Raw genomic sequence first — 54,652 nt, 5'->3', positions numbered from 1 at the left:
GGCCTTTGGCGGCACCAACATCTTCATGGGCACGGCCGATCCCGGCGGGATCCTGGCGGCGATCGAGAAGCACAAGGTCACGCACATCTATATGCCGCCGACCCTGATCTACATGCTGCTCGCCCATCCCGACGTGCGCAAATACGACTACAGTTCGCTCCAGCATCTGGTCTATGCCTCTGCGCCCATGTCGGTCGACAAGCTCGTCGAGGCGATCGAGGTGTTCGGCCCGGTGCTGACGCAGACTTACGGCCAGGCCGAGGCCTGCATGATCTGCACTTACTTCTCGCCCGAGGATCATGTGGCGGCGTTGGAGACCAACAACCGTCACCGCCTGGCGAGCTGTGGCAAGGTCTCGCCGCTGGTGCGGCTCGAAACCATGGACGATCACGGCCACATCCTGCCACGGGGCGAACGCGGCGAGATCGTGGTGCGTGGCGCGCTTGTCATGAAGGGCTACTACAACAACCTCGAGGCGACGGCCGAAGCATCGGCTTTCGGTTGGCACCATACGGGCGACATCGGCGTTATCGACGAAGACGGCTTCGTCTATATCGTCGATCGCAAGAAGGATATGATCATCTCCGGCGGCTTCAACGTCTTCCCGAGCGAGGTCGAGCAGGTCCTATGGGGCCATCCCGCGGTGCAGGATTGCGCCGTGATCGGCGTGCCCGACGAGAAGTGGGGTGAATCGGTGAAAGCCGTGGTCGAGCTGAAGCCCGGTGCGGCGGCAAGTGCCGACGAGCTGATCGCGCTCGCCAAGGAGAAGCTGGGTGGCGTCAAGGCGCCGAAGTCCGTCGACTTCATTGCCGCCCTGCCGCGCAGCCCCGTCGGCAAGGTCCTGAAGAAGACCTTGCGCGAGCCCTACTGGGCCGGCCACGAGCGAAAAATCTGATGCTCGATTCGCTGCGGCGTCTCCCGCCCAACGTTCAGGGGGCGCTGTGGCTGGTGAGTGGCGGTTTCATCTTCACGTCCACGGGCGTGATGATCCGGCTGCTGTCGGAGCAGATCGAAAGCGTCCAGACGGCCTTCTTCCGCGCCATCATCGGCCTCCTGTTATTGGCGCCCTATATCGCCACCGGCCGTGTGAAGCCCTGGAAGAGCCCGCGCATCGCCGGCCACTTCTGGCGCACTTTCATGGGCACGACCTCGATGGTGCTGGGCTTCTATGCCGTCGCCATGCTGCCGTTGGCCGACGCCACGGCCATCGCTTTCTCCCAGCCGCTCTTTTCCGTCGTCGTCGCTGCCGTGATCGCCAAGGAGAAAGTGCGCTGGCGTCGCTGGACGGCGACGATCGTGGGGTTCATCGGCGTGCTCGTCATGGTGCAGCCGGGTGAGGGCAGCCTGCAGTGGGGTGCGCTGGTGGCATTGGCCAATGCCGCCTGTGTCGCCATCTCGATTCTTCTGGTGAAGCGGCTCTCGGACTCCGAGGCGCCGCTGATGATCCTGACCCAGTTCGCGATCTTCTCGACCCTATTCCTGGCACCGCCGGCGCTCTGGGTCTGGCGCTGGCCCGACCTGTGGGGTTGGGTGCTGGCCATCGGTATCGCGGTCAGCGCCACGATTGGCCAGTATTTCTGGGTGCAGGCCTTCAAGGCCGGCGAAATGTCCGCGGTGGCGCCGTTCGAGTATCTGCGCCTGCCCTTCGCCGTATTCATGGGCTGGCTGATCTGGAGCGAGATGCCGGTCGTCTGGACCTACGTGGGCGCCGCCATCGTCATTGCCTCGGCCCTCTACATTGCCCATCGCGAGCACCAGCTCGCGCGCGAGCGGCGGCGGGCGGCCGTGGCGGCGGTCAAACCGCCGACGGATTCGTCTGGGCCTTGAGCAGCCAGGCGCGCGCCCGATCGCGGTGCGTCTCGGTAATGTGCATGCGTGCTGCCGTGAAGGCGGCGATCAGCACGGCCGCATCGTCCGTGAACCCCAAGCCCAGCAGGAGGTCGGGAACGGCATCGAAGGGCAGGACGAAATAGGCCAGCGCGCCCAGGAGTGTCGCCCGGATGGCGAGCGGCGTGGCGCTGTCGGTGGCGCAATAAAAAGCCGAGACGGCATCTTCGGTAAAGGGGACACGGCCCAGTGTCCGGCGTGCCTTTTCCCAGAAGCCGCGACGTACCGTCGCCTCGTTTCGGGCCAGCTCTGCGGTATCGCTCATGGCCCGAAACGTTGGCATGACCGGCCCGCTTGGCAAGGGGGGTGGCCGTGCTAAAAGCGCCCAACCACGGAGGATATCAATGAACGTCAAGGGTCAGGCCGTCATCGTCACCGGCGGCGCATCGGGGTTGGGAGGCGCCACGGCGTCGGCGCTGGCGGCAGCGGGCGCCAAGGTCGCGATCTTCGACCTGCAGGACGAACTCGGCGAGAAGAAGGCCAAGGAAATCGGGGGCCTCTACGTCAAGACCAACGTCGCGGACGCCGCCAACACCGAGGCGTCGGTGAAGACGGTCGTCGAGAAGCTGGGCGCCCCGAGGGTCGCGGTGAATTGCGCCGGCATCGGCCGCGCTGCCCGCACCATTTCCAAGAACGGCCCGCACGATCTCGGCATGTTCGCCCAGGTGATCCAGGTGAACCTGATCGGCACCTTCAACGTGATCCGTCTCGCCTCCTGGGCGATGAGCCAGGCCGAGCCGATGGACGACGGCGAGCGCGGCGTCATCATCAACACCGCCTCGGTGGCGGCATTCGACGGCCAGATCGGCCAGGCAGCCTATTCGGCGTCCAAGGGCGGCGTGGTCGGCATGACGCTCCCCATCGCGCGCGACCTTTCGAGCATGGGCATCCGCGTCTGCACCATCGCGCCGGGTCTCTTCCTCACGCCGATGATGATGGGCCTGTCGGCCGAGGCGCAGAAGAGCCTGGGGGCACAGGTGCCGTTCCCCTCGCGGCTGGGCGACCCGAAGGAATATGCCCAGCTCGCCATGAGCATCGTGGAGAACCACATGCTGAACGGCGAGACGATCCGTCTCGACGGCGCCATTCGGATGGCCCCGAAGTGACAGCGAAGTTCGGCCTGGTGTTGGCGATGGTGGCTACTATCGCCACGCCAGCGCTGGCTGAGCCGCGCTGGTTGGCCTGCAAGTTCAACGACGGGCGCGGCAAGACGCCTACCTTCATGATGATGTTCGATGACCGGCGTAACACCGCCGCCCTATGGGACGGTGCGGCGCTGATTGACGGCACCAGCACGACCATCAATTTCCAGTCGATACGGACGCGCTTCCCGCAGTTCATCGTGACGTACAATCGCAACGACGGTGCGCTCGGCATCACGCCGGTCGAGAACACCTATGGCGGCATGCTGCAGGGCGAATGCCGGCGCAGCGCGCCGCCACCCAACGCACCGGCGTCAGCGCGCTAAGGCGCTGCGGTTCACGCAGCGCTCAGGTCGGATAGCTGATGTCGCTGATGCGCTCGCAGCGCAGGTCGGCGACGCTGTTTTCCGTCGCCATGCGCGCGGGCGTACGCTCACCGTTGCAGGTGTAACGGATGCGTAGCGTCTTGGTGCCGCGGTCCGGCATGCCGAAGATGTAGGCCATGGCCGGCACCTGACAGCGGGTGGGCCCGTCGCTGCAAATATCGCGAACGAGCTGGGTGACGTCGATCTGCCGGCCATCCGGCCCGCCCCAGGTCGCGTCGACGATGTCGATGCGGCGCGGCTGGACCGGACGCTCGCCGACACAGGCCATGTGTACCTTGAAGGTGGGCGGCGCGACCTCGGCCAGCACGAAGTTCTGCGGCTGGCAGGTCCAGATCACAGTCAGCTTCTTGTTGAGATCGGTGCGCGTGTCGTTGAAGACAGCGCCTTGGGCCGGGACATCACAGGGATAGCCGCCCGGGCAGGTGACCAGGCTGGTCACGTCCGCCGAGCCGCCGGCCTGAGGCAGGCCCCAATAGGCTTTCTTGATCTGGGCCGTCGATTGAACCGGGCGGATCGTGTAGCTGCAGGCGGCCACTGCAACGACGCACAGAGCTGCCGATAAAAGAAGACGACCCAACTTCATGATTCCCCCGCGTGCGACGCCTACGGCAACTTATCTACAGATAATCGCGCCGACAATGCAATTAGAAGCAATGTCGCAATTGCACAATCAGCGAGGCACCGGCGAACAGCAATAGTATTAGCACGATTCGGCGGAAGACGGCTTCGCTGAGATGGCCGTAGAGCCTCAACCCCACCCAACTACCTGCAAGGACGGCAGGTAGGCCGATCACAAGCAGAACCAGGGTGTGCCTGTCGAATGATGCGGTACCGCCGAGCCACAAGAGCGAACCCGCGAAAATCGCGACGGCGATAGGTTGAAAAACGGCGCGTTGTTCGTCCTTGGTCCATCCCCGCAAGCTCGCCCAGACCGTTGGAACGATACCGGCCAAGCCGGTCGCGCCGCCAACGATGCCGCTCAGGATTCCGATACCACCATCGGCCAGCCGCCGCTCCCCGGCCACTGGCGCCAGCTTCGGCCGGAAGAGACTGTACAGGCTGAAGACGATGAGAAAGACGCCGATGGCGGCACGCATCTCCGAAGCTGGAACACGATCGAGAAGCACGACTCCGAAAGGGATGCCAATCTGCCCGCCGATCAGAAGCGGCAGCAGACGTTCCACGTCGATGGCGTGACGCAGCTTCCAGACGGCGTAACCTTGCACGAGCAACCCGTAGACGACGATCAGTGTCGTTGTTTGAAGCGGGGTCAGGATCTGCAGCCATATCGCGGCAGCGACAAGGCCGAAAGCAAATCCCGCCACGCCTGCAACGAGAGCCGCCACGAATGCGGTGACCAGAAAGACGAGGAGATCAATAGGCATCGCCGAATTGTCGGTGCAGTCGACGCCGGTCAGCACCAGCACCTTCGGCCCGGTGGGCGCAGTCTTGTCTTCGATGACAATCCAGTTCACCGGTCAAGGTGTGGCGATGGAGGCTCGCAGTGATCTTCTTGCTCACGGCGCCTCCAAAAGGTCGAGAACGCCAGCGTGGCTTGCCGAAAACACATAGAGACGGTCGGGCGGGACCAGTGCCGTCGTCTTGGCACCAAGGGCGGTAACGAACCTTGCAGTGGAGCCGGTGCGTGGATCGATTGACTGAACCAGCCCAGGTTCCTCGATTGCGACATGCACGAGGCCGCTCGTCGGATTGAAGAACGTGGCATCGGGCGAGCCAGCGAGCGACCATTGATTGAGGACTTGCCCCTGCACCGCGTCCATCTCGACCAGCGCACCTTGGTCGCAGGCGATGTAGAGCCGCCGACCGGCATGGTCGATGTCGATGCCATGGGCGCCAGTCACCGGGATCGGCCAATGCTGCACATCGTCGAGGGCAGGAAGCCGGGCAACCAGCACCATCGAGGGATCGCGGATCGCAAGAAAGACGTGGGTGCCCGCGGCGTTGGTCACGCACCATCTTGGCCGTCCGGGCAAGCTGATCGTCCAGCGGTGGCCTCGCTGCAGGTCGATGGTCTGCAGTTCGGCGCCATGGGTTTCGTCGCCGATACAGGCAGCGATGGCCAGGTTGATCGCCGAGACGAGGGCGACGCCGTTCGGCGTTGGCCCGGTGTCGAATACGGCGCGGGTCTGCAGCGTGTCGGCGTCGAGCCAGGCGAGGCTTGCCGAGCCGCGGTTGGTAACGAGGACATGGCCTGCATCCGCGACGACGCCCGCGGCATGCGGGAAGCCTTCAAGAGTTGCCCTGTGGCGACCGCGATCATGATCAACCACCTCGATGCGATCCCGGCCAGTGTGCGCCACAAAGACTCGTCGGGTCATGGGCTCGAAGGCGCCGTGGTCGAACGAGGAGCCGGTGCAGTCGGGTATCTCGATGGATCGTGCCGATCTCAACGGCATAGCGACATCTCCTGTCTCACATCTTCGGTGGCCAGTTGTGCGTCTCACCTGTGAGGCTGCGGCACCACGCGTAGAGCGCGTCGTACATCACCATGCCGTGCTTCAACATTTCGTGGTCGTCGGGGTAGACGTGGCTGAGGCCGAGCGAGATGGCGAACAGCCCGGCCGATTGTGGTGTTAAGTCGAGGCGCGATGTGTCGGCGCCGCGCACGATGTCGGCCAGCCTGTCGAGGCCCGGCGCGTCGAGCCTGTACTCGGAGACGAAGGCATCGAAGCTGCACTTCTCTCCGACATGGCTGAATTTCACGCCAGGGATGTCATAGGGTGTGGCGCCTGTTTCCTTGGCAGTGGTGAGCACTTTGTCGGGGGGTACGTAGAGGAATTCCGGTTCCTTCTCGATAAAGCGCTGGATTAGCCATGGACAGGCGATGCGGTCGATCTTGGGTCGTTCACGGGTTACCCATTTCATGTCTGTTCTCCTTCCATCAAAGGCTCGGTTGGCAGGCCGTCGGCACGCCAGGTGCCAATGCCGCCTGCGATGGTGACGGCATCTATGCCGTGTTCGCGCAGCTTGGCCGCGCAGTTGCCGCCGATCTCGAAACCCCAGGCGCAATAGACGAGCGCCTTGGCGCCGCGCGGCAGGGAGGCCGCGATCTCGTCGACCTTGTCGGGCGGTGCCCGGCGCGCGCCGCGCAGTCGCACCGGGACGGAAGCGGCATCGTCGGCCAGCCGGGCATCGATCACGATGAGATTGGGATCGGCCTCGAGCATTTCTTGTGCGGCGGTTGTCGGGACTGTGTGCGGCTTCGGCTCTGCACGACTGCCCTCGAAGCGGGCTGCGACGCGCGGCCAGGCGATGTTGGCCATGAAGGCATCGACGTAGGCTGCTGCATTGCTGCCGAAGTCGATGTGATAGGCATGCTCGTACATGTCGAGCGCCAGCAGCGGCGTGCCGCCGGCGAGGCCGTGCGTATGGTCAGCCGCCCATACGTTCGACAGCGTGCCGTCACGCGGTGAGCGCGTAAGCAGCACCCAGCCCGAGCCGCCGCCCAGCGCTTTCCCCATCGCCACGAACTCGGCGCGCCAACGCGCCAGCGATCCGAAGTCGCGCACGATCGACTCGGCCAGCGTGCCGCTCGGATCACCACCACCTGCCTCGCCCAGGTTCTCGAAATAGACCTCATGCAGGAGCATCGAGTTGGTCGCGATCAGCTCCTCGCGCTTCAACCCGTTGAGGCGAAATCCCGGAGCGGTGACCGGATCGAGAGCGGATAGTTCGCTGCGAAGCGCGTTCAGCCGGCGGACGGCCCCGCCATAGTTGTTCTCGTAGTGGCTCGCGATCAGCCTGGCGGACAGGCCATTCAACCGGGGTGGCTTGAAGGAGATGGGACGGACGTGGAAAGACATCGTGCCCTCGCCGGTGATACACTTGTTTCAAGGGAGAAATACCGCTGTTCGATAGGACGCGCAAGGGTAAAATGATACGTACGTTTCTTTGTATGTGTGATATTAGATACGAGTGAACTATGAATAATGACGAAACCTCCGAGGGCGTGCGATGGCTCCTATTGATCCATCAATTGCCGACCAAACCGGCCTATGCGCGGGTGAAGATCTGGCGGCGCCTGAAGGGGCTGGGCGCGGTGACGGTGAAGAATTCGGTCTATGCCTTGCCCAGCAGCGAGGAGACTCGCGAGGACTTCGCCTGGCTGATCAAGGAGATCGCTGAACTGGGCGGCGAGGGCTTCGTCTGTGAGGCGTCACTTGTCGACGGTCTCAACGACGGCGAGGTCCGGGCATTGTTTGGCGTCGCGCGCGACGAAGACTACGCAGAGGTCGCTGCGTCAGCTCGCGAGTTGGCGGCCAAGCGTTCGAGTTCGAGTCGCGCAGAGCTAGCCGGTCCGGTAGCCCGGCTGCGCAGGCAACTCGACGAGATCATCGCTATCGATTTCTTCGGCGCCGATGGACGAGAACCGACGGAAGGTCTCGTGTCGGGTCTGGAAGCCGAATTGCAGCAGGAGGAAGAGGCTATGAGCGCTGAAGATAGCGAAAGCCCACCTGCCGGAGAATTGCAGGATCGCGTCTGGGTGACGCGCCAGGGTGTACAGATCGATCGCATTGCCTCGGCGTGGCTGATCCGTCGTTTCATCGACAGACAAGCCCGCTTCAAGTTCGTGCCGGGCACGGGCTATGTGGCGCAGCCCGGCGAACTGCGTTTCGACATGTTCGAAGGCGAGTTCACCCATCGTGGCGACCGCTGCACCTTCGAGGTCCTGCTGGCGGAGGCTGCTCTCGACGATCTGGCGTTGGCCGCCATCGGGGAGATCATCCACGACATCGACCTCAAGGATGGAAAGTACGGGCGCGAAGAAGCGGCGGGCATACGGACCCTGATCGCGGGCATCGCTTCTTCACATAACGATGATAACCAACGTCTGGAGCGCGGTGCTGCGGTCTTCGATGATCTCTACCGGTCCTTTTCAGGCAAGCAGGTCGACAAATGAAAGAGCACGGCGTTCCCTTCGGCGAAGCCATGAAGGTGTGGGCCCAGGTCGCGGCCCTCTCCTTCGGGGGACCGGCCGGACAGATTGCGGTGATGCATCGCATCATCGTCGAGGAAAAGAAGTGGATTGGTGAGCAGCGTTTCCTGCAAGCGTTGAACTACTGCACCTTGCTGCCCGGTCCCGAAGCACAACAGCTCGCGACCTATATCGGCTGGCTGATGCATCGCACGGCGGGCGGGTTGGTGGCGGGCACGCTGTTCGTGCTGCCGGGACTCGCCTGCATCATGTTGCTGAGCTGGGTCTATGTGCTGCTGGGCAAGATCTCACTGGTCCAGGGCCTGTTCTTCGGCCTCAAGGCCGCCGTGCTGGTGATCGTGATCGAGGCGGTGCTGCGCGTCGGCAGGCGTGCACTGCGCAACAATGTCATGCGGGCGCTGGCCGCCGCAGCCTTCATCGCCATCTTCTTCTATGGCGTGCCGTTTCCGCTGATCATCGTCGTCGCCGGCCTGATCGGGTTCGTCGGCGCCAAGCTCGGCTGGGCGCCGTTTCTGAGCGGCGGTGGCCATGGCGCGGCCGGAGCCGGTCAGCTCACCGACGCTCAGTCGCTGCTGGGCGAGGAGACGCCGGCGCATGCCCGGCCCAACCTGCGTTGGTCGCTGGCGATCGGCACGCTGTTCCTGGCGTTGTGGTTGGTGCCGGTGGCGCTGCTGTGGTTCGGCCGCGGTCCCGACGATGTCTTCGCCCAGATCGCGGTGTTCTTCAGCAAGATGGCCGTTGTCACGTTCGGCGGCGCTTATGCCGTGCTGGCCTATGTCGCCCAGCAGGCTGTCGACAACTATGGTTGGGTCACCGCTGGCGAGATGCTGGACGGCCTCGGCATGGCGGAGTCGACGCCGGGCCCGCTGATCATGGTGACACAGTTCGTGGGCTTCCTCGGCGCCTGGCGCGATCCGGGCGGGCTCAATCCGCTGCTCGCCGGCACCCTGGGAGGTCTGCTCACCACCTGGGTCACCTTCACGCCGTGCTTCCTCTGGATCTTCGTCGGCGCGCCCTTCGTCGAGGCATTGCGCGCCAACAAGGCGCTGTCAGGTGCGCTCGGCGCCATTACGGCAGCAGTCGTGGGCGTGATCCTCAATCTCGCGGTCTGGTTTGGCCTGCAGGTCCTGTTCGGCGAACTGCGGCCGGTCAGCCTGCTGGGGGCTACCTTCGATCTGCCCGTGCTGACGTCGGCCAATCTGCCGGCGCTGGCGCTGGCGGCCTGCTGCGCCATCGCAATCTTCCGCCTCAAGTTCGGTATGATCCCGATCCTGCTGGCCAGCTCGATCGCCGGTATCGTTTACGCATTGATGCTATAGAAGGGCATCATGACCGACACACTCCCCGATCGCCTTTCGACCAATCCCAAGAGCCCCCACTACGACGAAGCGCTGTTGCAGCGCGGTGTCGGAATCAAGTTCGACGGGCAGGAAAAAACCAACGTCGAAGAATATTGCGTGAGCGAGGGCTGGATCCGTGTCGCCGTCGGCAAGACGCTCGACCGCCACGGCAACCCGCTCACCATCAAACTCAAGGGCAAGGTCGAGCCCTACATCGAGAAAAAAGCATGAGTCATGCACAGTCACACGCTCGATAGCTGGCGGCACGAGCACGTCTTTCTCGGCGCCGCGCACGAGCGCAACGAGCGGCGCACCTGGGCGGTCGTCGGCCTGACCGCGACCATGATGGCGGTCGAGATCGCAGGCGGTACGCTGTTCGGCTCGATGGCCCTGCTCGCCGATGGCTGGCACATGTCGACCCATGCCGGCGCGCTCGCCATCGCCGCTTTTGCCTATCGCTACGCCCGCCGGCATGCGCGCGATCCGCGTTTCGCCTTCGGCACGGGCAAGCTGGGTGATCTCGCAGGCTTTGCCAGCGCCGTGGTGCTGGCCCTCGTCGCCGTGGCGATCGGCTGGGAATCGGCGCTGCGATTCTTCCAGCCAGTGCCCATCCACTATCCCGAAGCGACCGCGATCGCCGTCGCAGGCTTGATCGTCAATCTGCTGAGCGCCTGGATGCTGGGCGGTGATCATAGTCATGCGCATGGGCATGATCACGACCATGATCATGACCACGACCATCATCACGCCCACCATGGCCATGCCGATCACAACATACGCGCAGCCTTCTGGCATGTGATGGCCGACGCCCTGACGTCGGTGCTGGCCATCGTCGGGTTGCTGGCGGCCTGGGCCTATGGCTGGACCTGGCTCGATCCTGCCGTTGGCATCCTGGGTGCGATCGTGATCGCCCATTGGTCGTGGCGACTTATCCGCGACGCCGGTGCCGTGCTGCTCGATGCTGCACCCGATGCGGCGTTGGTGCAGGCGATCCGCACGCGGCTGGAGCGCGGCCACGACAGCATCGCCGACCTCCATGTCTGGCGCCTTGGTCCGGGTCATCATGGCGCGATCGTGTCGCTGGTTGTCGACCACCCTCATCCGGTCGAGACCTACAAGGCGCGGCTCTCCGACATCGCGGGCCTCTCGCATATCACGGTCGAGGTCCATCAGTGCCACGGTGAACATTGAGGCGGTCATGCATCCCTCGCGACGCGTCGTGCTGGCAGCAACAATGCTCGCCGCATTTCCGGCCAGGGCACAGGCCGTGAAGGTGCGGCTCGGCACCGCCACGCCGGGCGGCGGCTTCCCGGTCTATGGCGCGGCTTTCGTCGAGGCGGTGCGCCGCGCCGATCCCACGTTGGAGATCGAGGCCATCAACACCAAGGGCAGCACGGAAAACGTGCCGAGACTCGAAGCAGGCACGCTCGATATCGCGCTGGTGCAGGGCGAGGTGGTGCACGAATCCCTGCAAGGCGTCGGTCGGCCGCCGGCCGATCTCAAGGTGCTGACGGCGATGTATCCCACCGCCGGCATGTTCGTGGTCAGGGCAGATTCACCCTATCGCGCCATTGCCGATCTGAAGGGCAAGCCCATCGCCTGGGGCGCGCAAGGCTCAGGCCTGGTGATCCTCGGTCGCTATGCGATGGACGGTCTCGGCCTCAATGCTGCGAAGGACTTCCAGCCGATCTATCTGGAGCGAGCAGGCGATGGACCGGCGATGGTGCTCGATGGCCGAGTGGCGGCCTTGTGGGGCGGCGGCGCCGGCTGGCCGGGCTTCATGACCATGGCCAACAGCAAAGAAGGCGCACGCTTCATCGCGCCCGACGCGGCCGAGATCCAGCGCATCCTGGGCAAGCACACCTTCCTGAAGCCCGTGACACAGGCGGCTGACGCCTTCCCCGGTCAGACCGCAGCAATCCCGTCGGTCGGCTCCTGGAGCTTCGTACTGGTGCGGCCTGGCCTCGACGACGCGATTGTCTATCGCCTGGCCAAGGCGCTGCATACCGCGGAGGCTCAGCCGTCACGTCAGCTTTCGGACACAACGGCGAAGAATACGCTCGCCGTAACGCCCAGCGGACGACTGCATCCCGGTGTCATGCGCTATTTCAAAGACGCAGGCCTCGCGCGCTAGCCACCAAAAGTCCGATTTGCGGAAACCCGCTCTGGAAGCTGGCGTTTGTCCCAGATGAAGGACAACGGAGCATTTCCATGACCAATAATCGCCATAGTTCCAAACCCGACAGCAAGGTCGAAGGCGAGGGCTCCTACAGCGCCACCGCTGACTACAACAAGCGTACGGCCGAGTTCCTGAAGAAGGACAAGGTCGACAAGGCGGCGCAGGAAGCCAAGCGGGCCTTGGATTCCAAGGAAGCTGCCGAACTCAAGGCGGCCGAAGCCAAGGGAAAGTCTGGCGACACGTCGAAGTGGCACCAGAATCCCAATCGGACGAAGTAATCCAAACAGAGACGAGGCACTCTTAACAGGCGGCGAAGCTCCCGCGTCGCTGCCTGTTACTCTGGTTTGAGCAGTCCCTTCTTGGCGAGATCGCCGATGCCGGCTTCCTCGATCTTGAGGGCGGCGGCGAAGGCTTCTGGTGTTGATGGCCGCACGGCGGCGCCTAGTTCGACCAGCTTCTGCTTCACCGCTGGCTCGTCCAGCGCCGCGACCATGGCGGTGTTCAGCGCGGCAATCACCGGCTGCGGCGTGCCGGTACGCACGAAGATGCCCAAGGTCGTGCCGCCGTCGAAGGGCGTGCAGCCCGTCTCGGCCAGTGTCGGAACATTCGGCAGCTCGGGAATGCGCTTCTCGCCGATGACGACGAGCGCGCGCAGCTTGCCCGACTGGATGTGCGGCAGCGAACTCGTGAGCTGGTCGACATAGGCGTCGATCTGGCTGGCCAGGACGTCGTTCAGGCCCACGCCCGAGCCGCGATAAGGCACGACGCTGAAGCTCACCTTCTCGTTCTCCTGCAGTCGCAAGATGTCGATATGGTTGGGCGTGCCATTGCCGGCATGGCCGAGGCTGATGGTGCCCGGCTTGGCCTTGGCTGCGGCCAGCAGGGCAGGCCAGTCGGCGAAACGGCTGGTCGCCGGGACCACGACGATCATCGGCACCGTGCTCAACATGCCGACAGGCGCGAAAGACGGGATCATCGAAGGCTTGCCGGCCATCAGCGGCGAGACATAGAGCGGGCCAAAGGCGCTGATCACCATCGTATAGCCGTCAGGTGGCGCCTGCAGGGCAAGCTCCTGGCCGACCACGCCGCCGGCGCCCGGCCGGTTATCGACAATCACCGTCTGGCCGAACTTGCGGGACATGCCGTCTCCCACGAGACGCGCGGTGACATCGGCATTGCCGCCTGCGGCGAAGGGCACGATGAAGCGTATCGGTTTAGAGGGGAAGGACTGCGCCCAGACGCGCGTGCCTGTGGCCGACGCGGTTGCTGCGGCCAGTCCGTTCAGAATGAACGTCCGTCGTTTGGATATCACGATGCTTCCTCCGCCATGCTTCTGCCTGCGCCTTCTGTGGGCGTGCGGCAAAGCATCGGGCCAGCGTTGCCCGCCCGCCAATCAAATCGAGGCGGCTTTTTCGCGGCCCGGAAGGCTTGTCGCTTCGGCCGGGACCACCTCGGCGCGTTGCTTGGGCAGGGCGGTGGGATACTGATCCTGCAGGAAGGCGATCAGCTTTTCGCGTACCTCGCAGCGCAGATCCCATGCCTCAGGCGACGTGCGGGCGCTAACCAGGGCGCGCAACTGCGCCGCGCGTTCGCTGCTGTCGACGACCTGCAGGTTGACGACCTGGCCATCCCAAAGCTTCGACGTCCTCACCAGCTCCTCGAGCTTGGTGCGGATGCGGGCTACCGGCACGGTATAGTCGACCCATAGCATCACCGAGCCGATGAGGTCGGAAGAATGTCGTGTCCAGTTCTGGAAAGGCCGCTCGAGGAAATAGGAGAGCGGCACCACCATGCGCCGCCAGTCCCAGATCTTGATCACGACGTAAGTGCCAGTGATCTCCTCGACCCAGCCCCATTCGTTCTCGACGATCACGGCGTCACCGATGCGGATCGGCTGGGTGATGGCGATCTGGATACCAGCGAAAAGGTTGGTGAGCAGCGGCCGTGCCGCCAGGCCAACCACGAGGCCGGCGGCGCCGGCAGAGGCAATCAAGCTGACGCCGTACTGCTTCACCGCCTCGAAGGTCATCAATGCCGCCGCGACCGTGACCAGCACAACGACAGTGGAGGCGACGCGGCGCAAAACGCGAACCTGCGTCAGGTGTTTGCGCCCGAGCGGATCGCCGCTGAAATCGATACCGGGCCGGCGCAGATAATAGTCCGAGGCGAGCGTGATGGCGGCGGTACAGCTCCAGCCGAGCAGGATGATGAAAGCCACTACCAGCCAATGGCCTACAAAGGCGCGGGCTTCGCGTTCGAGCGGCACTATTGGCAGCACGAGGGCCACGGCGAAGACCGCGAGGCCGACACGCAGCAATGCCTGAGTGGCCGATATCAGTGAATGCAGGAATTCGCAGGAAGGAGGCACGAGCCGTCGCAGCAGGCGCAGCGTTGCGCCATGCAAGGTAACGGCGACAGTGGCGGCGATGACGAGACACGCGCATGCGATCACCCAATTGGGTGCCCACGCGACAGCGTGCTCCATCCAGTCGATCGTGTTCTTCATGTTGGGCGCCAACGACTCGCCAGGTGCTCGGTTCCAGAATCCCTCGGCCCAAAATCCAGTGTGCAACCGGCTCCAAGACGAGGCGTTCCTCGATTGAACCCCTAACCGAACGGAGGAACTTGGCCATGCGAGTAAGCGATGCCATGACCCGCGACGTTCGCGTTGCGCGACCTGACCACACGATCGAGGAAGCAGCACGCATGATGCTGGCGATCGATGCCGGCATGCTGCCGGTCGGTACTGAAGATCGGTTGGTGGGAATGATCACCGACCGCGACATCGCGGTACGTGCCATCGCCGAGGGTAAGGGACCCGACACGGCGGTGAGTGAGATCATGACGCAGGACGTTAAGTACTGCTTCGTCGACGAGGACACCGCGCACGTCGCGAAGAACATGGGCGAGCAACAGCTCCGCCGACTGCCGGTCGTCGATCGCGACAAGCGGCTGGTCGGCATTCTGTCGTTGGCCGATGTCGCTTCACACGAGGCAGATGGCCGACGGGTCGGCAATGCCTATCGCGACATCGCCCAGCCCGGCGGCGAACATAATCAGGGTGCCGAGGAGCGCGGCAGAGGCATGTAGCTAAGGGCAGTCGCCTGGCTCGGGCCCCGGCGGCTGTCCGCTGCTGCTCTTAGTTGCTGTTCTCGAGGCGGATGACGACGTAGCGCCGGCCGTCTCGCTCCAGGTCGAAGCGGACCTTGTCACCAGCGCTAAGGCCCTTGAGGGCTACGGTCTTGGCAACGTCGAAGATTCGCGTCCCGCCTTCGAGGAAATGTTGCGGGATCGGCCGGTACTCGAGGGTGATTCGGTTACGCGCGGCATCGACGGCGACGACCTTGCCACTCACCAGCGGCTCGTCCGTCGCCGTTGCGGCGGCTGCCGTGTCACTGTCGGCGGCATCGCCGAAGAAACCAGGCTGACCCGCCGATGCCGCAAACGATGTAACGGACACCGAGGCAAGCAATGCGACGAGCAAAAGAATTCCAACAAGGAACGCGCGGGGGCTGACGGTACTGATCATGATCTCTCTCCGGCGCTGCATTTGGGAAGCGGGCCGGCCAATTGCCAGAGCTGATGCTGTGGTCAGATGTCAAAAAGATGACCGCGCGCATAACGCGGATAAATAGAGGTTCATTCTCTCGATGGCAGTGCTGGCATCCACACACGAATGTGATGGCTTTGCTTGGCAATTCTCTACGAGATGACGTGAACCGAACCGCGAGCTTGTCGCGTCAGCTTTCACCGATGGGATGGTTCAGGCCGCCGAATCGATCACCTTGGCGAGTGCGATGTCCTTCTCCGAAAGGCCACCGGCATCGTGGGTGGAGAGGACGATCTCGACCCGGTTGTAGACATTGGACCATTCGGGATGGTGGTCGGCCTTCTCGGCGGCCAGTGCGACGCGCGTCATGAACCCCCAGGCCTGGTTGAAATCGGCGAACTTGAAACTCTTCTGGATGGCATCGCGGCCTGGGACTTCAGTCCAGCCGGAGAGGCTGGCGAGCGCCGCCGAGCGGGCCTGGCCGGTGAGCTTGTCGGTCATGTGCGTCCTCCTGGCAGTTTTGCACCGTGCTTGCATCATTCCCGATGGGCGGCCTACGCTCCGCCAACCATCAGGAGGTTTCCGTGAAATCGTTTCGTCGTACCTTGTTGATCGCCGCTGCCTCGCTGGCAGTGGCCGCGCCCGCTTCGGCGCAGAAATCCGCCGACACGTTGCGCATCATCTTCACCGACGCTGTGCCCAACGTCGACATGTACTTCAACAGCCAGCGTACCGGCCTGATCCTGGCGCATCAGGCGTGGGACATGCTGGTGCACCGCGATCCCTCGACCTTCGAGATCAAGCCTTCGCTCGCCACCGACTGGAAGTTCGTCGGCGACAACGCGCTCGACCTCACCATCCGCCAGGGCGTGAAGTTCCACGACGGCAGCACGCTTTCGCCCGATGACGTGGTCTACACCATCAACATGGCGGCCAATCCCGACAACAAGCTGGCGACGCCGTCGAACTATGCCTGGATCGACAAGGCCGAGAAGACCGGCGACTGGACCGTGCGCATCAACATGAAGCGGCCGACGCCAGCCGCGCTCGAATACCTCGCCATGGTGACGCCGATCCATCCCAAGGCCTATCGCGAGAAGGTCGGTCCTGAAGGCTTCGCGGCCAAGCCGGTCGGCGCCGGCCCCTACAAGATCATCAAGAACGAGCAGGCCAAAGAAATCGTCTTCGAGCGCTTCGACGACTATTGGGCCGGTTCGCCCAAGGGCAAGCCAGCGATCAAGAAGCTACACGTGCGCTTCGTGCCCGATCTCGCCACCAGCATGACCGAGCTGCTCGCCCAGCGCACCGACTGGATCTGGAACATCAATCCTGACCAGGCCAAGGACGTGAACCGCATGCCGCACCTGCAGGCAGTGCCGCAGGAGTCGATGCGCATCGGCTATCTTTCGATCGACGCGGCGGGCCGCACAGGCGCCGGCAATCCGCTGACCAACCAGAAGGTGCGTCAGGCGATCTGGCACGCCATCAACCGTCAGGAGATGGCCGAGAAGCTGGTGCAGAATGGCAGCCGCGTGCCGCCGGCACCCTGCTTCCCGACCCAGTTCGGCTGTGACGGCGATGCCGCGGTGAAGTACCCGTACGATCCGGCGAAGGCCAAGGCGCTGCTGGCCGAGGCGGGCTTCCCCAACGGCTTCGACATCGAGTTCGTCACCTACGTCCAGCCGACCACGTGGAGCGCCGCCATCCAGAATTACCTGCAGGCGGTGGGTATCCGGGCCAAGATCTCCCAGCTCCAGGTCGCGGCGGCGATCGCCAAGGCGCAGAAGGGCGAAAACCCGCTCTATCACGGCAGCTGGGGCAGCTACTCGATCAACGACGTGTCGGCGATCTTCCCCGTGATGTACGGCGGCGGTGGCGACGACTATGCGCGCGATCCCGAGCTGCAGAAGCTGGTGTCCGATGGCGGCAACACGGCCGACTCCGCGGTGCGCAAGAAGAACTACTCGGCCGCGGTCAAGCTGATGACCGACAAGGCCTACTGGCTGCCGTTGTTCACCTACGTGAACATCTACGCCTTCTCCAAGCAGCTTGAAATGAAGACCTTCCCCGACGAGCTGCCGCGCTTCTACTTCGCGAAGTGGAAGTAACGCGGGCCTAGCTCAAGGCACCAGCAAACACTCCACGCCGCCGCCAGGCCTCGGCTTGAGCGGCGGCGTTTCGTTTGAGCAGCGCGGCTCGGCGATGGGGCAGCGCGGATGGAAGCGGCAGCCCGGCGGAATGTTGGCCGGATCGGGCAGGATATCGCCCAGCCCGACATCGGGTACGCCGAGGCCGGGCTCGGGCGTCAGCACCGAAGCGAGGAGCGCCTTCGTGTAGGGATGCTCGGGTGACCGGAACAGCGTCTCGGTCGGCTGACGTTCGACGATGCGGCCGAGATACATCACCGCCACTTCGCTCGCGACATGCTCGACAACAGCGAGGTTGTGGCTGATGAACAGGTAGGTGAGGCCGAGATCGCGGCGCAGCTCGCCCAGCAGGTTCAGGATCTGCGCCTGCACCGAAACGTCGAGCGCCGAGGTCGGCTCGTCGCAGACCACGATGCGGGGCCTCAGCACCAGCGCGCGGGCGATCGCCACTCTCTGGCGCTGGCCGCCCGACAGTTCAGTCGGCAGACGCTGGCCCATCTCGGCGCGCAGGCCGACGCGTTCCAGCATCTCGTCGACGCGCTTCTTGATCTCGGTCTTGCCGATGCTGCCTTGCGCTACCAGCGGCATCGCCACGATGTCGCGCACCTTGGTCAGCGGGTTCAGCGAGGCGAACGGATCCTGGAAGACCGGCTGGATCAGACGTGCGCGGGCCTTGCGGTCCATATCGGTGACTCGCTGGCCTTCGACCGCGATGTCGCCGCCGGTCGGTTCGAGCAGACCGAGGATCAGGCGCGCCAGGGTCGACTTGCCACAGCCCGATTCACCCACCACGCCCAGCACGCCGCCATGGGGCACGGCGAAGGAGACATCGTCGACGGCCACAACATGGCGGTCGGTCCCGAACATGCCGCCCTTCACCTTGAAGGTTCGGCGGACAGCCTTCACTTCGATGGCCGGCGCCTGGGTTGTGGATATCGCGCTCATGCCGGCAGCCTGCAGAGGAAGTCGTGGGCGCCGCCGGCCTGGTGACGCGGGATCTCGTGCTCACAGGTCGGATCGGCGAAGGAGCAGCGCTCGCGGAAGGCGCAGCCCTCGAAGTCGGGGCCGACGCGGGGCACCGTGCCGGGGATCGAGCCCAGCGGCTCGTCGCGCTTGATCTTGCCGGGGACCGGCACGCAGCGCAGCAGGCCCTGCGTGTAGGGATGCCGCGGGCTCGCGAACAGTTCCGCGGTCGCGGCGTTCTCGACCACCTTGCCGGCATACATGACGGCCACCTTGTGGGCGACCCGGGCGACGATGCCGAGGTCATGGGTGATCAGCATCATGCCGAGGCCGAGATCGCGCTGGAGCTGGGCCAGCAGACGCAGGATCTGGGCCTGCACCGTAACGTCGAGTGCGGTGGTCGGCTCGTCGGCGATCAGGAGCTTGGGTTCACACATCAGCGCCATGGCGATCATCACGCGCTGGCGCAGGCCACCTGAGAGCTGGTGCGGGAACTGCCCCAACCGCAGGCCGGGGGCTGTGATGCCGACGCGAGCCAGCAGGTCGGCGGCGCGGTCGACGGCGACCCGCTGCGGCGTACCCTTGTGGCGGCGCAGTACCTCGGTCATCTGCGAGCCCACCGTGTAGGCAGGGTTGAGCGACGTCATCGGCTCCTGGAAGATCATCGCCATGTCGTTGCCGCGCAGGCGCGCCATGCCGGTATCGGAGAGGCCCAGCAGGTCTTCGCCCTGGAACCGCATGCTGCGGGCGGTGCGGCGGGCGCCGCGCGCCAGCAGGTTCATCACCGCCAGCGCCGTCACCGATTTCCCGCAGCCCGATTCACCCACGACGCAGAGCGTCTCGCCGCGTTCGACGGTGAGCGAGGTGCCGCGCACCGCGCCGGTCCGGCCGAAGCTGACGGCGAGATCTTCGATTTCGAGCAGGGCGCTCATGTATCGGTCCTGTGCGTGCCGAAGGCGTCGCGCAATCCGTCGCCCAGCAGGTTGATGCCGAGCACCAGCACGAAGAGCGCGATGCCGGGGATCACGATCACCCAGGGCGAGAAGAACATGTAATCCTTGGCTTCGGCGATCATCAGGCCCCACGAGGGCAGGGGCGGCGGCACGCCGAGGCCCAGGAAGGAGAGCGCGGCTTCCAGCAGGATGGCGAGCGCGATCTCCAGTGTGGCCACCACGACGAGGTGGCTTGCAATGTTGGGCAGCACTTCGCGGCTGAGAATGCGGAAGCGCGAGCAGCCGGCGCACCAGGCGGCGGCCACGAAGTCGAGATTGCGCACCTGCATGGTGGTAGAGCGCGCCACCACGGCAAAGCGGTCCCACAGCAGGAGGCCGAGCGTGATCACCAGCAGATGCATGGAGCTGCCGAGCAGGCCCACGACCGCCAGCGCCACGAGCACGACGGGAATGGAGAGGCGCGTGGTGATGGCGAACAGCACCGCGTCGTCGACCCGGCCGCCCAGGAAGCCACCCAGCACGCCGATCGCAATGCCGATCACGGCAGAGACGATAGTGACCGTGACGCCGATCAGCATGGAGATGCGGCAGCCGTAGATCAGGCGGGAGAGATAGTCGCGGCCGAGTTGGTCGGTGCCGAGAAGATGGGCAGGATCGGTGCCTTCCATCCAGAACGGCACCAGCAGGCGTTTGCCGAGGTCCTGCGCGAAGGGATCGTGCGGCGCGAGCAGCGGCGCGAAGAGGGCGCAGATCATCGCAATGCCGACAATGACAGCACCGATCCAGGTGCTGACGCTTTTCCAGCCCCGTCGGGGGCCTGTTGTGACGGAGACGACGCTCATCGCTCTGCTCTCATGGTCACCGCAGCCTGGGATCGAGAACGGCGTTCATCAGGTCCGCCAGCATGGTCAACGCCACGTAAATGACGGCCAGCACCAGCACCACGGCCTGAACCACCGGAAAGTCGTTCTTGCCGATCGACTCCCAGGCAAGGAAGCCGACACCGTGCAGGGCGAACACCTGCTCAATCACGATCGAACCACCCAACATGAAGCCAAGCTGGACGGCCGCGATCGCCACCACCGGGATCGCTGCATTGCGCAGCGCATGCTTCAGCAGGATCGAGGCGCGCGACAGGCCCTTGGCCCGCGCCGTTCTTATGTAATCGCTGCCCATGGCCTGGATCATGCCGGCACGGGTGAGCCTCGTGAGGGCGGGGATGGCCGAGAAGGCGAGCACGATGCCCGGCATCACATAATGCTGCCATGACCCGGTGCCGGAGATTGGCAGCCAGCCGAGTTGCAGGCCGAACGTGATCATCAGGATCAGACCCAGCCAGAAGGAGGGCATCGCCTGGCCGAGCAGTGCCACCATCTGCACCACCCGGTCGAGCGTCGTGTTCTCGCGCACCGCCGCCAGGATCCCCAATGGCAAGGAAACGAGGAGGGCGATGACGAGGCCGGTCAGGCCCAAGGTGATGGTGATCGGCATTCGCTCGGCGATCAGCGAGGAGACGCGGGCCTTGAAGAAATAACTCTCGCCCAGGTCGCCGGTGACGGCGCGGCCGACCCAGTCGAAGAATTGGGAAGTCAGCGGCCGGTCGAGACCATAGGCCTTGCGGACCAGCTCGATGTCTTCCTGCGTGGCATTGGGTCCGGCAATCGAGACCGCGAGGTCGCCGGAGAGCCGCGTGAGAATGAAAGCCAGGGTCATGACCGTGGCTGCGACGAGCAGTGCCACGATGAGGCGGCGGACGAGAAATTGGAGCATGTGCGGCGGCGAGCTTAGTGCGGATCCTTCCCCAAGGCGACCATGCGAATCTCGCGCCAAATTTCAAGGGCCTATGGTGCACAATCTCCGGTGAGGGGGTGCTTGGCTAGGGCGCGCCGCTCCTATATGGGGGAGTCATGCCGATCTTCACGAACCCGCGGCGCACGCCCTGCTTCGGCACGGCGCCAACCCTCGAGGACTTCGAAGCGATCGCCGCTGAGGCCCTCGCCACCATTCCCGAGGAGTTCCGTCGACACGTCGGCAACGTGCGCATCCAGGTCGACGACTTCCCTTCCGACGAGGTCGAGAAGGAAATGGAACTCGACACGCCCTTCGATCTGCTCGGTCTCTATCAGGGTGTGTCGATGATGGAACGTGGTGCCGGCCATGTCGCCAACGACATCGACCGCATCTTCCTCTATCGCCGCCCGATCCTCGACTATTGGTGCGAGTCGGGCGAGGACTTGCCGCACATCGTGCGGCACGTGCTGATCCACGAGATCGGTCACCACTTCGGCTTGAGCGACGACGATATGGAAGCGATCGAAGCCAAAGCCGAAGAAGAGTCGCAGCGCGTACAGCCGGGGGTTTAGCCCCCCCCCGGCATCAGAGCCTCATCGCTTCACGATAGAGCCGCTCGGCATTTGTCCACTTGATGGCTTGCACGAACGCCTCGATGTATTTCACGGCATCGCTGCCGTGGTCCTTCTCGTAGGCGTGGCGATGCATGTCCATCGCCAGCAGCGGCGTGCTGCCGGCCGGCACCTCCGAGACACTGGCGGTGCGGTGATTGTACAGGCGCTTGTCGCGCGCTGAGTGGGACAGGATCACCCAGCCGTCGCCATCCGACAGCGACCGGCCGGTCGCCATGAACTCCGCCTTCCAGCGGTCGAGACTGCTGAAATCGCGCGACATGGCCTGGGCAAGCAGACCCGAGGGCTGTGTGGGCGCTTCGCCGATCCCGTCGAAATAAAGTTCGTGCAGGATCGTGGTGTTGTAGCTGGCCAGCTCCTCGCTCTTGAGCTTTGCCACGACCTCTGGCGGCGCTTCATTGAAATCGAGCTTCGACAGCTCCTCGTTGAGTGCATTCACCCGCTTCACGGCACTCACATAGATTTCGTCATAGTGGTGGCGCAGGAGATCGGCCGAGAGGCCTTTCACCTTGTCGGGATTGAAGGTGAGCGGCTTGGGCGTGAGCCGCAGCGTCGTGGCACTGATGGCGAGTTGTTGGCTGCGCGCCGGAACGGCCATGGCCCCAAGCAACAGGCCAACGCCCGCGGCCAGGGAGCGGCGGGGGATGTTGGTCATATCGAACTCCTACGTGTCCCTAAACGGGAACGCTCGTCAGCGCGAGGAGTTGCGCAACACCGCCGGCACCCGATATCGGCCTTCGATCAGGGGCGGGTCGGGCTCGTAGGCGCGCAGAACCAGTCGCAGGGGGCCTGCGGGAGCCGGCAGCCAGTTGGCTACCCGTTCTCCGGCTGGCGGCTGACGCTGAATATAAAGAGTAAGTGCGCCATCAGCTGTGCGCACGAGGTCGGGCGTGTCTTCGCCGATCGTGTAGCGGGCGATCGGATTGTCGAAGAAGAAAGCGCGGCCGTCGGCCATCACCTCGTAGATCGACAGCGACCAAAAGGCGCGGGCCGGTGGCAGGCCATCGCGGGGAAACGTGAGCGTATAGGCATGCTCACCGAGGAGTGGGCGACCAGTCGCATCGGCGGCGCCGACGATGCTCACGAGCTCGGCAGGTTCTGAGACACCGAGATTGATGAGCGCCGTAGCTGCGCGATAGAGATGATCGTCGCCGAAATTGCCGAGATGCGGCTCGGCATAGGACCATCCGTCGACTGTCCTGACGGGTCGCGCGGCGGCGGCCCGGATATCGGCTAGCCCCTGTTCGATGCCGGTTCTGAGGGCGCGTTGCTCGGCCTCGCTAAAGGCGCGCAGGTCGAATTTGCGGCCCGGCGCCAGCTTGAGCGGCGCCAGTCCTTCGAGTTGGCTCCGATCGCGATCGGAGAGAGGGCTTTCACCAAGTGCCCGCATGCCGATGACAAATAGATCGAACGGATCGGCCGGCTGCGGCGCTGGCCAGTCGGCCACGGGCTCGGGAGGTGCCTGGGTACGCTGACGCATCAGCTCGCGCGTCTCGAGGATACGCCGCTCGTTGCGCATGTCCGGCGTCTCGAGCAGCACGCGCGTCTGCAGGATCGCGAGCCGGTCGAGTTCGTCAGGGGTACTGACGAGCAAGCGGCCGCGCAGCCAGACCGAGTTGGTCGGCGCTCGCACCAAGGTGACTTCGCCCGGCGCGTCGCCCTTCCAGGCGGGCCCCACGATCATGTGGGCTGCAGGCCGGCCGCCGTTCAGGCGATGACTCACCGTGGCGAACGTGTCGGTGAAGAGATCGAGGAAGGCGTAGCTGTAGTAGAGGTCGCCGACCGGTGGCACGAGCAAGAACATCGGTTCGGCCGAGAGGTCGAGCCAGGCGAAGGATTGCAGCGTATCGCCGTTCGGCATCGAGACGGCACGTGTGCGCGGATCGGCCAGCGTCGTCACGTGCCGGAAGCGGTTCAGTCGTTGCCGTGCCGGATTGGTCTCGTCCACGGTCGCCCGCCAGCGCGCGCGATACATCTCGTAGATTGGGAAGAGATAGATCGCAGCCCGCCGCGCCAGTTCACGCAGCGACGGCGCGCTCTGCGCCCGCGCCAACGCCGGCGCGGCGATCAGGCCGGCTAGGGTAGCGCGGCGGCCGAGTTTCACGCGGCCCGCTCCCGGAGCCTCCGGCGCTCGGCGACGAAGGCGGCAGCTTCTCGCCAGGGTGCGAGCGTCCAGAAGGAGCGCGCCCGTCCCGAAGGCGAGGCGAGCACAAACACGACTGCCCCTTCCAGAAGCATTTGCTGCCGCCCATACCCCGGCGCCTTCACGCCGAGGCCCAGGGCGGCGGCATTCTTGCTGGTAAAGGCGATGGCGGCCGGCCGGAACTGTCGCAGCTTGGAGTGGAGCGAAGCGGCGTCCATCGCGGCGGGCGTCAGCTCGTGGTCGGAGCCGACTTCGGTCTTGTTGAGGTCGGTGAGGCCGATGCCGAAGCCCAGCAACTCAGGAAACTGTTGCGGTGCCAGGCGCTCGGGCGTCAGGCCGATGGCGTACAAGGTCGGCCAGAAGGCGTTGCCGGGATTGGCATAGTAGGCGCGCGCCTTGAACGAGATGGGGCTGGGCGCCGTGCCACAGAAGACGAGGTCGAGGCCCGGCGCCAGCAGGTCGGGAATGAGCTGTTTATTGCGGCTTGATGCCCGCGGCACGGATGACCTCGCCCCAGCGTTTGATCTCGGTCTGGATATAAGCGTCGATCTCGGGAACTGTCATCGTGCCCGGCTCGAAACCGCCTGCCTTCATGCTGGCGGCTACGTCGGGCGTCTCCAGCGCGCGCTCGGTCGCCGCCCTGAGCTTGTCCTTGATCTTGGCCGGTGTTCCCTTCGGCACCGCCCAGATCGACCAGGAAGTCACCACCAGGTCGGGCGACACGGCTTCCGCGAAGGTCGGCGTATCGGGCGTGACGGGCGACCGCTTGGCGCCGCTCGACGCCACCGGCTTCAATTTGCCCGCACTCACCTGGCTCATCAGCGAATCGATGTTGGAGATGACGAGCGGCAGGTGGCCCGCCAGCACGTCGGCCGCCGCGGCCGCTGCGCCGCGGTAGCTGATGAAGGTGATGTCCGCGCCGGTTTTCTGCTTGAAGAGTTCCATGGTGAGGGTCGGCGACGTGCCGAGCCCTGACGATCCGAAGCTGAACTTGCCGGGCTCCGCCTTGGCGGCGGCGAGCAGCTTGGGCAGCGTATCGTGCGGGAAGTTCGGATGGCAGCACAGGAGATTGGGCTGCGTGCCGATCCAGGCCACGGTTTCGAGGTCGGTTACGGCATTGTAGGCGGGCCGAGCGTAGAGATGCGGCACCAGCGCGTGACTGCCGATATTGCCCAGCAGGACCGAATAGCCGTCGGACGGCGACTTGGCGACGTTGTCCGCCGCGATCGAGCCGCCGGCGCCCGTGCGGTTCTCCACTACGAAAGTCTGGCCAAAAGCGTCGCTGAGCTTCGCGGCAAGGCGGCGCGCGATATTGTCCTGCGAGCCACCCGGCGTGAACGGACAGACGATCCGCACATTGCGGTTGGGCCAGTCGTCGGCCTGCGCGAAGGCTCTCGGTACTACCGCCAGCGACGCAAACGGCAAGCCTGCCAGGGCGGTGGCGAAACGACGTCTCCTCATCCTTGTTCTTCCTTCTCGATCGGTCCCCGTCGGCGTCGATGATGCACGAGCCCTGACGAGACGCCTAGGGTCGAAGCTCCGGGATTTCGACCTGAGGTTCCATGGCCTTGTCCGCCTTTCACCGTCGGGCATGATGGAGGTCGGGAGGACAAGAATGCATACGATCGACAAGGCCGACGAAGCGCAGCTTCTCGCCACCATCGACCGCTGGATCGAGCGTGAAGTGGCGCCGCGCGTGAAAGAGTTCGATCACGCCGACAAGTGGCCCGCCGAGATCGTGGAGCAGATGAAGGAACTCGGCCTGTTCGGCGCCACGGTGAGCCCGGAGTATGGCGGGCTCGGCCTGCCGGCCCGGACCTACGCCGAAATCGTGATGCGCGTGTCGTCGGTATGGATGGCGATCACCGGCATCTTCAACTCGCATCTGATGCTGGCGCTGGCCATCGAGAAATTCGGCACCGAACCGCAGAAGCAGCATTGGTTGCCCAAGCTCGCGAGCGGTGAGGTGCGGGGCGGATTGGCGCTCACCGAACCCGATGCTGGTACCGACCTGCAGGCGATCCGTCTCACCGCGCGCCGCGAGGGCGACCACTATGTGCTGAACGGCACGAAGACGTGGATCTCCAACGGCATCGAGGGCTCGTGCTTTGCGCTGTTGGTGAAGACCAACCCTGAAGCGAGCCCGCGCTACTCGGGCATGAGCCTGTTCATCGCGCCCAAGGGACCGGGCTTCACGGTCGGCCGTAAGCTCGAAAAGCTCGGCTACAAGTCGATCGATTCGGGTGAGCTGATCTTCGAGAATTACCGCGTGCCGGCCGATCACCTGATCGGCGAGGTCGAGGGTCGTGGTTTCACCCAGGTGGCCGGCGGCCTCGAACTTGGCCGCATCAATGTCGCCGCCCGCGGTGTTGGCATTGCCGAGGGCGCGCTGCGGCTCGCCACCTCCTACGCGCAGATCCGCAAGACCTTCGGCAAGCCGATCTGCGAGCATCAGGCGATCCAGCTCAAGCTCGGCGAAATGGCCACGCGTGCCCGTGCGGCGCGATTGCTGACCCTCGACGCGGCGGAGGCTTTCGATCGCGGCGACCGCTGCGATCTTGAGGCCGGCATGGCCAAGTATTTCTCGTCCGAGGCGGCGCTGGAGAACAGCATCGAGTCCATGCGCATCCACGGCGCCTACGGCTACTCCAAAGAATACGACATCGAGCGCCTCTACCGCGATGCGCCGCTGACCTGCATTGGCGAAGGCACCAACGAGATGCAGCGCATCATCATCGCGCGGCAGTGGGTCAAGCGGAACGCCATCGTATGAACGCCAAACCACTCCAAGGTATTCGCGTTCTCACCCTGGAGCAGTTCGGCGCCGGGCCCTACGGCACCATGTTCCTGGCCGAACTGGGCGCCGAGGTGATCAAGATCGAGGCGCCGGAGGGCGATCCCTCGCGCCAGGTCGGGCCCTACAAGTTGGGCAAGGACGACAGCGAGTACTTCCAGGCGTGGAACCTCGGCAAGAAGAGCGTGACACTCGACCTGAAGAGCGCCGACGGTCGCAAGAAGTTCGACGCGCTGGTGAAGGGTGCGGACTGCGTCGTGAACAACATGCGCGGCACGCAGCCCGCCAAGCTCGGCATCGACTATGCGAGCCTGAAGCATCTGAAGCCCTCGATCGTCTGCCTGCACATCTCAGCCTACGGTCGCGACAGCGAACGCAAGGACTGGCCGGGCTACGATTTCCTGATGCAGGCCGAGGCCGGCCTGATGGAGCTGACCGGCGAGCCGGACGGACCGCCGACGCGGGTCGGCGTTTCCCTGATCGACAGCATGAGCGGCCTAACCGGGATCGTCGGCCTGTTGAGTTGCCTGTTGCGAGCCCGGACGACCGGACAGGGTTGTGACGTCGATACCTGCCTCTACGACGTCGCCATGCACCAGCTCACCTATCCCGGCCTCTGGTACCTGAACGAAGGCGATGTCTCGTCGCGGGTGCCGCGCAGCGCCCATCTGTCGCTGGCGCCGGTCCAGACCTTCCCGACGAAGGATGGCTGGATCTTCATCATGTGCATGACGCAGAAATTCTGGCTGTCGCTTTGCCAGGCCATGGGCCGGACCGATCTCCTCAACGATCCGCGCTTTGCCGATCCGAATACCCGCGCGACGAACCGCGCCGCGATGACCGAGGCGCTCGATCCGACCTTCCGTACGCACACGACGGCGGAATGGTTGTCGAAGCTCAACGGGCTGCTGCCGGCCGCGCCGGTTCATCGCCTTGACCAAGCCTTGGACAGTTCATTCGCGCGGGCCGCGGGTATGGTCTCCGCCGTGCCGCATCCCGCGAAAGGCGAGCTGCGGGTGCTCGCCAATCCGCTTCGCATCGACGGACAACGGCCTTCGCAGGCCGCCTGCTCGCTGCTCGGTGCCGACAACGAGTCCGTGTTGGGTCAGCGCACATGAAACTTCAAGGCATCAAGGTCGTCGATCTCTCCTGGTTCCTGCCGGGTCCCTATCTCACCACGGCGCTGGCCGATCATGGGGCGGAAGTGATCAAGGTCGAACCGCCAGGAGAAGGCGATCCCGGTCGCCACATCCGGCCGACCGACGAACGCACCTCGGTGTTCTTCCGTAACATGGGGCGCGGCAAGAAGAGCGTCGTGCTCGACCTCAAGAGCGAACAGGGGCGGGCCGATCTTTTTCGTCTCGCCAGTACGGCCGACGTGCTGGTCGAGTCGTTCCGGCCCGGTGTCGCGGCGCGCTTCGGCATCGGTTACGAGGCGGTCAAAGCCGCCAACCCCGGCATCGTCTATTGCTCGATCAGCGCCTTCGGCCAGGACGGCGCCTATCCCGGTCGTGCGGCGCACGATCTCGCACTCGAGGCGGTGGCCGGCGTGTTGAGCCTGACCTTGGGCGACGACGGCCGCCCGGCCATCCCGGGTATTCCGGTCGCCGATCTGGTGAGCGGCCTGCATGGGTTGTCCGGCGTCCTGATGGCGTTGCTGCGCCGCAAGGACACCGGCCGCGGCGACTATATTGACGTCTCCATGCACGAGGCGTTGATGGCCTCCTGTGCCAACGTCGTCGGCTCGACCTTTGCCGAGAACAAGCATCCCGACGTCAAGCAGCAGCGGACGACGGGCGGCTCGGCCTTCTATCGCGTCTACGATACGTCCGACGGCCGTCAGCTTGTAGTGGCCGGTCAGGAAATGAAGTTCATCAAGAACCTGCTGGGCGCGCTCGGTAAGCCAGAGATGGCGCCGCTCTGCGAATGGCCGGGCGCGCATCAGAAGCCGGTCGTGGATTTCCTCGCGGCGACCTTCCGCGAGAAGCCGCTGGCGCATTGGATGACGTGGCTCGACACGCTCGACATCTGCTACGGCCCGGTCAACACGCTGCCCGAGGCCATCGCCGATGCGAACCTGGCCAAGCGCGGCATGATCGTTACCGATGCGCAGGGCCGAAAACACTTCGCCCCTGTCGTTCGTTTTCAGGACGAGCCGTCGCAACCGCTCTATCGCGAGCCGCTGTTGGGTGAGCACACCGAAGAAGTGTTGAAACGCCGGGTCTAATTCATCGCCAGTGATTGCTTCCGTGCGGCCTGTATCAGCGTGTCGAGCGCCGGACGCTGCGGGCCGCCGGCTTTCCAGACGCACCAGGTTTCGGAGAGGATCTTCGCCTCCCGTATCGACACGAAAACCGCGCCGGCCATGTTCGAGGCTTTGAGGGTGCTCGGAACGAGGGCGACTCCGAGGCCATTGGCAACGAAGGAGACCACGCTCAACCAGTGACGGACCTGATGGCGTACGCGAGGCGAGAAACCCGCCGAGAGGCAGGTCGCGATGATCGACTGGTAATAGTCCGGCGACACGTTGCGGGAGAAGAGCACGAACTCGTCATCCTTGAGCCGTGACAGGCGGAGGCTGCGGGTGCCGGCGCAAGGATGATCACGAGGGACGCAGGCGACAAAGGGCTCGGCGTGATAGCGAAAACCCTCCAATCGGCTCGGTACCTCGCGGCCGTGAATGAAGCCGAGGTCGATCTCGTCGCGCTGCAGGGCCTCGATCTGTTCGGTCGAGTTCAGTTCCTGGACGGACAGCTCGATGTCAGGCGATGCGGCCTGGAATGCGTCGAGAATTTTCGGGAAGCCGCGATAGAGCATGGAGCTGCCGAAGCCGAGCCGCAGCCGTCCTTCCTTTCCTTCGGCGATCGCCTTCACCAGAAGGCGGGTTTCCTCGGTCCGGCGCAGCAGCACCTCCGCTTCGCGCTGCAGTGCCAGTCCCGCGGCGGTGAGGCTGACGTTGCGGCTGGTGCGCTCGAACAGGCGGGCGCCGATCTCCTCCTCGAGCTGGCGGATGGCAAGGCTGAGCGGCGGCTGCGACAGTGACAGCCGCTGCGCCGCGCGGCCGAAATGCTTCTCCTCGGCGAGGACGGAGAAGTAGCGCAGCTTGCGAAGGTCCATGGCTGTCTCCGATCATCGATATGAAAGATATATCAATCTCGAAGAAAGTAATATTGGACGGTATCAATAGAATGGGCAGACCATAGGCGCCTGCGTCGCTTCCTGCCCAGAGGCTCATTCCATGAAGGCCGATACCGATCTCTCAGGCGCCATCCCCGACTCGCGGGGGATCAACCTCTATCGCGCCGACCGCGATGCCGCGGCCTTGTTCGGCCACTATCTGCCGCGGCCGCTGTTCCGCCATCTCGAGCCGATGTTCGACCGGCTGGGCGGCCTTGCCGGCGGGAGGCTCGACGAGCTGGCCGGGATTGCCGATCACAATCCGCCGACCCTGTCGGTGCGGCGACGCACCGGCGAGGATTGCAATGTCGTGGAGAAGCATCCGGCCTATGTCGAGATGGAGCGGTTGGCCTTCTCCGAGCTGGGGCTGGCGGCGATGTCGCATCGCGGCGTGCTGGGCTGGAACGAGCCGATGCCGCCTGCGGCCAAGTATGCGCTGACCTATCTCTTCGTGCAGGCCGAGTTCGGCCTTATGTGCCCCGTCAGCATGACGGATTCGCTCACCCGCACGCTGCGGCGTTTCGGCGATCCCAATCTGGTGGGCCGCTTCCTCGAACGCCTGACGTCGGTCGATTTCGACGAGCTGGCGCAGGGGGCCATGTTCATGACCGAGCAGGGCGCCGGCTCCGACGTCAGCGCCACGGCGACGCGCGCCGCGCCGCAGCCTGACGGCACCTGGAAGCTGACCGGCGACAAGTGGTTCTGCTCGAACGCCGATGCCGATCTGGCGATGGTCCTGGCGCGAAGCGAGGACGTCCTCGGCATGAAGGGCATCTCGCTGTTCCTGTTGCCGAAGATGAAGCGCGATGGCCGGCCGAACGACTATCGGATCCTGCGGCTGAAGGACAAGCTCGGCACCCGCTCGATGGCGAGCGGCGAGATCCGCCTCGACGGGGCGGAAGCCTATCTCGTCGGCGAGCGCGGGCGCGGCTTCAACCAGATGGCCGACATGGTCAACAATTCGCGGTTGTCGAATGGCGTGCGCGCCGCAGGCCTGATGCGGCGTGCGACCACCGAGGCGCTGTTCATTGCCCGCCATCGGCAGGCGTTCGGCAAGCGGTTGGTCGAACTGCCGCTGATGCGTCGCCAGCTCGCGAAGATGCTGGTGTGGGCTGAGCAGGCGCGCTGCATGATGTTTCTGACGGCGGACGCGCTCGATCGCGCCAACCACAACGATGCAACCGGCGCCAAGCTCGCCCGTATCATGACGCCGCTGATCAAGTTCCGCGCCTGCCGCGATGCTCGCAAGGTGACCGGGGACGCGATGGAGGTCCGCGGCGGCTGCGGCTACATCGAGGAATGGTCGGACGCGCGGCTGGTTCGCGACGCTCATCTCGGGTCGATCTGGGAGGGCACGTCCAACATCGTTGCCCTCGACGTCTCGCGGGCGATCTCGCGTGACGACGCTCTGCCGGCGCTCAAGGCGAGGAACGAGGAATTGCTACGCGGCGCGGCGCTCGATACGGAAACGCAGGCGTTGTTCGCCGGTGCTCTCGCCCGGGCCTGCGCCTTCGCTGCCGATGTCGCGGCAAGGAAGTCGGACATACTGGCCCGGCAATCGGCATCGGCGCTCTATCACATCACCACGGCCATTGGCCTGGCGCGCGAAGCCGCGGAACTCCGCGCTCCGCATCGTTTGGCTTTGGCTCGGATGGTCTTGAACTACCGGTTGCTGCCGCGCGACCCGCTCGAAGCCGGGGAAGATACGGCAGCGCTCGACAGCGTGCTCGCCGCCTGATCGTCTCTCCTATCTCCAGCCCTGCTTGAGGATGCGGGTCACATAGGGCGGCACGACCTCGGTGGCAGGACCGTAGATATGCTCATGGAACAAGGTCTTGCTGTCGGTCGGTTCGAGGTTGAGTTCGACCGTGTGGGCGCGAGGCTGGCGGCGGCGAACATGCAGGACGAAGCCGGCGGCGGGATAGACCTCGCCCGAGGTGCCGATGGCGATGAAGAGACCACAGCGCTCCAGTACTTCGTAGATCTCGTCGAGATGCATGGGCATTTCACCGAACCAAACGATGTTGGGCCGCAGTTCGCCGACGGATTGGCAGTTGGGACAGACTGATTGGGGCGTGAGGTCGGCGTCGGAGGCGAACTCGGTCTTGCAGGCCATGCAGCGGACCTCGCCATCACGGCCGTGCATGTGGATGACCTTCCGCGAGCCTGCCATTTCGTGTAACGGGTCGATGTTCTGAGTGATGATCGTGACTTCGCCGTCATACTCGCGTTCCAGCCGGGCCAGCGCCTCGTGCGCCGCATTGGGTGTGATATCGGCGGAACGGAAAGCGCGGCGGGTCTCGTTGTAGAAGTCGAGCACCTTCTTTTTGTCGCGAAACCAGGCGTCGATGGTCGCGACCTCTTCGAGATTCACGCGGGTCCACAGCCCTCCCTCGTCGCGGAAGGTGTCGATGCCGCTTTCCTTGGAGATGCCGGCGCCGGTCAGCACCGCGATGCCCGGCGGCAGGAAATCCTGATGCATGCCGTCACTCTAACGCTGTGCTAGGGTCCCGGGCCATGACCATCGGCGTCCTTTTCGTCTGCACAGCCAATATCTGCCGCTCGCCTATGGCCGAGGGTGCGTTTCGAGAGATGGCTCGCAAGGCAGGCCTCGCGGCCGGCTTCGAGATCGCCTCGGCCGGCACTTCCGATGTGAAAGCCGGCGAGCCGCCGTCGCCACTTGCCGTCGAAATCACGGCGGAACGCGGCTACGATATCGCGGCGGGACGTGCCCGGAAAATCACCAGCGAGGACATCGCGCATTTCGACCACATACTGGCGATGACCCGTGAGCATCTCGCGGAGATCCGCTGGCTGGCGCCGCGTGCGCTCATGGACAAGCCGAAGCTCCTCATGAGCTTCGCACCACCGGCCGGCATCTTCGATGTTGCCGACCCCTATGGCCTGGACAGGTCGGACTACGAGCGCGCACTCGGCTTGATCGAAGTGGCTTGCCGCGGCCTGCTCGACCGCCTCACGCCCCAGGTCAAAAGGGCCATTTGAGGCCGAGCTCGCCGAAGCGGTTCACGACGTTGAAGGTGAGCCGTGACACGTCGTTATCGAACTTGTTGTAGGGCAGGCTGCCGCAATAGGTGATCGAGCCCACCGAGAACACCGCACCGCCCTTCGGCTTCTCGATGTAGGTCATGTCGGCGCGGATCAACTGCTCCAGCGTCTGGCCGGGGATGGTGGTGGTGAAGCCCAGCCGCTCCTCGTGGACCACCACGAAGTTCTTGCGGTCGTGGCCTTCGGAGGAAGCCAGTACGACGGCATTGAGCGGGCTGCCCAGTCGATGGTCGAGACGGTCGAGTTCGAAACCCGCCGCGCCGCCACCCGAGAAGCCGTAGCCGCCGAACGGCTCGTCCTTCACACCCTCGAAGACCCAGGCATGGGTGTTGTCGCGCGCCGCCGGAGATTGCCGGTAGGAATCGCCTACGAAGGTTCCCTGGCTCGAGAAGCCGATGCCGCACAGAAGATTGGGCGGTCGGTCGGAGCGCCGCCACAGACCGCCATAGGCGCCGTCGAAGGAATGATAGTACTCGCCGGGTTCGGCCGCCCAGGTACGAATGCCGCCCTCGGTCCGCCGCACCTCGATGGCGCCCGGCACTTTGGGTGACAAGGCGACGCGCCAGTAGAAGCCGTTGCCACCGAGATACATCAGCCGCCCACCGTTCTCCGTGTAGGCTTGCAGCGCATCGAGCGTGCCTTCGGTGTGATACTCGGGATGCGAACCCGTCAGCACGACTTTGTAGGAGGAGAGGAAGTCGACTCCTTTCTCGTCGAGATCGTGGTCGGTGATCACGTCGAAGGCGATGCCCATGCGGTCGAGCCAGCCGGTGAGATGCGTATCGGCCGGCAGGTGGCGCAGGCCGGAGCCGGCTTCGTCGTTGAAGGAGAGATAGTTCGGCCGCCAGGTCAGCAGTGGCCGCAGGCGCGAGGAGTAGCTGACGCCCGAGCCGTCGCGATGAAGGTTATAGGTCGAGAGGCCGTAGTCTTTGTGTTCGTCGGGATTGTTCGGATAGGCCTTCCAGTCGACGACCTTCTTGCGGAAAGCCTCGTCATACATGCTGCGCGCGAAGTTCGAATAGACCTGATAGGTGAAGGTGGCGGCGAGATAGCAGACCTTGGCCTGCGGCTTGCCCATTTGCGGCCGCACGAAGAAGGGGATGACGTCGCGATGCGGCCCGCAGCTGAGCTGCATGCCGTAGATGCCGCTCTTCATGTCCTTCGGGATGGTGAAGCTGAAATCGTCCTGCCAGCCGCAGTCGTGCAGATCGTCGTCGTGGAAGTGGATGGCGGCGTAGTGATGCGGCGCCTTCTTCCAGTCGCGCTCCGCGCCAGTCCAGGCTGCCCCCTTCATGGCGCGCGTCGGCAGGTTGACCAGTCGGCCATGCAGGCCGTTAGGGCCGGTATCCTCGATCTCCATCGAGTCCATGCGCCGCGAGAAATCCCAGGCGGCGAAGCCCATCACCTGCGGCGCTTCGATCTTGCCGTTGAAGCAATGGCGAGCCGGCCGGTCGGTCGCTGCTTCCGCGCCGATCAACAGAGGCGCCGGTGCATCGAGCGTCAGTCCACCCGTTACGGAAACTTTCGCTTCCCCCTCGTCGTCGGCAGCAAAGGCGCGCTTCAGCGGCTGCTGGCCGACGCGCAAGGTTCCCGTCTCGGGATCGGCGCTGGCCCAGACGCGGTACCAGACGTGCGACCGGAGCTTCCTGCCCACCACGACGCGATGGCTGCCCGTTTCCAGCACCATGCCATCGGGCGTGAGGATCAGCGCAAAGCCTGCACCAGTGGCAGGATCGCGACGCGACAGCACGGCCTGCGGTGCATCTTCCGGCAAAGTTGGCCAGATCAGTGCTTCGACCTGCAGCGCCGCTGGCAGCTTCGTATCCTGCGCGCTCTCGATCAGGCCATAGGAACCCGGCCACGCATGCTGAACACGCGAGGCGAAACGGCCGTCGAACAGATCGGACATGTCTTCGAGTTTAGGCGGCGGTCCGTCGGGATTGCTGTCGCCGCGGATGATGCGCACCAGGGTCGCATTGTAAGGGTCGGGACCGGTGCTCGAAATCTTGAAGGCGATTTTCTCGCCGCTGCGTACCGATATGCGGTCGGAGTATCCAATCAACGCTGCCGTCACTTTAATCTCCCCCGATGTCGGCGATATAGTCGCCCGAATTCAGGGAGGATTTCTATGACCAATAAAATCACCCGCCGCAGGGTGATCGCTTCGACGGCCGTAGCGTCGCTGGCAGCGCCGATGTTGGCCCGCCATGGCTGGGCCCAGTCGAGCTATCCCAACAAGCAGATCCGGATGGTGGTTCCATTTGCACCGGCCGGTACGACCGACCTTCTGGGCCGCATAGCGGCACAACACCTCACCGAAGTTTGGGGGCAGACCGTCGTCGTCGACAACAAGAGCGGTGCCGGTGGTAATGTCGGCGCCGAGATCGTCGCCAAGTCGGCGCCGGATGGTTACACGCTGTTGCTGGGTACGGTCGGCACCGCCGTCACCAACCAGTTTCTCTACAAGAACATGCCCTATGACGGGACGAAGAGCTTCGCGCCGGTGGCGCTGTTCGGCGAGGTTGCGAACGTGCTCGCCGTTCATCCCAGCATGCCGGTGAAGACGGCCAAGGAGTACGTCGAATATTGCAAGAAGCAGGGTCCCGGCAAGGTGAGCTTCGGCTCACCCGCGATCGGCGGCACCGGCCATCTGGCGATGGAATATTTCCAGTCGCTGGCCGGCTTCAAGGTGGAGCATGTCGTCTATCGCGGCAGCTCGCTGGTGTTGAAGGATCTGCTCGCGGGCCACATTCCCAGCACGATGGACAATCTGCCGCCCTACCTGCCGCACATCCAGTCGGGCGCGCTGCGGGCGTTGGGCGTGAGCTCGGGCAAGCGTTGGTTCTCGCTGCCAGATGTGCCAACGATCGCCGAGCAGGGCTTTGCCGGCTTCGATGCGGCGCCTTGGTGGTATGTCGCGGCGCCCGCCGGCACGCCGCCCGATATCGTGAAGAAGTTGAGTGACGAGCTGGTCAAGGCCTCGAAGTCGCCCGACATCATCAAGAAGATCCGCGACGCGGGTGCTGCCGAACTCGGCGGGTCGTCCGAAGATCTCGCCAAGCACATGGTCGCGGAAACCGCGAAGTGGCAGAAAGTTGTCACGGCCGCCAAGCTGGAGCCGCAGTGACCGAACGAAGTGATCGTTAGATGACTCGCAAGGACCTCAAGGGAAAGATCCAGACCGTCCTCGGGCTCATCGAGCCCGAGGCGCTCGGCCGGACGCTGATGCACGAGCATGTGCTCTGCGACATCCGTCCGCCCGGCACGCGCTCCGACAACGATCTCGGCCCCGAGATTACGCTCGAGAATGTCTGGCAGATGAACTACGGCCATGGGCTGAAGCGCTCCGGCCGCAAGTACATGCTCGATCTCGAGGATATCGCCACGCGCGAGGTGGCGATGATGAAGCACGACGGTGGCGACGCCATCGTCGAGCTGACCTGCGGCGGCCTTTCGCCCGATCCCAGGGGCCTGCAGCGCATTGCCGCCGGCACCGGCGTGCACCTCATCATGGGCTGCGGCTACTACGTCAACGACTACCAGGATCCAAAGAACCACCACCGCACGGCCGACGATTTCGCCGCCGAGATGATCAGCCAGATCCTCGACGGTGCCTGGGGCACCGAAGTGCGCGCCGGCATGATCGGCGAGATCGGCTGCCAGGCGCCATGGACCGATACCGAGAAGCGGGTGATGCAGGCGGCGTTCGTCGCCGCACAGGAAACGGGCGCGGCGATCAACGTTCATCCCGGCCGTGACCCCGACCAGCCGCAGGAAGTCGCCGACTTCGCCAAGGCAGCCGGCTTTCCGACGGAACGCATCGTCATCAGCCACATCGACCGCACGGTCTTCGATGAGCCACGCCTACTGAAACTCGCCGACACCGGCGTCACGGTCGAGTTCGACCTGTTCGGGCAGGAGGCGAGCTACTACGGCCTCTCCGACATCGACATGCCCAACGACGCGACGCGGCTCCGGTTGATCCGGGCGCTGATTACCGCGGGCCATCTCGAACGCGTCGTGATCAGCCACGACATCTGCTACCGCACCCGGCTCGCAAGCTTTGGCGGCCATGGCTACGGCCACATCTTCCGCAACGTCGTGCCGATGATGACGCGGCGTGGCTACAGCGAAGACGAGATCGACGCCATCCTGGTGCACAATCCGAGGCGGTTGCTCACCTTCGTCTAGCCGCTGGCTCAGAACGTCAGCGGATAGCTCGCTTCTTCGGTGTAGATCGAACCATTGCGGCCGGTCCGGCTGGAATAGAGCGAAAAGTGCTCGGCAATCCAGGGACCGGCCCGCAGGGTGCCGTTGCTCGCCATGAACTGGGCGAGGTGATGGCCGGTCTCGGCGTTGCTCGAGAAGCGGGCGAGGGTGACGTGCGGGCGGAACTTGCGGCGCTCGACCTCGATGCCGCAGTTGCGCGCCACGGTCGACACTTTCTGTTGCAGCCAATCGAGCCGGTCGCTGCGCTCCACGGTGGCGACCAGGGCGCGCGGTTGCTTGCCGCTGCTGAACTGCTCGACGCCGGCGATGGCCACGGAGAAGGGCGGGCCGGCGATGTCCGACAGCTCCTCTTCGAGGTCGCGCATCGTGCTGCCTTGCACTTCGCCCGCGAAGCAAAGGGTCACGTGGAAATTTTCCGGCAGCACCCAGCGCGCATCGGGCACGCCCGACTGCAGGGCCGAGAGTTCGTCGGCGACTTCCTCAGGGACGGGCAGAGCGGCGAACAGACGTGGCATAATCGTCGAGGTTCTTGGTCACGAAAGGCAGGATGCGTTCGACGATGATGTCGACGCCCTTGGCGTTGGGATGGATGCCGTCGGCCTGATTGAGGGCGGGGTCCTGCGCCACGCCGTCGAGGAAGAAGGCGTAGAGCGGGACGCCATGCTTGTCGGCGACTGTCTTGAAGATGCCGTCGAAGGCTTTGGCGTATTCGGGACCGAAGTTGCGCGGCGCCAGCATGCCGGCCAGCCACACGGTAGCGCCTGCAGCCTTGAGCTTGGTGACGATGGCATCGAGGTTGCGCTCGGTGGCGGCGGGATCGAGAGCGCGCAGCCCGTCATTGCCGCCGAGTTCGACCAGCACGATGTCGGGCTTGTCGGCCATCATCCAGTCGATGCGCTCCAGCCCGCCGGCCGTCGTGTCGCCCGATACACCATGATTGATGATGGTGACGTTACGGCCCTGGCCCTTTAGCGCCGCGTCGAGCCGGGCCGGAAAGGCCTGGGCGGGGCTGAGCCCATAGCCTGCCGCAAGGCTGTCTCCCAGGATGGCGAGTTTGACTGGTCCGGTTTGTGCAGAGGCCGGCAAGGCAGCGAAGCACAACAGGAACACCAAAAACGCCACGATCCGTGAATTGACCGTCCGTGAATTGACCGTCGCCGCAAAACGACCATATGCAGTCTGCAGTTTCATCGTTCCGCCTGCTTTTCCGTCCCAGGAGCCTGCTTGCCCGACACGTCACCGATCGTCCGCCTGAAGGACGTCCACCTCGACATGGCAAGCGATGCGGGCACGGTCAATATCCTGCGCGGCATCACTCTCGACATTACAGCGGGCGAGATTGCGGCGGTTGTCGGGCCTTCCGGTGCCGGCAAGTCGAGCCTCATGATGGTTGCGGGCGGGCTGGAACGCGCCACGTCCGGTCTGGTCGAGGTGGCGGGCCGTGATCTCGGACCCCTCGGCGACGACGATCGCGCCCGCCTTCGACGTGACCATATCGGCATCGTCTTCCAGGGCTTCCATCTCATTCCTACCATGACGGCGCTCGAGAATGTGGCGCTTCCCCTGGAGTTTGCGGGCCGCAGCGATGCCTTCGAGCTGGCGGAGGCCGCGCTCGAACGGGTCGGGCTCGGCCATCGGATCGGTCACTATCCGGCACAGCTCTCGGGCGGCGAGCAGCAGCGCGTGGCGGTGGCTCGTGCCTTCGTTAGCCAACCGAAGCTGATGCTGGCCGACGAGCCTACCGGCAATCTCGATGGTGCCACCGGCAAGCAGGTGATGGATCTCCTGTTCGAGCTGGCGCGCGCCCACGGCACGACCTTGGTCCTGATCACCCACGATATGGGTCTCGCCGAGCGCTGCGATCGCGTGCTGCGGATCGCCGACGGCCTGCTGGTCGCCGACGAGCGCATGCGTCCGGCGGCTCTGGCGGCGCAGTGAGATTCCCGATATGAGCCTGGCGCTGCGACTCGCCCGCCGCGAGATGCGAAGCGGCCTTGGCGGCTTTCGCCTGTTCATCGCCTGTCTGGCGTTGGGTGTGGCGGCGATTGCGGCGATCCTGTCGTTCAGCCGCGCCGTCGAGGAAGGATTGCGCGCCGATGCCCGCGAGATCATGGGCGGCGACGTGGCGATCTCGATCCTCTATCGCGAAGCCACTCCGGAGCAGATGGCCTTCATGCGCGAGCAGGGCCGGTTCGTGCGCTGGATCGACAGTCGCGCCATGGCGCGCCCGACAAAGGCCGACGGCAAGCCGACCCTCGTACAGCTCAAGGCGGTCGAGCCCGCCTATCCGCTCTATGGCGTGGTCGAGCTGCAGGATGGCGGCACGCTGGGCGATGCGCTCGCCAAGCGAGGCGGCATCTGGGGCGCCGTGGTCGAGGAGTCCGCGCTCCGCCGCATGAACATGGCGCCGGGCGACATGCTGCGCATCGGCGAGGTCGCGGTCGAGGTGCGCGGAATTATTGCCCGCGAGCCTGACCGTGGTCTCAACGCCTTCGCGAGCCTCGGGCCGCGGGTGATGATCCCCTTCGACGCAGTGGTCGAATCGGGGCTGGTGCAGCCTGGCAGTCTGCTCAACTGGGAATACCGGCTCAGCCTGCCGCCAGGTCGATCCGACCGTGCCACCATCGACGCGCTCAAGGCACGCTTCCCGGACGCCGGCTGGCGGGTGCGCGGGCTCGACGAGGCGGGCGGCGGCATCCGCTTCTGGCTTGATCGGCTGACCCAGTTCATCGGCCTGATCGGACTTGCCTCGTTGCTGGTGGGCGGCGTCGGTGTCGGCAATGCGATCTCGAGCTTCCTGGCTGGGCGCCTGCGCACCATCGCTACCTTCAAGTGCCTGGGTGCGCCGGAGCGGCTGGTCTTCACGACCTATTTCCTGCAACTCGCCGCGCTGGCCACCATTGGCGTCGTCATCGGGCTCGTTGTCGGTGCTGCGCTGCCCTTTGTCGCCCAGTCGTTGATCGCCGATGTCCTGCCGGTGCGCGCGCGGGTCGCGCTCTATGCCGGTCCGCTGGCGACGGCGGCGGGTTTCGGTCTGTTGGTCTCGTTGCTCTTCGCCCTGGTGCCGCTGGTGCGCGCCCGTGGCGTTCCGGCCGCCACCTTGATGCGCGGCGCCGTGGTGGAGGAGGGCAGGCTCGCCTGGCGTGATGTGCTGCTGATCGGTGTCGCTGCCCTGGCGCTCGCGGCCTTCACCATCTTCACCGCCGACAGCCGGCGGATCGCGGCCTACTTCGTCCTGGGGGCGATCGGCGCCTTCATTGCCTTCCCGCTGCTGGCGCGGCTCCTGATGATGGCTGCCGCCCGGGTCGGCAAGCCCAAGCTCGCCGCGCTGCGACTGGCGCTCGCCAATCTGCATCGTCCCGGTGCGCCGACGCCGATCGTCATGCTCTCGCTGGGCCTCGGCCTCACCGTGCTGGTGGCGACAGCGCTGATCGAAGGCAATCTGCGTGAACAAATCACAAAGCGCATCCCGAACGACGCGCCGGCCTTCTTCTTTGTCGATATCCAGTCGAGCCAGATGGCGGATTTCGAGAAGGCCATTGCGGCCATTCCGGGCGCCGGGCCGTTGGACAAGGTACCGTCGCTGCGCGGCCGCATCGTCAAGATCGGTGGCAAGCCGGTGAGCGAGATCGCCGTGCCGTCCGACGCGCGCTGGGCGGTCGAAGGCGATCGTGGCGTCACCTATTCGGCAACACCGCCGGAGGGTTCTCGCATCGTCGCGGGCGAATGGTGGCCGGCCGACTATCGCGGCCCGCAGCTCATCTCCTTCGACGAGAACCTCGCGCGACAATTCGGCATCGGGCTCGGCGACACGATCACGGTGAACGTGCTCGGTCGCGACATCGAGGCCAAGATCGCCTCGCTGCGGCGCATCGAATGGACGACGCTCGCCATCAATTTCGTGTTCGTCTATTCGCCGGGCACGCTCGACAAGGCGCCGCACACCTTCCTCGCTACGGTGAAGTCCACCCCCGAGGCGGAAGAGGCGATCTTCAAGGCGATAACGGACAAGTTCCCCAACGTCACCGTGGTGCGCATCCGCGACGCCATCGAGACGGCAGCGAGCGTGCTGGGCAATATCGGCCTCGCCAGTCGCGTCATCGGATTTCTCAGCATCCTGGCCGGCGTGCTGGTGCTGGCGGGCGCCATGCTGGCAACCCAGCGGCGGCGCGTACACGAGGCGGTGGTCATGAAGGTCCTGGGCGCCACCCGCAGCCGCATCGCTGGCATCTTCGCCTGGGAGTTTGCAGCCCTTGGCCTTGCGACGGCGATCGCGGCCCTGGGCGTCGGCACCTTGGGCGCTTACCTCGTCGTGCGTCGCTTGATGAACCTGGATTGGACGTTCCTGCCAACGGTGGCCATCGCCGTCGCGCTGGGAGCCATGGCGCTCACCCTGGCGTTCGGTCTGGTGGGTACTTTGGCAGCCTTGCGGCAGCGGCCGCTGGCCTTGTTGCGTAACGAGTGACGCAAATAGTTCTCCGTGGTGCGCGAAATCGCAATCTCGCGTGCGCGAATCCCTATTGATTCAGTCGAGCTGTAACCCCAAATTACCCGGCGAAGGGGCTCGGCAAAACGAGGCCCCCTTGGAGGCTGAATTCAAATGGCAAACTTCGACACCTTCAACCGTGCCGGCACAGTTGCCGACCAGGCGTCGTTCGACGTCGGTCTACGCGCCCATATGGTGCGCGTGTACAACTACATGGCGTCCGGCCTTGCTCTCTCGGGCATCGTTGCCTTCGCACTGTTCAGCTCGCCGGCATTGGCGGGCTTGTTCTTCCAGGTGCAGGCAGGCCGCGTCGTCGGTCTGAACATCCTGGGCTGGATCGCGATCTTCGCGCCGCTGGGCTTGCTGCTGCTGACGTCGTTCCGCGCGGCGCAGATGAGCACGGGTGCGGTACAGGCCGTCTACTGGGCGGTCACGGCACTGATGGGCGTGAGCCTGTCGCTGCTGCTGTTCCGCTACACGGGCGCCTCGGTCGCGCGCACCTTCTTCGTGACGGCCGCCGCCTTCGGCGCGCTGAGCCTCTATGGCTACACGACGAAGCGTGACCTCTCGGCGTTCGGCAAGTTCCTGTTCATGGGCGTGATCGGCCTGATCCTGGCCGGCCTCGTCAACATGATCTGGCCGTCGGGCACGATGAGCTTCATCATCTCGGCCGCTGGCGTACTGATCTTCTCGGGCCTGATCGCCTACGACACCCAGAGGATCAAGGAGCAGTATGCCGAGGCCTGGGGCACGGACGTGCAGGAGAAGGTCGCCATCTTCGGTGCGCTGAGCCTGTACCTCGACTTCGTGAACCTGTTCCAGTTCCTCATGAGCTTTATGGGTCAGAACCGCGACTAGCCCTGGCCTAGAGAGACAGTTCAAGGAACGCCCGGGTCGAAAGACCCGGGCGTTTTGCTTTGTGGGGGACGCACCGATGGCGGGCAGGCTCAAATCTTTCATGGACAGCGAAGCGGCGTCCGCCGTGCCGCTTCTGGGAGCGGCCGTCCTGGCGCTGGTGCTGGCCAATTCGCCCCTCGATGGTTCCATCAAGACGCTGCTCAGCGAGAAGCTCACCCTGTCCTATGGGCAGATCGGCCTCAGCAAGCCGCTGCTGCTGTGGATCAACGACGGCCTGATGGCCGTGTTCTTCCTGCTCGTCGGTCTGGAGATCAAGCGCGAGGTGGTCGAGGGAGAATTGTCACGGCCGTCGCAGGTTGCCCTGCCGATCGCCGGCGCGCTGGGGGGCATGGCTGTTCCCGCCCTCATCTACGCTGCGATCAACTGGAACGATCCGGTCGCATTACACGGCTGGGCCATCCCCGCCGCTACCGACATCGCCTTTTCGCTGGGGGTGCTGGCTGCCCTCGGCAGCCGCGTGCCGCTGGCCCTGAAGGTCTTCCTCACGACGCTCGCGATCGTCGACGATCTTGGTGCCATCGTGGTGATCGCTGTCTTCTACACCAACCAGCTCTCGACCGAGGCGTTGGCCGTTGCTGCCCTTTGCATCGCCGTCCTCGCCATTCTCAATGCCCTGGGGGTGCGACGTATCGGACCCTATGCCGTGGTGGGCGCGGTCCTTTGGGTGTCGGTGTTGCAGTCGGGCGTGCATGCCACCCTGGCCGGCGTCGCGTTGGCAATGTTCATCCCGCTCAAAGTCCCGGGAGTCGCCGACGACAAGCGGCCGGCGATCCATCTCGAACATGCGCTGAAGCCGTGGTCGGCCTGGTTGATCATGCCGGTCTTCGCCTTCGCCAATGCAGGCCTGTCGCTTTCCGACCTGTCGCTCACCAGCCTGATCGAGCCCGTGCCGCTCGGTATCCTGGCCGGCCTGTTCGTCGGCAAACAGATCGGCATCGTACTGGGGGCCGGCCTGTTGATCCTGTCCGGTGTGGCGGCCATGCCGGCCGGTGGGTCATGGCGCACGCTCTACGGCGTCGCCATCCTGGGCGGTATCGGGTTCACCATGAGCTTGTTCATCGGCACGCTCGCCTTCCACGATCCCCGCTACGAGGCCGAAGTCCGGCTGGGCGTGCTGGCAGGGTCAGTGCTTTCGGCCGTGGTCGGCTATCTCGTGTTGCGGCTGGGCAAGCATCGATAGCGCCTCAGGTCTGCGCGGCGGGGCAGATTGCACGCTGCGCCTTCGGCCCTATACTTTGCCGATGCGGCGCACATCCTACGAGCAGATGAACTGTTCGATCGCCTCGGCGCTCGACGTTGTGGGTGAACCATGGACGCTGCTGATCGTGCGCGATGCCTTTTACGGCGTGCGGCGGTTTGACGATTTCCAGGAGAATCTCGGTATTGCACGCAACGTGCTGACGGCACGGCTCAAAAAACTCGTCGAGGCCGGCGTGTTTCGCAAGACCGCCTACCGTCAACGACCGCTGCGCCATGAGTACCGCCTGACCGACAAGGGTGCCGCACTTTTCACGGTGATCGTCGGCTTGAAGCAATGGGGCGACCGCTACGGTTCGGCAGCCCGCAGCGGCAAGCCGATGGATCTGGTCGATCGGGGCGACGGGCGTCCGCTGGATCCGGTGCTGATCGATGCCGACACCGGCCGACGGATCGAGCTCACCAACGTGCGCGCCGTTGCCGGGCCGGGGGCCGATCAGAACACCCGTTCGTTCTTCGAGCGTCTCGCTCTCAACAAGACGCCGCGCTGAGCCGCGCTCAGCCTTCCTTTTCAGGATCTTCGAGGCGCTTGTTGTCGAGTGCGCGCGTTGCCCGGCTTTCGGCGTCGCGATCGGCCGTCTTCTCGGCTTTGGTGCGGCCGAAGCGACGGCGGTTCGCGTCGGCTTGTGCCTCGCGTTCCCGTCGCGCTCGTTCCTTGCGCGCGCGTTGCAGGTTGACGATCTCGGTCATGTGAGAAGCTCCGATTTCTCTATGCCGTGTGTACGGGCGATGCGCTAGTGTTCGCCTCGAGTCGGATTGCAGGAGAATCCCATGCCCTCGAGCCTGAGCAAGAAACTCCTGATTGGTGGCGGCAGCGTAGTCGGTCTGGTCGTCGTGGCGCTGGTAGCGGCGCCCCTTTTCATCGACGTCAATTCATACAAGCCGATGATCGTGTCGGAGGTGAAGGCCATGACCGGCCGCGACCTTGTGATCGACGGTCCGATCTCGCTGTCGATTCTGCCGACGCCAACCGTCTCCGTTACCGGCGTGAAGTTCTCCAATGTGCCGGGCTCCAAGAACGCCAGCATGGTCGAGATGAAGTCGGTCACCGTGAAGCCGTCGCTGCTCGGCCTGCTTGCCGGCAATATCGAAGTGAGCGAGGTGACGCTGATCGAGCCCAAGATCGTGCTCGAGATAAACGCCGAGGGTAAGCCGAACTGGGAGTTCGCGCCGTCGGTCGCCGAAGCCAAACCCGTTGCTCCCAAGCCGGCCTCGCCCAAGCCACTGTCACTCGGCCGGCTCACCATCGACAACGGCACGCTGATCTTCAGTGATTCCAAGGCAGGGATTTCTGTGGTCGCCGACAAGGCGAACTTCTCCGCGTCGGTCGGTTCGATCGACGGCCCTTATACTTTGGCGGGTGGCGCCGACATCAACGGCTCGCCCCTGGAGCTCGACCTCGCCGTCGGCAGCAAGGGCAGCAACGGCCACAATACCGACCTCACCCTGCAGGCCGGCGGTGGCAAGCTCACCTTCAAGGGGACCCTGAGCGAGCTTGGACCGGCGGCGAAAGTCGCAGGCGTTGCCTCTGTCGCGACGGATTCCCTCACGGGCTTCGTGGGCACGCTGATCAAGCTGACCGGTCAGCCCGAGCCGGCCTTGCCGCCGTTGCTTGCAGGCAAGTTCGTTTTCGATGGCGCCATCGAGGCCTCGCAGATGGCCTTCGCCGCCAAGGACTTCAAGATGACCTTGGGCCAGGACAGCGGCTCGGGTTCGCTCGCGGTTGTTCTGAAGCCGTCGCTCGCTGTCGAGGGCAAGATTGCCATCCCCAAGCTCGATCTCGACAGGTGGTTGGCCGCCGCCGCGCGGCCGTCGGCCCCGGCTGCCTCGCCGCCGCCCGCCGCGCCGCCGGCTGGTAATCGGCCAGCCACGCCGCCGGCTGCGTCCGGCGGCAGCGTGCTGGGCGATATCACCGCCAAGCTCGCCCTCGATGTCGGCGAGATCGTCTACAACAAGAAAACCGTCCGCAATGCCGTGCTCGAACTCGATGCGCGTGGCGGCGCCGTCGCCGTGCCGAAGCTCTCCGCCACTCTGCCGGGCGATATGGTCCTGCAGGCCAAGTCGACCATGACGGGCGATGCGGCGAAGCCACGCGTCACAGGCGAGTTCAGCCTGGTCGGGCCGAAGCTGCGCGAGACGCTGGGCTGGCTCGAGGTCGACACGTCCTCCGTGCCGGCTACCAAGCTGCAGAAGCTCAGCCTGAAAGGCCGCATGGCGTCCTCGGGTGGCAATGTGCAGGTGAGCGACGCTGTCTTTGAACTCGATGATCTCAAGGGCAGTGGTGGCGTCGTGGTGACGTTCGGCGTGCCGCTGTCGATCGTGACCAACCTCAACATCGACACGCTCGACCTCGATTCGTTCCTCGTGCCTGCCGCGGCACAGAAGCCGGCGGCATCGGCATCCCCCGCGGCGACACCGCCTGCGGCATCGGCCCAGCTGGCCGTCGCTGGCCCCTCGATCGGGCTGAAGGCAAAGGTGGCCAAGCTCGTCTACAACAAAGAGACGATCCAGGGAGTCGACGTCGACGTGGCATTGCAGGGCAGCACCTTGCGGCTGAACGACGTCAAGGTCAGCAACATGGGCGGTGGGCGACTCGCGGTGCGCGGCACCGTGGCGAACTATTCGGCGCCCCAGCCACGGCCGGATATTGCCTTCAATTTCGAAGCTCCCGACATGGGCCGGGTACTCAAAGTGGTGGGTGCCACTGGCCCATCGGATCTCGGCGCGGTCAGCGCGAGCGGTGGCGTCGCCGGCACGATCGAGCAGCTCACCCTGCGCGAACTCACGGTCAATGCCGTGGGCCAGAACGTGAAGGCGAGCGGTACGCTGGCGCTGCCGGGAGCCGCCAAAGGGGCGCCACAGTCGGCCGCTTACAAGGGCACGGTCGTGCTGAACGGCCAGGCGATCGAGGGTTCGATCGATGCCAGGCTGACGGGCAGGCCGGTCATCAACGCCGATCTGCGCGCCAATGTGCTCGATCTCGACAAGCTCGGTGGTAGCGGCGGTGGAGGCGGAGCGGCACGTGCGCCGGCGCGTGGCCAGCAGGCCGCGGCCAAGCCGATCGACACCGCGCCGCTGCGCAGTGTTGATGGCTCGTTGAAGCTGTCGGCCGGCACGCTGACCAGCGGGTCGCTGCGCATCGGCAATGCCGACCTCGCCGCCACCTTGAAGGATGGTGTGCTGACGGTGCAGCACTTCAAAGGCGCGCTCTATGGCGGTTCGCTGGCCATGGCAGGTACCGTCAATGCCAGCAAGCCCGCGCTCGCTTTCGACTTCAAGGGCGATGCCAACAACCTGATCATCGGCGAGATGCTGCGCAGCACCTCGGGCAGCAATCAGTTCGGTGGCGCCGTGAAGGTGACGATCGACGGCAAGGTGAATGCCAGTGGTCTCTCGATCCGCGGTGGCGGCACGACGGCGGATCAGATCAAAGCCTCTATGGCCGGTGGCACGCAGCTCAGCGGCCACATCTTCGTCGGCGCCGACAAGACCCTGCAGATGCTGGGCACCGCGGCGACCGGTGCTGCGGGCGGCGTCATCGATCAGGCGCTGGGCAACGTGCTGGGGGCCGTGGGCCAAAGAGGCGGCGTTGGCGTCGGCAATCTTCTCAACGCCATTTCTTTGGTGCTGAACCGTTTCGTGAACCACGACAGCCCGATTGCCGGTCAAATCGACGTCGCTGGTGGCGTCCTCACCGACAAAGGTCTGACGGTGCAGGGCAACCGCGCCACGGCGCGCATTTCGACCCGGACGAATCTCGGCAATTCGACGACGGACACCACGATCAACTTCATCATCGCCGAGGATCCGTCGGCGCCTTACCTGATCACCACGGCACGCGGGTCGACTTCGTCGCCGTCGCTCAACGTGGTGCGTGGCACTGCCAAGGATCCGCCGGGCATGGCCAGCACCCTGCCGGGCGCGTCGAACATCCTGCCGGGTGGGCAGCAACAACAGCCGGCTGGTCAGCCGTCGCGCTCGCCGATCCCGAACATTCCCCTTCCCAACATTTTCGGCCGCTGAGGAGTTAAAGTGCTCGATCGTCTCAAGACCGTGCTCAAGGCGCGGTTCGGTACTGCGCCTGCGCTCGACGAAGCCCCCAAGGGGGTGGATGTCCTGGCAGAGATGGCCAACCGCCGCGTGGTGCGGCGTTATTCCGACAAGCCGATCGACCCGGCGCTCCTGGAGACGCTCTGTGCGGTGGCACTGTCGGCACCGTCCAAGAGCGATCTGCAGCAGGCCGACATCGTGATCGTCACCGACAAGGCTCAGCGCGAGAAGCTCGAGGCGCTGATCCCGGAGAATCCCTGGGCCAAGGCCGGTCCGGCGCTCCTGGTGTTCTGCGGCAACAACCGCCGCCACCGCCTGCTGTTCGAATGGCGTGGCCGCCCCTTCGTGAACGACTATCTCGACCCGTTCTTCAACGCCGCGGTCGATGCCGGCATCGCGCTGGCGACCTTCATCGCGGCCGCCGACCGGGTCGGCCTCGGCACCTGCCCGATCAGCCAGATCCGTAATCATGCGGCGAAGGTCTCCGAGGTGCTCGGCCTGCCGCAGCATGTGTTTCCCGTGGCCGGGCTGGGGATTGGCTGGCCATCCTTCGAGGGGGTGATGAGCCCGCGGCTCGGCCTCGATGTGTCGATTCACCGCGACCGCTACGACGAGACCGGGCTTCGCGAGAAGATCACGGCCTACGACCAACGACGCAACGAGACCCAGCCCTACAAGAACCAGCGCTTCGTCGACAAATTCGGCGAGGACCCGGCCTATGGCTGGTCGGAGGACAAGGCCCGGCAATATTCGGTGCCGGAGCGGGCCGATTTCGGCGCATTCGTGCGCGCCAAAGGCTTCAAGCTCGACTGATATTAGCCTCGGCCTTTCTTTAGCTCCGCGAGCACATAGAGGCGAAGCGCGCTCGACAGGTTGCCGGCTTCCGGCGTCCCGCGCGCATGGTCGATTTCGGCCACCAGGGCGTTGAGGGACAGGCTGCGGGCGCGGGCAATCCCCGAAAGCTCGGCCCAGAAAGCGTCTTCCAGCGAAATGCTGGTGCGGTGGCCGTCGATCGTGACCGAGCGTTTGCGCATGTCCGGACTGTGACAGCGGCAAGTCGCCTCCTCAACCCGCCTTGCCGCCGTCACAGAGCGTGCGTATAAGCGCCGCCAACCAACCCTCCGGACAAAACATTTATGGAAATCCGTAACGTCGCGATCATCGCGCACGTCGACCATGGCAAGACCACACTAGTCGACTGCCTGCTGAAGCAAAGCGGCACCTTCCGCGAGAATCAGCAGGTCGCCGAGCGCGCCATGGACTCCAACGACCTCGAGCGCGAGCGCGGGATCACCATCCTTGCCAAGGCGACCTCGGTCGAATGGCATGGCACGCGTATCAATATCGTCGACACGCCCGGCCACGCCGACTTCGGCGGTGAGGTCGAGCGCATCCTCTCGATGGTCGATGGCGTGGTGCTGCTGGTCGACGCGGCCGAAGGCCCGCTGCCGCAGACCAAGTTCGTGCTGGGCAAGGCGCTGCGCCTCGGCCTGAAGCCGATCGTCCTCATCAACAAGGTCGACCGCTCCGACGCCCGCGCCCACGAGGTGCATGACGAGGTGTTCGACCTGTTCTCGGCACTCGAAGCCAGCGACGAGCAGCTCGACTTCCCGACGCTCTTCGCCTCGGCCCGCCAGGGCTGGGCCGCGACCTCGCTCGAGGCTGAGCATACGGACATGACCCCGTTGTTCGACCTCCTGGTGAAGCATGTGCCGGCGCCGAAGGTCGATCCCGATCCCGCGTTCCGCATGCTGGTGACGACGCTCGAAGCCGACAACTTCCTGGGCCGCATCCTGACTGGCCGCATCCTGTCGGGCTCGATCAAGCCCAACACGATGGTCAAGGCGCTGGGTCGCGATGGCAAGGAGCTCGAGCAGACCCGCATCACGCGCGTTCTGGCCTTCCGCGGGCTGGAGCGCGTGGCGCTCGAATCGGCCGAGGCCGGCGACATCGTGGCCGTTGCCGGCATGAAGGTCGCCACCGTGGCCGACACGATCGGCGATTTGACGATCGCCGAGCCGATCGCCTCGCAACCGGTCGATCCGCCGACGCTCGCCATGACCTTCATGGTGAACGACTCGCCGCTCGCCGGCACTGAAGGCGACAAGGTCACGACCCGCATGATCCGCGCGCGTTTGATGCGCGAAAGCGAGGGCAACGTCGCGATCCGCGTGCGCGACACCGAGAACGCCGATTCCTACGAAGTCGCCGGCCGCGGCGAACTGCAGCTCGGTGTGCTGATCGAGACGATGCGCCGCGAGGGCTTTGAGCTCGCCGTCGGCCGCCCGCGCGTTCTCTTCCAGACCGATCCCCAGACTGGCCAGCGTCTGGAGCCGATCGAGGAAGTCGTGATCGATGTCGACGATGCCTTCACCGGCACCGTCGTCGAGCAGATTTCGCTGCGCAAGGGCGAGCTGCAGGACATGCGCCCGTCAGGCGCCGGCAAGACCCGCCTCGTATTCTACGCCCCGTCGCGCGGCCTGATCGGCTATCACGGCGAATTCCTGACCGACACGCGCGGCACCGGCGTGATGAACCGCCTCTTCCATGAGTACGGCGCCTATCGCGGCCCGATCGCCGGCCGTCGCAACGGTGCGCTGATCGCCAACGCCGCGGGCAACGCGGTGATGTATGCGATGTGGAACCTCGAGGATCGCGGCCCGATGTTCATCGACCCGGGCGTGCCCGTCTATCAGGGCATGGTGATCGGCGAGCACAGCCGCGGCAACGACCTCGAAGTGAACGTCCTGAAGGGCAAGCAGCTCACCAACATCCGCGCCGCCGGCAAGGACGAGGCGGTTCGCCTCACGCCGCCGCGCAAGATGTCGCTCGAGCAGGCGATCGCCTATATTGAAGAAGACGAGCTCGTCGAGATCACCCCGAAATCGATCCGGCTGCGCAAGCGCTTCCTCAACGCTGAGGACCGTAAGCGGGCCAAGAAGCAGGCCGCGGCTGCGGCTGAGTAAGAGAAGAAGAGGAACAAGAGACTCAAGATGAGCGGCAGGAACGTTGATTTCGGCGACCGGCTGGCGGCCGCCGCTGCAGCCAAGCAGGCATTGCTCGAGAAGGCGCGGGCGAAAGCCAATGATCCGGAACTCGCGCGAAAACAGGCTGAACGCGCTGCGATCGCCGCCGCCCGTGAGGCGCGCGAGGCCGAACGCCGTGCCGCGAAGAAGGCGGAAGAAGACCGGATCGCTGCTGAGGCAGACCGGATCGCTGCTGAGCGGGAGGCGGAGAGAGCCGCCGCCGAAGCCGCCGTTGCGGCGGCTGAAGAGGCGGCGCGGCTGGAGCGGGAAGCCAAGCGCGCCGCCAAGCCCGTGCTGAGCGAAGCCGAGCAGAAGGCGGCCCGCGACGCCCGTTACGCCGCGCGCAAGGCCCGCAAGAGCAAGAAGAGGTAGGGGCCCGGGAGGCTTAGAGCGTCCCGCCCGTCAGCGAGGCACGCTGGCTGATCTCGATGTGATTGCCATCGGGATCACAGACGAAGGCATAACGCACCGTATCGCCGAGCAGGCGCGGCTCGCCGCCCGAGGCGCCGCCGCGCGCAAGGATGCCGTCATATTCGGCGAGGCAATCCCAGACCTGGACCGTCATGTAGCGATAGCCCGGTCCGCGCCACTGGCCGACGCTCGGTTCCACCTTGCCGCGTTCGGCGACCACGACCAGTGAGTCGCCGCAGCGATAGCGCCCATCGCCCACACGCTCGAACTGCATGGCATCCATCCAGAAGCGGTCATGTTGGGCAGGATCGTTGACCTTGAGCAGGATCGCGATGCCCTGCACGCCCTCGAAGCCCTTGGGCACCAGGGTGACCCTGTTTCCGTCAGGATCGGCGAGCTGCTGCGGTGCGGCCAACCCCTCGCGCGCGATCTCGAGGCCGACAATGCCCGAGGGCGGCACGTCGGGCAGGGGGCCCCGAGCGTGGTTCATCTTCAGGATGGAACCGTTCATGTGGTGGCGGTGCTGCTGCATGCCACCACCCAGCTTGCCCATATGGTCGTAGGGCAGGCCGACGGTCTGCTGCCAGAAGGCGAGCTGGCCGTCGCGGTCGTTGGAGAAGAGGCCGATGTCGAGATGCTGCTTGGCGAGGTTCATGCGCCAAGTGTAGCCCGATCGTGCGGCTGCCGCTCTCTCGTTAGATCTTCAGCTCGCTGAAGAAGTCGTTGCCCTTGTCGTCGGTGACGATGAACGCGGGGAAGTTCTCGACCTGGATGCGCCAGATCGCTTCCATGCCGAGTTCGGGATACTCCAGCACCTCGACCTTCTTGATGCAGTTCTTGGCCAGGATCGCGGCCGGACCGCCGATCGAGCCGAGGTAGAAGCCCTTGTGTTTCTTGCAGGCGTCGACGACCTGCCTGCTGCGATTGCCCTTGGCCAGCATCACCATCGAGCCGCCATTGGCTTGCATCAGGTCAACGTAGGAATCCATGCGGCCGGCGGTGGTCGGGCCGAACGAGCCGGAGGCCATGCCTTCGGGAGTCTTGGCCGGGCCGGCGTAATAGACCGGGAACTGCTTGAAATAGTCCGGCAGGCCCTCGCCGCGGTCGAGCCGCTCCTTGAGCTTCGCGTGTGCCGAATCGCGGGCCACGATCAGGGTGCCCGTCAGGTTGACGCGCGTCTTCACCGGATGCTTCGTCAGCACCGAGAGCGTGTGCGCCATGCCCTTGTTCAGGTCGACCGAGATCACGTTGCCTGAGAGCTGCTGCGGCTCGACCTCGGGCAGGAAGTGCGCCGGGTTGGTTTCGAGCTGCTCGAGGAAGATGCCGTCCTTGGTGATCTTGCCCAGTGCCTGACGGTCGGCCGAACAGGACACGCCGATGCCGATCGGCACCGAGGCACCATGGCGCGCGATGCGGATCACGCGCACGTCGTGGCAGAAATACTTGCCGCCGAACTGCGCGCCGATGCCCATCTGGCGCGTGAGCTCCAGCACCTTCTGCTCCATCTCGCGATCGCGGATGGCGACACCCTTGTTGTTGCCTTCGCTCGGTAGGTCGTCGAGGTAGCGTGTCGAAGCGAGCTTCACCGTCTTGAGGTTCATCTCGGCCGAAGTGCCGCCGACCACGATGGCGAGGTGGTAGGGCGGGCAGGCCGCAGTGCCCAGTGTGCGGATCTGGGTGTCGAGGAACTTGAGCAGCGAGGCTTCGTTCAGCACCGCCGGTGTCTGCTGGTGCAGATAGCTCTTGTTGGCCGAGCCGCCGCCCTTGGCGATGAACAGGAATTTGTAGGCATCGCCATCGGTCGCATAGATGTCGATCTGCGCCGGCAGGTTGGTGCCGGTCTGCACTTCCTTGAACATCGAGATCGGCGAGACCTGGCTGTAGCGCAGGTTGGTCTCGGTGTAGGTCTTGTAGACGCCCCTGGAGATTGCCTCCTCGTCGCCGCCACCGGTCCACACAGCCTGGCCCTTCTTGCCCATCACGATGGCGGTGCCGGTATCCTGGCACATCGGCAGCACGCCACCGGCCGAAATGTTGGCATTCTTCAGAAGCTCCAGCGCCACGTACTTGTCGTTGGGCGAGGCCTCGGCATCGTCGAGGATGTTGCGCAACTGCTGGAGATGGCCCGGACGCAGCAGGTGGGAGATGTCGTGGAAAGCCGCCGCCGTCAGCGTCGTCAGGGCCTCGGGTTCGACCGTCAGGACGTCGCGGCCGTTGAATTTCGTGGTGCCGACGAAGTCGGAGGTGAGCTTGCGGTAGGAGGTCGTATCCGCGTGGCTCGGGAACATCTCCTGGAACTGAAATTCGGGCATGGCTTTCTCCTGGCGACCCTCTCGGGGCGCGCATTCCCTGCCGCAGCCGGGCCGCGGCGTCTACCTACTTCTTTCGGAAGCTGTCGAGCTTGACGACCTTGGAGGCCGCATCTTCGGGCTTCGCCTCAGCCTCGGCGGTCGTCGTGCCGGTTTCCGGCTTTGCTTCCTCGCCGGTCGAGGCCGGAAGTGGAGGCCGCTTCTCCGGTGCCGGCAGCGGTGTCGGGGCCGCTGCGGTGCCGTCCGGCTTGTCGCCGGCAGCTTTGTCGCGGCGGTCGAATTGCAGGCCGAAGCGCACCGAGGGGTCGACGAACGCCGACAGCGCCGCGAACGGCACCTTTATGCGCTCCTGCTGCTTGTTGAAGCTCACCGTCACCTCGAAGGTGGTGTCGCCGATGATCAGGTCCCAGTACTGGTGCTGGAGCACGATCGTCATTTCTTCGGGGTACTTGGCGCGCAAATACTCCGGCAGCTCGACACCGGGATCGGTGCTGCGGAAGCTGATGTAGAAATGATGCGAGCCGGGCAGACCTTTTTCCGCCACTTGCGTCAGCACACTGCGCACGACGCTGCGCAGCGCATCGTCGACGAGAGCGTCGTAGTGAAAGCGATCGTTCATGGCCTGTCGGAAAATTTCAGAAAAAGCATCGGCCCGCATCGCGGGAGAGTCAACGATGCCAATAGCGGGCAAATGAGGAGAAGGAAAGTGGGGGGCTTCTGTTGCCCGGTGCCCCCCGAACCGCGCTTACGTCCGCTGTTTAGGCGGCAGCAGCGAGTGTAACGGTGTTATCGTTAGCACTTGTGAATGGCCCGTCACGGCGGAACCATACCGGGCAAAAACCGCGCCTTTACCACGCT

At 64.8% G+C, this 54,652-nt stretch carries 57 protein-coding genes and 1 other RNA gene (1 of these 58 cut by a window edge); 29 read left to right on the top strand and 29 right to left on the bottom strand.

What is annotated here, in order from left to right:
* Nucleotides 1-895: the 3' portion of a class I adenylate-forming enzyme family protein gene (locus tag EPO50_RS22665; RefSeq protein WP_296347744.1), read on the top strand. It extends 641 nt beyond the left edge of the window; the window shows 895 of its 1,536 coding nt (coding positions 642-1,536); its start codon lies beyond the left edge, outside the window; the stop codon is at nt 893-895.
* Complete coding sequence (locus EPO50_RS22660) at nt 895-1,827, top strand: DMT family transporter (protein ID WP_296347743.1); 933 nt, start codon at nt 895-897, stop codon at nt 1,825-1,827. Before EPO50_RS22665 ends, EPO50_RS22660 begins: the two co-directional genes overlap by 1 nt.
* Here EPO50_RS22660 and EPO50_RS22655 read toward each other — a convergent pair.
* A complete protein-coding gene (locus EPO50_RS22655; protein ID WP_296347742.1) occupies nt 1,796-2,152 on the bottom strand; it encodes a YkvA family protein in 357 nt (118 codons plus the stop codon). The genes EPO50_RS22660 and EPO50_RS22655 overlap by 32 nt on opposite strands.
* A gap of 79 nt (nt 2,153-2,231) precedes the next feature.
* Between EPO50_RS22655 and EPO50_RS22650 the strand changes: the two genes are divergently transcribed.
* Nucleotides 2,232-2,993: an SDR family NAD(P)-dependent oxidoreductase gene (locus EPO50_RS22650; protein ID WP_296347741.1), complete on the top strand. Its 762-nt coding sequence runs from the start codon at nt 2,232-2,234 to the stop codon at nt 2,991-2,993.
* A complete protein-coding gene (locus EPO50_RS22645; RefSeq protein WP_296347740.1) occupies nt 2,990-3,355 on the top strand; it encodes a hypothetical protein in 366 nt (121 codons plus the stop codon). The genes EPO50_RS22650 and EPO50_RS22645 overlap by 4 nt, the downstream gene beginning before the upstream one ends.
* 22 nt (nt 3,356-3,377) lie before the next feature.
* Here the strand turns inward: EPO50_RS22645 and EPO50_RS22640 are convergent, their stop codons facing one another.
* From EPO50_RS22640 to EPO50_RS31560, 5 genes are all read right to left on the bottom strand, one after another.
* Nucleotides 3,378-3,998, bottom strand: a complete 621-nt coding sequence (locus EPO50_RS22640; protein ID WP_296347739.1) for a hypothetical protein — start codon at nt 3,996-3,998, stop codon at nt 3,378-3,380.
* A 61-nt stretch (nt 3,999-4,059) separates the two neighbouring features.
* On the bottom strand, nt 4,060-4,836 hold the full coding sequence (locus EPO50_RS22635) for a sulfite exporter TauE/SafE family protein (RefSeq protein ID WP_296347738.1): 777 nt from the start codon (nt 4,834-4,836) through the stop codon (nt 4,060-4,062).
* A 96-nt stretch (nt 4,837-4,932) separates the two neighbouring features.
* Nucleotides 4,933-5,832, bottom strand: a complete 900-nt coding sequence (locus EPO50_RS22630) for a hypothetical protein (protein ID WP_296347737.1) — start codon at nt 5,830-5,832, stop codon at nt 4,933-4,935.
* Nucleotides 5,833-5,848: 16 nt separating this feature from the next.
* Complete coding sequence (locus EPO50_RS22625; protein WP_296347736.1) at nt 5,849-6,301, bottom strand: chromate resistance protein ChrB domain-containing protein; 453 nt, start codon at nt 6,299-6,301, stop codon at nt 5,849-5,851.
* On the bottom strand, nt 6,298-7,239 hold the full coding sequence (locus EPO50_RS31560; protein ID WP_367268058.1) for a Fe-Mn family superoxide dismutase: 942 nt from the start codon (nt 7,237-7,239) through the stop codon (nt 6,298-6,300). The genes EPO50_RS22625 and EPO50_RS31560 overlap by 4 nt, the downstream gene beginning before the upstream one ends.
* A gap of 119 nt (nt 7,240-7,358) precedes the next feature.
* On the opposite strand from EPO50_RS31560, the gene EPO50_RS22615 reads away from it, so the two are divergent.
* The 6 genes from EPO50_RS22615 to EPO50_RS22590 all read left to right on the top strand — a co-directional run bounded on the left by EPO50_RS22615 (nt 7,359) and on the right by EPO50_RS22590 (nt 12,169).
* Nucleotides 7,359-8,336 (top strand): chromate resistance protein ChrB domain-containing protein, encoded by a 978-nt coding sequence (locus EPO50_RS22615; protein ID WP_296347735.1) that lies wholly within the window; start codon nt 7,359-7,361, stop codon nt 8,334-8,336.
* Nucleotides 8,333-9,691 carry a chromate efflux transporter gene (gene chrA, locus EPO50_RS22610; protein ID WP_296347734.1) on the top strand — a complete coding sequence of 453 codons (1,359 nt, stop codon included), beginning with the start codon at nt 8,333-8,335 and terminating at the stop codon, nt 9,689-9,691. The genes EPO50_RS22615 and chrA overlap by 4 nt, the downstream gene beginning before the upstream one ends.
* A gap of 9 nt (nt 9,692-9,700) precedes the next feature.
* Nucleotides 9,701-9,943 carry a DUF3297 family protein gene (locus EPO50_RS22605; protein WP_296347732.1) on the top strand — a complete coding sequence of 81 codons (243 nt, stop codon included), beginning with the start codon at nt 9,701-9,703 and terminating at the stop codon, nt 9,941-9,943.
* Between the two features lie 3 nt (nt 9,944-9,946).
* Complete coding sequence (gene dmeF / locus EPO50_RS22600; protein WP_296347729.1) at nt 9,947-10,903, top strand: CDF family Co(II)/Ni(II) efflux transporter DmeF; 957 nt, start codon at nt 9,947-9,949, stop codon at nt 10,901-10,903.
* A gap of 7 nt (nt 10,904-10,910) precedes the next feature.
* A complete protein-coding gene (locus EPO50_RS22595; protein WP_296347727.1) occupies nt 10,911-11,846 on the top strand; it encodes a TAXI family TRAP transporter solute-binding subunit in 936 nt (311 codons plus the stop codon).
* A gap of 77 nt (nt 11,847-11,923) precedes the next feature.
* Nucleotides 11,924-12,169: a hypothetical protein gene (locus EPO50_RS22590; RefSeq protein WP_296347726.1), complete on the top strand. Its 246-nt coding sequence runs from the start codon at nt 11,924-11,926 to the stop codon at nt 12,167-12,169.
* A 56-nt stretch (nt 12,170-12,225) separates the two neighbouring features.
* Here EPO50_RS22590 and EPO50_RS22585 read toward each other — a convergent pair whose 3' ends face one another.
* Nucleotides 12,226-13,203, bottom strand: a complete 978-nt coding sequence (locus EPO50_RS22585; protein WP_296347725.1) for a tripartite tricarboxylate transporter substrate binding protein — start codon at nt 13,201-13,203, stop codon at nt 12,226-12,228.
* An 81-nt stretch (nt 13,204-13,284) separates the two neighbouring features.
* Complete coding sequence (locus EPO50_RS22580; RefSeq protein ID WP_296347724.1) at nt 13,285-14,397, bottom strand: mechanosensitive ion channel domain-containing protein; 1,113 nt, start codon at nt 14,395-14,397, stop codon at nt 13,285-13,287.
* 125 nt (nt 14,398-14,522) lie between these two features.
* Here EPO50_RS22580 and EPO50_RS22575 point away from each other — a divergent pair, with 125 nt between their 5' ends.
* Nucleotides 14,523-14,981, top strand: a complete 459-nt coding sequence (locus EPO50_RS22575; RefSeq protein WP_296347723.1) for a CBS domain-containing protein — start codon at nt 14,523-14,525, stop codon at nt 14,979-14,981.
* 49 nt (nt 14,982-15,030) lie between these two features.
* Here the strand turns inward: EPO50_RS22575 and EPO50_RS22570 are convergent, their stop codons facing one another.
* Both EPO50_RS22570 and EPO50_RS22565 read right to left on the bottom strand, forming a co-directional pair.
* The gene (locus EPO50_RS22570; RefSeq protein WP_296347722.1) at nt 15,031-15,420 is read right to left on the bottom strand and encodes a copper-binding protein; all 390 of its coding nucleotides are present in this window, start codon (nt 15,418-15,420) and stop codon (nt 15,031-15,033) included.
* A 234-nt stretch (nt 15,421-15,654) separates the two neighbouring features.
* Nucleotides 15,655-15,978, bottom strand: a complete 324-nt coding sequence (locus EPO50_RS22565; RefSeq protein ID WP_296347779.1) for a 4a-hydroxytetrahydrobiopterin dehydratase — start codon at nt 15,976-15,978, stop codon at nt 15,655-15,657.
* A 47-nt stretch (nt 15,979-16,025) separates the two neighbouring features.
* Between EPO50_RS22565 and EPO50_RS22560 the strand changes: the two genes are divergently transcribed.
* A complete protein-coding gene (locus tag EPO50_RS22560) occupies nt 16,026-17,549 on the top strand; it encodes an ABC transporter substrate-binding protein (RefSeq protein WP_296347721.1) in 1,524 nt (507 codons plus the stop codon).
* Between the two features lie 12 nt (nt 17,550-17,561).
* Here EPO50_RS22560 and EPO50_RS22555 read toward each other — a convergent pair whose 3' ends face one another.
* The 4 genes from EPO50_RS22555 to EPO50_RS22540 are packed head-to-tail and all read right to left on the bottom strand — an operon-like array spanning nt 17,562 to nt 21,274.
* Nucleotides 17,562-18,533 carry an ABC transporter ATP-binding protein gene (locus EPO50_RS22555; protein WP_296347720.1) on the bottom strand — a complete coding sequence of 324 codons (972 nt, stop codon included), beginning with the start codon at nt 18,531-18,533 and terminating at the stop codon, nt 17,562-17,564.
* A complete protein-coding gene (locus tag EPO50_RS22550; RefSeq protein WP_296347719.1) occupies nt 18,530-19,483 on the bottom strand; it encodes an ABC transporter ATP-binding protein in 954 nt (317 codons plus the stop codon). The genes EPO50_RS22555 and EPO50_RS22550 overlap by 4 nt, the downstream gene beginning before the upstream one ends.
* Entirely contained in the window at nt 19,480-20,346 is an 867-nt protein-coding gene (locus EPO50_RS22545) for an ABC transporter permease (RefSeq protein ID WP_296347717.1), read from the bottom strand. Before EPO50_RS22545 ends, EPO50_RS22550 begins: the two co-directional genes overlap by 4 nt.
* Nucleotides 20,347-20,362: 16 nt before the next feature.
* Complete coding sequence (locus tag EPO50_RS22540; protein ID WP_296347715.1) at nt 20,363-21,274, bottom strand: ABC transporter permease; 912 nt, start codon at nt 21,272-21,274, stop codon at nt 20,363-20,365.
* 137 nt (nt 21,275-21,411) lie between these two features.
* Here EPO50_RS22540 and EPO50_RS22535 point away from each other — a divergent pair, with 137 nt between their 5' ends.
* Entirely contained in the window at nt 21,412-21,867 is a 456-nt protein-coding gene (locus EPO50_RS22535) for a metallopeptidase family protein (RefSeq protein WP_296347713.1), read from the top strand.
* 13 nt (nt 21,868-21,880) lie between these two features.
* Here EPO50_RS22535 and EPO50_RS22530 read toward each other — a convergent pair whose 3' ends face one another.
* Genes EPO50_RS22530 through EPO50_RS22515 form a run of 4 tightly spaced genes read right to left on the bottom strand, consistent with a single transcriptional unit; the run spans nt 21,881 to nt 25,531 of the window.
* Nucleotides 21,881-22,582: a superoxide dismutase gene (locus tag EPO50_RS22530; RefSeq protein ID WP_296347712.1), complete on the bottom strand. Its 702-nt coding sequence runs from the start codon at nt 22,580-22,582 to the stop codon at nt 21,881-21,883.
* A gap of 36 nt (nt 22,583-22,618) precedes the next feature.
* A complete protein-coding gene (locus EPO50_RS22525) occupies nt 22,619-24,031 on the bottom strand; it encodes a DUF1254 domain-containing protein (protein ID WP_296347710.1) in 1,413 nt (470 codons plus the stop codon).
* Nucleotides 24,028-24,570, bottom strand: a complete 543-nt coding sequence (locus EPO50_RS22520) for a mismatch-specific DNA-glycosylase (protein ID WP_296347708.1) — start codon at nt 24,568-24,570, stop codon at nt 24,028-24,030. The genes EPO50_RS22525 and EPO50_RS22520 overlap by 4 nt, the downstream gene beginning before the upstream one ends.
* Nucleotides 24,545-25,531: a tripartite tricarboxylate transporter substrate binding protein gene (locus EPO50_RS22515; RefSeq protein ID WP_296347705.1), complete on the bottom strand. Its 987-nt coding sequence runs from the start codon at nt 25,529-25,531 to the stop codon at nt 24,545-24,547. The genes EPO50_RS22520 and EPO50_RS22515 overlap by 26 nt, the downstream gene beginning before the upstream one ends.
* 154 nt (nt 25,532-25,685) lie before the next feature.
* Between EPO50_RS22515 and EPO50_RS22510 the strand changes: the two genes are divergently transcribed.
* The 3 genes from EPO50_RS22510 to EPO50_RS22500 are packed head-to-tail and all read left to right on the top strand — an operon-like array spanning nt 25,686 to nt 29,091.
* Nucleotides 25,686-26,843 carry an acyl-CoA dehydrogenase family protein gene (locus EPO50_RS22510; RefSeq protein WP_296347703.1) on the top strand — a complete coding sequence of 386 codons (1,158 nt, stop codon included), beginning with the start codon at nt 25,686-25,688 and terminating at the stop codon, nt 26,841-26,843.
* The gene (locus tag EPO50_RS22505) at nt 26,840-27,982 is read left to right on the top strand and encodes a CaiB/BaiF CoA-transferase family protein (RefSeq protein WP_296347701.1); all 1,143 of its coding nucleotides are present in this window, start codon (nt 26,840-26,842) and stop codon (nt 27,980-27,982) included. The genes EPO50_RS22510 and EPO50_RS22505 overlap by 4 nt, the downstream gene beginning before the upstream one ends.
* Entirely contained in the window at nt 27,979-29,091 is a 1,113-nt protein-coding gene (locus EPO50_RS22500) for a CaiB/BaiF CoA-transferase family protein (protein WP_296347698.1), read from the top strand. Before EPO50_RS22505 ends, EPO50_RS22500 begins: the two co-directional genes overlap by 4 nt.
* On the opposite strand, the gene EPO50_RS22495 is transcribed toward EPO50_RS22500, so the two are convergent.
* Nucleotides 29,088-29,981 carry a LysR family transcriptional regulator gene (locus EPO50_RS22495; RefSeq protein ID WP_296347696.1) on the bottom strand — a complete coding sequence of 298 codons (894 nt, stop codon included), beginning with the start codon at nt 29,979-29,981 and terminating at the stop codon, nt 29,088-29,090. The two genes, EPO50_RS22500 and EPO50_RS22495, sit on opposite strands and share 4 nt — an antisense overlap.
* A 121-nt stretch (nt 29,982-30,102) precedes the next feature.
* Here EPO50_RS22495 and EPO50_RS22490 point away from each other — a divergent pair, with 121 nt between their 5' ends.
* Complete coding sequence (locus EPO50_RS22490; RefSeq protein ID WP_296347694.1) at nt 30,103-31,779, top strand: acyl-CoA dehydrogenase family protein; 1,677 nt, start codon at nt 30,103-30,105, stop codon at nt 31,777-31,779.
* A gap of 9 nt (nt 31,780-31,788) precedes the next feature.
* Here EPO50_RS22490 and EPO50_RS22485 read toward each other — a convergent pair whose 3' ends face one another.
* Nucleotides 31,789-32,523 (bottom strand): NAD-dependent deacylase, encoded by a 735-nt coding sequence (locus EPO50_RS22485; protein ID WP_296347692.1) that lies wholly within the window; start codon nt 32,521-32,523, stop codon nt 31,789-31,791.
* A gap of 35 nt (nt 32,524-32,558) precedes the next feature.
* Between EPO50_RS22485 and EPO50_RS22480 the strand changes: the two genes are divergently transcribed.
* Nucleotides 32,559-33,044, top strand: coding sequence for a low molecular weight protein-tyrosine-phosphatase (locus EPO50_RS22480; protein ID WP_296347690.1), 486 nt, complete (start codon nt 32,559-32,561; stop codon nt 33,042-33,044).
* Here EPO50_RS22480 and EPO50_RS22475 read toward each other — a convergent pair.
* Entirely contained in the window at nt 33,028-35,181 is a 2,154-nt protein-coding gene (locus tag EPO50_RS22475; protein WP_296347688.1) for a N,N-dimethylformamidase beta subunit family domain-containing protein, read from the bottom strand. The two genes, EPO50_RS22480 and EPO50_RS22475, sit on opposite strands and share 17 nt — an antisense overlap.
* Nucleotides 35,182-35,235: 54 nt before the next feature.
* Between EPO50_RS22475 and EPO50_RS22470 the strand changes: the two genes are divergently transcribed.
* Both EPO50_RS22470 and EPO50_RS22465 read left to right on the top strand, forming a co-directional pair.
* Entirely contained in the window at nt 35,236-36,234 is a 999-nt protein-coding gene (locus EPO50_RS22470; RefSeq protein WP_296347687.1) for a tripartite tricarboxylate transporter substrate binding protein, read from the top strand.
* 20 nt (nt 36,235-36,254) lie between these two features.
* A complete protein-coding gene (locus EPO50_RS22465) occupies nt 36,255-37,298 on the top strand; it encodes a hypothetical protein (protein ID WP_296347685.1) in 1,044 nt (347 codons plus the stop codon).
* Between the two features lie 8 nt (nt 37,299-37,306).
* Here EPO50_RS22465 and thpR read toward each other — a convergent pair whose 3' ends face one another.
* Both thpR and EPO50_RS22455 read right to left on the bottom strand, forming a co-directional pair.
* Complete coding sequence (thpR, locus tag EPO50_RS22460; protein WP_296347683.1) at nt 37,307-37,852, bottom strand: RNA 2',3'-cyclic phosphodiesterase; 546 nt, start codon at nt 37,850-37,852, stop codon at nt 37,307-37,309.
* A complete protein-coding gene (locus EPO50_RS22455) occupies nt 37,818-38,528 on the bottom strand; it encodes an arylesterase (protein WP_296347681.1) in 711 nt (236 codons plus the stop codon). Before EPO50_RS22455 ends, thpR begins: the two co-directional genes overlap by 35 nt.
* A gap of 81 nt (nt 38,529-38,609) precedes the next feature.
* On the opposite strand from EPO50_RS22455, the gene EPO50_RS22450 reads away from it, so the two are divergent.
* The 5 genes from EPO50_RS22450 to EPO50_RS22430 all read left to right on the top strand — a co-directional run bounded on the left by EPO50_RS22450 (nt 38,610) and on the right by EPO50_RS22430 (nt 44,489).
* Nucleotides 38,610-39,275: an ABC transporter ATP-binding protein gene (locus EPO50_RS22450; protein WP_296347778.1), complete on the top strand. Its 666-nt coding sequence runs from the start codon at nt 38,610-38,612 to the stop codon at nt 39,273-39,275.
* A 10-nt stretch (nt 39,276-39,285) separates the two neighbouring features.
* Nucleotides 39,286-41,802 (top strand): FtsX-like permease family protein, encoded by a 2,517-nt coding sequence (locus EPO50_RS22445; RefSeq protein WP_296347679.1) that lies wholly within the window; start codon nt 39,286-39,288, stop codon nt 41,800-41,802.
* A gap of 135 nt (nt 41,803-41,937) precedes the next feature.
* The gene (locus tag EPO50_RS22440) at nt 41,938-42,681 is read left to right on the top strand and encodes a Bax inhibitor-1/YccA family protein (protein WP_296347677.1); all 744 of its coding nucleotides are present in this window, start codon (nt 41,938-41,940) and stop codon (nt 42,679-42,681) included.
* 76 nt (nt 42,682-42,757) lie between these two features.
* On the top strand, nt 42,758-43,921 hold the full coding sequence (gene nhaA / locus EPO50_RS22435; protein ID WP_296347675.1) for a Na+/H+ antiporter NhaA: 1,164 nt from the start codon (nt 42,758-42,760) through the stop codon (nt 43,919-43,921).
* Between the two features lie 61 nt (nt 43,922-43,982).
* Complete coding sequence (locus EPO50_RS22430) at nt 43,983-44,489, top strand: helix-turn-helix domain-containing protein (RefSeq protein WP_296347673.1); 507 nt, start codon at nt 43,983-43,985, stop codon at nt 44,487-44,489.
* Between the two features lie 7 nt (nt 44,490-44,496).
* On the opposite strand, the gene EPO50_RS22425 is transcribed toward EPO50_RS22430, so the two are convergent.
* On the bottom strand, nt 44,497-44,688 hold the full coding sequence (locus EPO50_RS22425; protein ID WP_296347672.1) for a DUF4169 family protein: 192 nt from the start codon (nt 44,686-44,688) through the stop codon (nt 44,497-44,499).
* 81 nt (nt 44,689-44,769) lie between these two features.
* Here EPO50_RS22425 and EPO50_RS22420 point away from each other — a divergent pair, with 81 nt between their 5' ends.
* Together EPO50_RS22420 and EPO50_RS22415 are read left to right on the top strand one after the other, a co-directional pair.
* Complete coding sequence (locus EPO50_RS22420) at nt 44,770-48,021, top strand: AsmA family protein (protein WP_296347669.1); 3,252 nt, start codon at nt 44,770-44,772, stop codon at nt 48,019-48,021.
* 9 nt (nt 48,022-48,030) lie between these two features.
* The gene (locus EPO50_RS22415; protein WP_296347667.1) at nt 48,031-48,861 is read left to right on the top strand and encodes a nitroreductase family protein; all 831 of its coding nucleotides are present in this window, start codon (nt 48,031-48,033) and stop codon (nt 48,859-48,861) included.
* A 2-nt stretch (nt 48,862-48,863) separates the two neighbouring features.
* Here the strand turns inward: EPO50_RS22415 and EPO50_RS22410 are convergent, their stop codons facing one another.
* On the bottom strand, nt 48,864-49,082 hold the full coding sequence (locus tag EPO50_RS22410) for a ribbon-helix-helix domain-containing protein (protein ID WP_296347665.1): 219 nt from the start codon (nt 49,080-49,082) through the stop codon (nt 48,864-48,866).
* Nucleotides 49,083-49,184: 102 nt separating this feature from the next.
* Between EPO50_RS22410 and typA the strand changes: the two genes are divergently transcribed.
* A complete protein-coding gene (gene typA, locus EPO50_RS22405) occupies nt 49,185-51,014 on the top strand; it encodes a translational GTPase TypA (protein ID WP_296347663.1) in 1,830 nt (609 codons plus the stop codon).
* Nucleotides 51,015-51,041: 27 nt separating this feature from the next.
* A complete protein-coding gene (locus EPO50_RS22400; protein ID WP_296347661.1) occupies nt 51,042-51,446 on the top strand; it encodes a DUF6481 family protein in 405 nt (134 codons plus the stop codon).
* Nucleotides 51,447-51,459: 13 nt separating this feature from the next.
* Here EPO50_RS22400 and EPO50_RS22395 read toward each other — a convergent pair whose 3' ends face one another.
* The 4 genes from EPO50_RS22395 to ssrA all read right to left on the bottom strand — a co-directional run.
* Nucleotides 51,460-52,140: a VOC family protein gene (locus tag EPO50_RS22395; RefSeq protein ID WP_296347659.1), complete on the bottom strand. Its 681-nt coding sequence runs from the start codon at nt 52,138-52,140 to the stop codon at nt 51,460-51,462.
* A gap of 40 nt (nt 52,141-52,180) precedes the next feature.
* Complete coding sequence (locus EPO50_RS22390; RefSeq protein ID WP_296347657.1) at nt 52,181-53,797, bottom strand: fumarate hydratase; 1,617 nt, start codon at nt 53,795-53,797, stop codon at nt 52,181-52,183.
* A 64-nt stretch (nt 53,798-53,861) separates the two neighbouring features.
* Nucleotides 53,862-54,413, bottom strand: coding sequence for an SspB family protein (locus tag EPO50_RS22385; RefSeq protein ID WP_296347655.1), 552 nt, complete (start codon nt 54,411-54,413; stop codon nt 53,862-53,864).
* Between the two features lie 86 nt (nt 54,414-54,499).
* Nucleotides 54,500-54,652, bottom strand: a transfer-messenger RNA (tmRNA) gene (gene ssrA, locus EPO50_RS22380); the annotation flags it as partial.

The organism is Reyranella sp. (assembly GCF_004297405.1).
In the GTDB taxonomy this organism is placed as follows: Bacteria; Pseudomonadota; Alphaproteobacteria; order Reyranellales; family Reyranellaceae; genus Reyranella.
This window is presented reverse-complemented; position numbering and strand designations above follow the sequence as displayed.

What these genes read in the sequence shown, in the direction of transcription:
- EPO50_RS22660 (WP_296347743.1), top strand. Translation starts at nt 895, where the DNA reads ATGCTCGATTCGCTGCGGCGTCTCCCGCCCAACGTTCAGGGGGCGCTG.
- EPO50_RS22655 (WP_296347742.1), bottom strand. Translation starts at nt 2,152, where the DNA reads ATGAGCGATACCGCAGAGCTGGCCCGAAACGAGGCGACGGTACGTCGC.
- EPO50_RS22650 (WP_296347741.1), top strand. Translation starts at nt 2,232, where the DNA reads ATGAACGTCAAGGGTCAGGCCGTCATCGTCACCGGCGGCGCATCGGGG.
- EPO50_RS22640 (WP_296347739.1), bottom strand. Translation starts at nt 3,998, where the DNA reads ATGAAGTTGGGTCGTCTTCTTTTATCGGCAGCTCTGTGCGTCGTTGCA.
- EPO50_RS22630 (WP_296347737.1), bottom strand. Translation starts at nt 5,832, where the DNA reads ATGCCGTTGAGATCGGCACGATCCATCGAGATACCCGACTGCACCGGC.
- EPO50_RS22625 (WP_296347736.1), bottom strand. Translation starts at nt 6,301, where the DNA reads ATGAAATGGGTAACCCGTGAACGACCCAAGATCGACCGCATCGCCTGT.
- EPO50_RS31560 (WP_367268058.1), bottom strand. Translation starts at nt 7,239, where the DNA reads ATGTCTTTCCACGTCCGTCCCATCTCCTTCAAGCCACCCCGGTTGAAT.
- EPO50_RS22615 (WP_296347735.1), top strand. Translation starts at nt 7,359, where the DNA reads ATGAATAATGACGAAACCTCCGAGGGCGTGCGATGGCTCCTATTGATC.
- chrA (WP_296347734.1), top strand. Translation starts at nt 8,333, where the DNA reads ATGAAAGAGCACGGCGTTCCCTTCGGCGAAGCCATGAAGGTGTGGGCC.
- EPO50_RS22605 (WP_296347732.1), top strand. Translation starts at nt 9,701, where the DNA reads ATGACCGACACACTCCCCGATCGCCTTTCGACCAATCCCAAGAGCCCC.
- dmeF (WP_296347729.1), top strand. Translation starts at nt 9,947, where the DNA reads ATGCACAGTCACACGCTCGATAGCTGGCGGCACGAGCACGTCTTTCTC.
- EPO50_RS22595 (WP_296347727.1), top strand. Translation starts at nt 10,911, where the DNA reads ATGCATCCCTCGCGACGCGTCGTGCTGGCAGCAACAATGCTCGCCGCA.
- EPO50_RS22590 (WP_296347726.1), top strand. Translation starts at nt 11,924, where the DNA reads ATGACCAATAATCGCCATAGTTCCAAACCCGACAGCAAGGTCGAAGGC.
- EPO50_RS22580 (WP_296347724.1), bottom strand. Translation starts at nt 14,397, where the DNA reads ATGAAGAACACGATCGACTGGATGGAGCACGCTGTCGCGTGGGCACCC.
- EPO50_RS22575 (WP_296347723.1), top strand. Translation starts at nt 14,523, where the DNA reads ATGCGAGTAAGCGATGCCATGACCCGCGACGTTCGCGTTGCGCGACCT.
- EPO50_RS22570 (WP_296347722.1), bottom strand. Translation starts at nt 15,420, where the DNA reads ATGATCAGTACCGTCAGCCCCCGCGCGTTCCTTGTTGGAATTCTTTTG.
- EPO50_RS22565 (WP_296347779.1), bottom strand. Translation starts at nt 15,978, where the DNA reads ATGCAAGCACGGTGCAAAACTGCCAGGAGGACGCACATGACCGACAAG.
- EPO50_RS22555 (WP_296347720.1), bottom strand. Translation starts at nt 18,533, where the DNA reads ATGAGCGCGATATCCACAACCCAGGCGCCGGCCATCGAAGTGAAGGCT.
- EPO50_RS22550 (WP_296347719.1), bottom strand. Translation starts at nt 19,483, where the DNA reads ATGAGCGCCCTGCTCGAAATCGAAGATCTCGCCGTCAGCTTCGGCCGG.
- EPO50_RS22545 (WP_296347717.1), bottom strand. Translation starts at nt 20,346, where the DNA reads ATGAGCGTCGTCTCCGTCACAACAGGCCCCCGACGGGGCTGGAAAAGC.
- EPO50_RS22540 (WP_296347715.1), bottom strand. Translation starts at nt 21,274, where the DNA reads ATGCTCCAATTTCTCGTCCGCCGCCTCATCGTGGCACTGCTCGTCGCA.
- EPO50_RS22535 (WP_296347713.1), top strand. Translation starts at nt 21,412, where the DNA reads ATGCCGATCTTCACGAACCCGCGGCGCACGCCCTGCTTCGGCACGGCG.
- EPO50_RS22530 (WP_296347712.1), bottom strand. Translation starts at nt 22,582, where the DNA reads ATGACCAACATCCCCCGCCGCTCCCTGGCCGCGGGCGTTGGCCTGTTG.
- EPO50_RS22515 (WP_296347705.1), bottom strand. Translation starts at nt 25,531, where the DNA reads ATGAGGAGACGTCGTTTCGCCACCGCCCTGGCAGGCTTGCCGTTTGCG.
- EPO50_RS22510 (WP_296347703.1), top strand. Translation starts at nt 25,686, where the DNA reads ATGCATACGATCGACAAGGCCGACGAAGCGCAGCTTCTCGCCACCATC.
- EPO50_RS22505 (WP_296347701.1), top strand. Translation starts at nt 26,840, where the DNA reads ATGAACGCCAAACCACTCCAAGGTATTCGCGTTCTCACCCTGGAGCAG.
- EPO50_RS22500 (WP_296347698.1), top strand. Translation starts at nt 27,979, where the DNA reads ATGAAACTTCAAGGCATCAAGGTCGTCGATCTCTCCTGGTTCCTGCCG.
- EPO50_RS22495 (WP_296347696.1), bottom strand. Translation starts at nt 29,981, where the DNA reads ATGGACCTTCGCAAGCTGCGCTACTTCTCCGTCCTCGCCGAGGAGAAG.
- EPO50_RS22490 (WP_296347694.1), top strand. Translation starts at nt 30,103, where the DNA reads ATGAAGGCCGATACCGATCTCTCAGGCGCCATCCCCGACTCGCGGGGG.
- EPO50_RS22485 (WP_296347692.1), bottom strand. Translation starts at nt 32,523, where the DNA reads ATGCATCAGGATTTCCTGCCGCCGGGCATCGCGGTGCTGACCGGCGCC.
- EPO50_RS22480 (WP_296347690.1), top strand. Translation starts at nt 32,559, where the DNA reads ATGACCATCGGCGTCCTTTTCGTCTGCACAGCCAATATCTGCCGCTCG.
- EPO50_RS22470 (WP_296347687.1), top strand. Translation starts at nt 35,236, where the DNA reads ATGACCAATAAAATCACCCGCCGCAGGGTGATCGCTTCGACGGCCGTA.
- EPO50_RS22465 (WP_296347685.1), top strand. Translation starts at nt 36,255, where the DNA reads ATGACTCGCAAGGACCTCAAGGGAAAGATCCAGACCGTCCTCGGGCTC.
- thpR (WP_296347683.1), bottom strand. Translation starts at nt 37,852, where the DNA reads ATGCCACGTCTGTTCGCCGCTCTGCCCGTCCCTGAGGAAGTCGCCGAC.
- EPO50_RS22455 (WP_296347681.1), bottom strand. Translation starts at nt 38,528, where the DNA reads ATGAAACTGCAGACTGCATATGGTCGTTTTGCGGCGACGGTCAATTCA.
- EPO50_RS22450 (WP_296347778.1), top strand. Translation starts at nt 38,610, where the DNA reads ATGGCAAGCGATGCGGGCACGGTCAATATCCTGCGCGGCATCACTCTC.
- EPO50_RS22445 (WP_296347679.1), top strand. Translation starts at nt 39,286, where the DNA reads ATGAGCCTGGCGCTGCGACTCGCCCGCCGCGAGATGCGAAGCGGCCTT.
- EPO50_RS22440 (WP_296347677.1), top strand. Translation starts at nt 41,938, where the DNA reads ATGGCAAACTTCGACACCTTCAACCGTGCCGGCACAGTTGCCGACCAG.
- nhaA (WP_296347675.1), top strand. Translation starts at nt 42,758, where the DNA reads ATGGCGGGCAGGCTCAAATCTTTCATGGACAGCGAAGCGGCGTCCGCC.
- EPO50_RS22430 (WP_296347673.1), top strand. Translation starts at nt 43,983, where the DNA reads ATGCGGCGCACATCCTACGAGCAGATGAACTGTTCGATCGCCTCGGCG.
- EPO50_RS22425 (WP_296347672.1), bottom strand. Translation starts at nt 44,688, where the DNA reads ATGACCGAGATCGTCAACCTGCAACGCGCGCGCAAGGAACGAGCGCGA.
- EPO50_RS22420 (WP_296347669.1), top strand. Translation starts at nt 44,770, where the DNA reads ATGCCCTCGAGCCTGAGCAAGAAACTCCTGATTGGTGGCGGCAGCGTA.
- EPO50_RS22410 (WP_296347665.1), bottom strand. Translation starts at nt 49,082, where the DNA reads ATGCGCAAACGCTCGGTCACGATCGACGGCCACCGCACCAGCATTTCG.
- typA (WP_296347663.1), top strand. Translation starts at nt 49,185, where the DNA reads ATGGAAATCCGTAACGTCGCGATCATCGCGCACGTCGACCATGGCAAG.
- EPO50_RS22400 (WP_296347661.1), top strand. Translation starts at nt 51,042, where the DNA reads ATGAGCGGCAGGAACGTTGATTTCGGCGACCGGCTGGCGGCCGCCGCT.
- EPO50_RS22395 (WP_296347659.1), bottom strand. Translation starts at nt 52,140, where the DNA reads ATGAACCTCGCCAAGCAGCATCTCGACATCGGCCTCTTCTCCAACGAC.
- EPO50_RS22390 (WP_296347657.1), bottom strand. Translation starts at nt 53,797, where the DNA reads ATGCCCGAATTTCAGTTCCAGGAGATGTTCCCGAGCCACGCGGATACG.
- EPO50_RS22385 (WP_296347655.1), bottom strand. Translation starts at nt 54,413, where the DNA reads ATGAACGATCGCTTTCACTACGACGCTCTCGTCGACGATGCGCTGCGC.